The 55,955-nt window shown below is 66.5% G+C and carries 57 protein-coding genes and 1 tRNA gene (2 of these 58 running past the window's edge); 22 read left to right on the forward strand and 36 right to left on the reverse strand.

Going from position 1 to position 55,955, the window contains the following annotated elements:
• The 3 genes from BLT71_RS15520 to BLT71_RS15530 all read right to left on the reverse strand — a co-directional run.
• A protein-coding gene (locus BLT71_RS15520) for a DNA-directed RNA polymerase subunit beta' (protein ID WP_056075391.1) crosses the window boundary here: on the reverse strand, positions 1-1,654 show its beginning. It extends 2,246 nt beyond the left edge of the window; only the first 1,654 of its 3,900 coding nucleotides appear in the window; the start codon lies at positions 1,652-1,654; its stop codon lies beyond the left edge, outside the window.
• Between the two features lie 100 nt (positions 1,655-1,754).
• Positions 1,755-5,264: a DNA-directed RNA polymerase subunit beta gene (gene rpoB / locus BLT71_RS15525; protein WP_056075394.1), complete on the reverse strand. Its 3,510-nt coding sequence runs from the start codon at positions 5,262-5,264 to the stop codon at positions 1,755-1,757.
• A 306-nt stretch (positions 5,265-5,570) separates the two neighbouring features.
• A complete protein-coding gene (locus BLT71_RS15530) occupies positions 5,571-6,044 on the reverse strand; it encodes a hypothetical protein (RefSeq protein ID WP_091721988.1) in 474 nt (157 codons plus the stop codon).
• A 247-nt stretch (positions 6,045-6,291) separates the two neighbouring features.
• Between BLT71_RS15530 and BLT71_RS15535 the strand changes: the two genes are divergently transcribed.
• Together BLT71_RS15535 and BLT71_RS15540 are read left to right on the forward strand one after the other, a co-directional pair.
• On the forward strand, positions 6,292-7,491 hold the full coding sequence (locus BLT71_RS15535; protein WP_091721991.1) for an acetyl-CoA C-acetyltransferase: 1,200 nt from the start codon (positions 6,292-6,294) through the stop codon (positions 7,489-7,491).
• Complete coding sequence (locus BLT71_RS15540; RefSeq protein WP_091721993.1) at positions 7,491-7,988, forward strand: aminoacyl-tRNA deacylase; 498 nt, start codon at positions 7,491-7,493, stop codon at positions 7,986-7,988. The genes BLT71_RS15535 and BLT71_RS15540 overlap by 1 nt, the downstream gene beginning before the upstream one ends.
• 126 nt (positions 7,989-8,114) lie before the next feature.
• Here BLT71_RS15540 and rplL read toward each other — a convergent pair whose 3' ends face one another.
• The 9 genes from rplL to BLT71_RS15585 form a co-directional block, all read right to left on the reverse strand.
• Positions 8,115-8,492, reverse strand: a complete 378-nt coding sequence (gene rplL, locus BLT71_RS15545) for a 50S ribosomal protein L7/L12 (RefSeq protein ID WP_056075402.1) — start codon at positions 8,490-8,492, stop codon at positions 8,115-8,117.
• Between the two features lie 77 nt (positions 8,493-8,569).
• Positions 8,570-9,163: a 50S ribosomal protein L10 gene (rplJ, locus tag BLT71_RS15550; protein WP_056075405.1), complete on the reverse strand. Its 594-nt coding sequence runs from the start codon at positions 9,161-9,163 to the stop codon at positions 8,570-8,572.
• A 291-nt stretch (positions 9,164-9,454) separates the two neighbouring features.
• Complete coding sequence (locus tag BLT71_RS15555) at positions 9,455-10,573, reverse strand: GNAT family N-acetyltransferase (protein ID WP_091721996.1); 1,119 nt, start codon at positions 10,571-10,573, stop codon at positions 9,455-9,457.
• A gap of 8 nt (positions 10,574-10,581) precedes the next feature.
• Positions 10,582-11,724 (reverse strand): GNAT family N-acetyltransferase, encoded by a 1,143-nt coding sequence (locus BLT71_RS15560; RefSeq protein WP_091721998.1) that lies wholly within the window; start codon positions 11,722-11,724, stop codon positions 10,582-10,584.
• Between the two features lie 111 nt (positions 11,725-11,835).
• On the reverse strand, positions 11,836-12,543 hold the full coding sequence (gene rplA, locus BLT71_RS15565; protein ID WP_015937867.1) for a 50S ribosomal protein L1: 708 nt from the start codon (positions 12,541-12,543) through the stop codon (positions 11,836-11,838).
• A gap of 178 nt (positions 12,544-12,721) precedes the next feature.
• A complete protein-coding gene (gene rplK, locus BLT71_RS15570; RefSeq protein WP_003803853.1) occupies positions 12,722-13,153 on the reverse strand; it encodes a 50S ribosomal protein L11 in 432 nt (143 codons plus the stop codon).
• A 128-nt stretch (positions 13,154-13,281) separates the two neighbouring features.
• Positions 13,282-14,124 (reverse strand): transcription termination/antitermination protein NusG, encoded by an 843-nt coding sequence (gene nusG, locus BLT71_RS15575; RefSeq protein ID WP_091722001.1) that lies wholly within the window; start codon positions 14,122-14,124, stop codon positions 13,282-13,284.
• 114 nt (positions 14,125-14,238) lie between these two features.
• Entirely contained in the window at positions 14,239-14,523 is a 285-nt protein-coding gene (secE, locus tag BLT71_RS15580; protein WP_043794078.1) for a preprotein translocase subunit SecE, read from the reverse strand.
• A gap of 83 nt (positions 14,524-14,606) precedes the next feature.
• Positions 14,607-14,679: transfer RNA gene (locus BLT71_RS15585), tRNA-Trp, on the reverse strand.
• 276 nt (positions 14,680-14,955) lie between these two features.
• On the opposite strand from BLT71_RS15585, the gene BLT71_RS15590 reads away from it, so the two are divergent.
• On the forward strand, positions 14,956-16,173 hold the full coding sequence (locus BLT71_RS15590) for a pyridoxal phosphate-dependent aminotransferase (protein ID WP_015937870.1): 1,218 nt from the start codon (positions 14,956-14,958) through the stop codon (positions 16,171-16,173).
• A gap of 137 nt (positions 16,174-16,310) precedes the next feature.
• Here BLT71_RS15590 and BLT71_RS15595 read toward each other — a convergent pair whose 3' ends face one another.
• Complete coding sequence (locus BLT71_RS15595; RefSeq protein ID WP_172829988.1) at positions 16,311-16,991, reverse strand: LuxR C-terminal-related transcriptional regulator; 681 nt, start codon at positions 16,989-16,991, stop codon at positions 16,311-16,313.
• Positions 16,988-18,463: an ATP-binding protein gene (locus BLT71_RS15600; RefSeq protein WP_091722004.1), complete on the reverse strand. Its 1,476-nt coding sequence runs from the start codon at positions 18,461-18,463 to the stop codon at positions 16,988-16,990. Before BLT71_RS15600 ends, BLT71_RS15595 begins: the two co-directional genes overlap by 4 nt.
• 125 nt (positions 18,464-18,588) lie before the next feature.
• Here BLT71_RS15600 and BLT71_RS15605 point away from each other — a divergent pair, with 125 nt between their 5' ends.
• The 5 genes from BLT71_RS15605 (at position 18,589) to BLT71_RS15625 (ending at position 22,765) form a co-directional block, all read left to right on the forward strand.
• On the forward strand, positions 18,589-20,205 hold the full coding sequence (locus tag BLT71_RS15605; protein ID WP_091722006.1) for a PspC domain-containing protein: 1,617 nt from the start codon (positions 18,589-18,591) through the stop codon (positions 20,203-20,205).
• 1 nt (position 20,206) lies between these two features.
• Positions 20,207-20,506 carry a hypothetical protein gene (locus BLT71_RS15610; protein WP_091722009.1) on the forward strand — a complete coding sequence of 100 codons (300 nt, stop codon included), beginning with the start codon at positions 20,207-20,209 and terminating at the stop codon, positions 20,504-20,506.
• 3 nt (positions 20,507-20,509) lie between these two features.
• Positions 20,510-20,761, forward strand: a complete 252-nt coding sequence (locus tag BLT71_RS15615) for a PspC domain-containing protein (protein ID WP_091722012.1) — start codon at positions 20,510-20,512, stop codon at positions 20,759-20,761.
• Between the two features lie 193 nt (positions 20,762-20,954).
• A complete protein-coding gene (locus tag BLT71_RS15620) occupies positions 20,955-21,980 on the forward strand; it encodes an ATP-dependent 6-phosphofructokinase (RefSeq protein WP_091722015.1) in 1,026 nt (341 codons plus the stop codon).
• Between the two features lie 68 nt (positions 21,981-22,048).
• Positions 22,049-22,765, forward strand: a complete 717-nt coding sequence (locus BLT71_RS15625; RefSeq protein WP_091722017.1) for a GNAT family N-acetyltransferase — start codon at positions 22,049-22,051, stop codon at positions 22,763-22,765.
• Here BLT71_RS15625 and BLT71_RS15630 read toward each other — a convergent pair.
• From BLT71_RS15630 to BLT71_RS15655, 6 genes are all read right to left on the reverse strand, one after another.
• On the reverse strand, positions 22,727-24,256 hold the full coding sequence (locus BLT71_RS15630; protein WP_091722020.1) for a DHA2 family efflux MFS transporter permease subunit: 1,530 nt from the start codon (positions 24,254-24,256) through the stop codon (positions 22,727-22,729). The genes BLT71_RS15625 and BLT71_RS15630 overlap by 39 nt on opposite strands.
• A 49-nt stretch (positions 24,257-24,305) precedes the next feature.
• Positions 24,306-24,752, reverse strand: coding sequence for an ankyrin repeat domain-containing protein (locus tag BLT71_RS15635; protein WP_231994309.1), 447 nt, complete (start codon positions 24,750-24,752; stop codon positions 24,306-24,308).
• Complete coding sequence (gene ygfZ / locus BLT71_RS15640) at positions 24,749-25,834, reverse strand: CAF17-like 4Fe-4S cluster assembly/insertion protein YgfZ (protein WP_172829989.1); 1,086 nt, start codon at positions 25,832-25,834, stop codon at positions 24,749-24,751. Before ygfZ ends, BLT71_RS15635 begins: the two co-directional genes overlap by 4 nt.
• A 118-nt stretch (positions 25,835-25,952) precedes the next feature.
• Complete coding sequence (locus BLT71_RS15645; protein ID WP_091722026.1) at positions 25,953-26,675, reverse strand: flavodoxin family protein; 723 nt, start codon at positions 26,673-26,675, stop codon at positions 25,953-25,955.
• Positions 26,676-26,705: 30 nt separating this feature from the next.
• Positions 26,706-27,314 (reverse strand): nitrobindin family protein, encoded by a 609-nt coding sequence (locus tag BLT71_RS15650; RefSeq protein ID WP_091722029.1) that lies wholly within the window; start codon positions 27,312-27,314, stop codon positions 26,706-26,708.
• A 170-nt stretch (positions 27,315-27,484) separates the two neighbouring features.
• Entirely contained in the window at positions 27,485-28,252 is a 768-nt protein-coding gene (locus tag BLT71_RS15655; protein WP_091722033.1) for a permease, read from the reverse strand.
• Positions 28,253-28,500: 248 nt separating this feature from the next.
• On the opposite strand from BLT71_RS15655, the gene BLT71_RS15660 reads away from it, so the two are divergent.
• From BLT71_RS15660 to asd, 11 genes are all read left to right on the forward strand, one after another.
• Positions 28,501-29,199 carry a winged helix-turn-helix transcriptional regulator gene (locus tag BLT71_RS15660; RefSeq protein ID WP_091722036.1) on the forward strand — a complete coding sequence of 233 codons (699 nt, stop codon included), beginning with the start codon at positions 28,501-28,503 and terminating at the stop codon, positions 29,197-29,199.
• Positions 29,200-29,231: 32 nt separating this feature from the next.
• Complete coding sequence (gene mshD / locus BLT71_RS15665; RefSeq protein WP_091722039.1) at positions 29,232-30,203, forward strand: mycothiol synthase; 972 nt, start codon at positions 29,232-29,234, stop codon at positions 30,201-30,203.
• Positions 30,204-30,332: 129 nt separating this feature from the next.
• On the forward strand, positions 30,333-32,582 hold the full coding sequence (locus BLT71_RS15670; protein WP_091722041.1) for an RNA degradosome polyphosphate kinase: 2,250 nt from the start codon (positions 30,333-30,335) through the stop codon (positions 32,580-32,582).
• 10 nt (positions 32,583-32,592) lie between these two features.
• Positions 32,593-33,561 carry an NUDIX hydrolase gene (locus BLT71_RS15675; protein WP_091722044.1) on the forward strand — a complete coding sequence of 323 codons (969 nt, stop codon included), beginning with the start codon at positions 32,593-32,595 and terminating at the stop codon, positions 33,559-33,561.
• 129 nt (positions 33,562-33,690) lie between these two features.
• Positions 33,691-35,265, forward strand: coding sequence for a hypothetical protein (locus BLT71_RS15680; RefSeq protein WP_231994310.1), 1,575 nt, complete (start codon positions 33,691-33,693; stop codon positions 35,263-35,265).
• Complete coding sequence (locus BLT71_RS15685; RefSeq protein WP_091722049.1) at positions 35,262-35,666, forward strand: GntR family transcriptional regulator; 405 nt, start codon at positions 35,262-35,264, stop codon at positions 35,664-35,666. Before BLT71_RS15680 ends, BLT71_RS15685 begins: the two co-directional genes overlap by 4 nt.
• Positions 35,656-36,150: a DUF1648 domain-containing protein gene (locus BLT71_RS15690; protein WP_157693481.1), complete on the forward strand. Its 495-nt coding sequence runs from the start codon at positions 35,656-35,658 to the stop codon at positions 36,148-36,150. Before BLT71_RS15685 ends, BLT71_RS15690 begins: the two co-directional genes overlap by 11 nt.
• A gap of 9 nt (positions 36,151-36,159) precedes the next feature.
• Complete coding sequence (locus BLT71_RS15695; RefSeq protein WP_015937891.1) at positions 36,160-36,963, forward strand: thymidylate synthase; 804 nt, start codon at positions 36,160-36,162, stop codon at positions 36,961-36,963.
• The gene (locus BLT71_RS15700) at positions 36,960-37,544 is read left to right on the forward strand and encodes a dihydrofolate reductase (protein ID WP_091722054.1); all 585 of its coding nucleotides are present in this window, start codon (positions 36,960-36,962) and stop codon (positions 37,542-37,544) included. Before BLT71_RS15695 ends, BLT71_RS15700 begins: the two co-directional genes overlap by 4 nt.
• 4 nt (positions 37,545-37,548) lie before the next feature.
• Positions 37,549-37,767, forward strand: coding sequence for an NF038396 family protein (locus BLT71_RS15705; protein ID WP_091722056.1), 219 nt, complete (start codon positions 37,549-37,551; stop codon positions 37,765-37,767).
• 123 nt (positions 37,768-37,890) lie between these two features.
• Positions 37,891-39,033 carry an aspartate-semialdehyde dehydrogenase gene (gene asd, locus BLT71_RS15710; protein ID WP_091722059.1) on the forward strand — a complete coding sequence of 381 codons (1,143 nt, stop codon included), beginning with the start codon at positions 37,891-37,893 and terminating at the stop codon, positions 39,031-39,033.
• A 59-nt stretch (positions 39,034-39,092) separates the two neighbouring features.
• Here the strand turns inward: asd and BLT71_RS15715 are convergent, their stop codons facing one another.
• On the reverse strand, positions 39,093-40,070 hold the full coding sequence (locus BLT71_RS15715; protein WP_091722062.1) for a type IV toxin-antitoxin system AbiEi family antitoxin domain-containing protein: 978 nt from the start codon (positions 40,068-40,070) through the stop codon (positions 39,093-39,095).
• A gap of 186 nt (positions 40,071-40,256) precedes the next feature.
• Positions 40,257-41,378: a winged helix DNA-binding domain-containing protein gene (locus BLT71_RS15720; protein WP_091722065.1), complete on the reverse strand. Its 1,122-nt coding sequence runs from the start codon at positions 41,376-41,378 to the stop codon at positions 40,257-40,259.
• Positions 41,379-41,432: 54 nt separating this feature from the next.
• Between BLT71_RS15720 and BLT71_RS15725 the strand changes: the two genes are divergently transcribed.
• Positions 41,433-41,933, forward strand: a complete 501-nt coding sequence (locus tag BLT71_RS15725) for a hypothetical protein (protein WP_157693482.1) — start codon at positions 41,433-41,435, stop codon at positions 41,931-41,933.
• On the opposite strand, the gene BLT71_RS15730 is transcribed toward BLT71_RS15725, so the two are convergent.
• From BLT71_RS15730 to BLT71_RS15765, 8 genes are all read right to left on the reverse strand, one after another.
• Positions 41,914-42,981 (reverse strand): UDP-N-acetylmuramate dehydrogenase, encoded by a 1,068-nt coding sequence (locus tag BLT71_RS15730; RefSeq protein WP_091722070.1) that lies wholly within the window; start codon positions 42,979-42,981, stop codon positions 41,914-41,916. The genes BLT71_RS15725 and BLT71_RS15730 overlap by 20 nt on opposite strands.
• Before the next feature lie 12 nt (positions 42,982-42,993).
• Positions 42,994-44,274 (reverse strand): MFS transporter, encoded by a 1,281-nt coding sequence (locus BLT71_RS15735; RefSeq protein ID WP_091722073.1) that lies wholly within the window; start codon positions 44,272-44,274, stop codon positions 42,994-42,996.
• A gap of 10 nt (positions 44,275-44,284) precedes the next feature.
• Positions 44,285-44,722 carry a MaoC family dehydratase gene (locus BLT71_RS15740; protein WP_091722075.1) on the reverse strand — a complete coding sequence of 146 codons (438 nt, stop codon included), beginning with the start codon at positions 44,720-44,722 and terminating at the stop codon, positions 44,285-44,287.
• Between the two features lie 2 nt (positions 44,723-44,724).
• On the reverse strand, positions 44,725-45,186 hold the full coding sequence (locus tag BLT71_RS15745) for an FAS1-like dehydratase domain-containing protein (RefSeq protein WP_091722078.1): 462 nt from the start codon (positions 45,184-45,186) through the stop codon (positions 44,725-44,727).
• 62 nt (positions 45,187-45,248) lie between these two features.
• Positions 45,249-45,473 carry a DUF3188 domain-containing protein gene (locus BLT71_RS15750; protein ID WP_045729544.1) on the reverse strand — a complete coding sequence of 75 codons (225 nt, stop codon included), beginning with the start codon at positions 45,471-45,473 and terminating at the stop codon, positions 45,249-45,251.
• Between the two features lie 59 nt (positions 45,474-45,532).
• A complete protein-coding gene (locus BLT71_RS15755) occupies positions 45,533-46,474 on the reverse strand; it encodes a DUF2797 domain-containing protein (RefSeq protein WP_091722081.1) in 942 nt (313 codons plus the stop codon).
• A gap of 29 nt (positions 46,475-46,503) precedes the next feature.
• Positions 46,504-47,367 carry an HpcH/HpaI aldolase/citrate lyase family protein gene (locus BLT71_RS15760; RefSeq protein ID WP_056075502.1) on the reverse strand — a complete coding sequence of 288 codons (864 nt, stop codon included), beginning with the start codon at positions 47,365-47,367 and terminating at the stop codon, positions 46,504-46,506.
• Between the two features lie 190 nt (positions 47,368-47,557).
• Positions 47,558-48,688, reverse strand: a complete 1,131-nt coding sequence (locus tag BLT71_RS15765) for a DUF1648 domain-containing protein (RefSeq protein ID WP_091722083.1) — start codon at positions 48,686-48,688, stop codon at positions 47,558-47,560.
• Between the two features lie 135 nt (positions 48,689-48,823).
• Here BLT71_RS15765 and BLT71_RS15770 point away from each other — a divergent pair, with 135 nt between their 5' ends.
• Positions 48,824-49,258, forward strand: a complete 435-nt coding sequence (locus BLT71_RS15770; protein WP_091722086.1) for a VOC family protein — start codon at positions 48,824-48,826, stop codon at positions 49,256-49,258.
• 5 nt (positions 49,259-49,263) lie between these two features.
• On the forward strand, positions 49,264-49,905 hold the full coding sequence (locus BLT71_RS15775) for a winged helix-turn-helix transcriptional regulator (protein ID WP_091722089.1): 642 nt from the start codon (positions 49,264-49,266) through the stop codon (positions 49,903-49,905).
• A 38-nt stretch (positions 49,906-49,943) separates the two neighbouring features.
• On the opposite strand, the gene BLT71_RS15780 is transcribed toward BLT71_RS15775, so the two are convergent.
• The 6 genes from BLT71_RS15780 to BLT71_RS15805 form a co-directional block, all read right to left on the reverse strand.
• Complete coding sequence (locus BLT71_RS15780) at positions 49,944-50,885, reverse strand: aldo/keto reductase (RefSeq protein ID WP_091722091.1); 942 nt, start codon at positions 50,883-50,885, stop codon at positions 49,944-49,946.
• A gap of 34 nt (positions 50,886-50,919) precedes the next feature.
• Positions 50,920-52,632: a glycoside hydrolase family 13 protein gene (locus tag BLT71_RS15785; protein ID WP_091722093.1), complete on the reverse strand. Its 1,713-nt coding sequence runs from the start codon at positions 52,630-52,632 to the stop codon at positions 50,920-50,922.
• 139 nt (positions 52,633-52,771) lie between these two features.
• Positions 52,772-54,343 carry a Na+/H+ antiporter gene (locus BLT71_RS15790; protein ID WP_091722095.1) on the reverse strand — a complete coding sequence of 524 codons (1,572 nt, stop codon included), beginning with the start codon at positions 54,341-54,343 and terminating at the stop codon, positions 52,772-52,774.
• Between the two features lie 15 nt (positions 54,344-54,358).
• Positions 54,359-55,015, reverse strand: a complete 657-nt coding sequence (locus BLT71_RS15795; RefSeq protein WP_091722098.1) for an SDR family oxidoreductase — start codon at positions 55,013-55,015, stop codon at positions 54,359-54,361.
• Between the two features lie 16 nt (positions 55,016-55,031).
• A complete protein-coding gene (locus tag BLT71_RS15800; protein WP_091722101.1) occupies positions 55,032-55,607 on the reverse strand; it encodes a dihydrofolate reductase family protein in 576 nt (191 codons plus the stop codon).
• Between the two features lie 3 nt (positions 55,608-55,610).
• A protein-coding gene (locus BLT71_RS15805) for a carboxymuconolactone decarboxylase family protein (RefSeq protein ID WP_091722104.1) crosses the window boundary here: on the reverse strand, positions 55,611-55,955 show its 3' portion. It continues 249 nt past the right edge of the window; the window shows 345 of its 594 coding nt (coding positions 250-594); its start codon lies beyond the right edge, outside the window; its stop codon occupies positions 55,611-55,613.

Here is a 55,955-nt window from a genome sequence, read left to right on the forward strand (position 1 = left end):
GCGCCTCGGGGCTCAGCGGCAGGTGCACTGCCATCTGGTCACCGTCGAAGTCAGCGTTGAAGGCACCACAAACCAGCGGGTGAAGCTGGATGGCCTTGCCTTCAACAAGCTGCGGCTCGAACGCCTGGATACCCAGGCGGTGCAGGGTAGGTGCACGGTTGAGCAGCACCGGGTGCTCGGTGATGATCTCTTCGAGCACGTCCCAAACCTGCGGACGGTAACGCTCGACCATGCGCTTTGCCGACTTGATGTTCTGGGCGTGGTTGAGGTCAACCAGGCGCTTCATCACGAACGGCTTGAAGAGCTCCAGGGCCATCTGCTTGGGCAGGCCGCACTGGTGCAGCTTCAGCTGCGGGCCGACGACGATGACCGAACGGCCGGAGTAGTCAACACGCTTGCCGAGGAGGTTCTGGCGGAAGCGGCCCTGCTTGCCCTTAAGCATGTCGCTCAGGGACTTCAGCGGGCGGTTGCCCGGACCCGTAACCGGACGGCCACGACGGCCGTTGTCGAAGAGGCTGTCAACAGCTTCCTGAAGCATGCGCTTCTCGTTGTTGACAATGATCTCCGGGGCGCCGAGGTCAAGCAGGCGCTTGAGTCGGTTGTTGCGGTTGATCACACGACGGTAGAGGTCGTTGAGGTCGGAGGTCGCGAAGCGGCCACCGTCCAGCTGGACCATCGGGCGCAGTTCCGGCGGGATCACCGGGACGGCGTCGAGGACCATGCCGAGCGGGCTGTTGTTGGTGGTCAGGAACGCGTTGACCACCTTCAGGCGCTTGAGGGCACGGGTCTTGCGCTGGCCCTTGCCGTTGGCAATGATGTCGCGCAGCAGGTCGGATTCGGCCTGCATGTCGAAGCCCTCGAGGCGCTTCTTGATGGCCTCGGCACCCATGGAGCCTTCGAAGTACATGCCGTAGCGGTCACGCAGTTCGCGGTACAGGCCCTCGTCGCCTTCGAGGTCGGCAACCTTGAGGTTCTTGAAGCGGTCCCAGACCTGCTCGAGGCGCTCGATGTCGGCGTCGGCGCGCTTGCGCACGTTGGCCATCTGGCGGTCGGCGGAGTCGCGGGCCTTCTTCTTGTCGGCAGCCTTGGCGCCTTCGCCCTCAAGGCGGGCGATTTCGCCTTCGAGGTCGCGGGCGATCGCCGCGATGTCGGAGTCGCGGTTGTCGATGAGCTGCTTCTTCTCGATGTCGTGCTCAACCTGCAGGTTGGGCAGTTCCTCGTGGCGGGCAGCCTCGTCGACGCTGGTGATCATGTAGGCAGCGAAGTAGATGACCTTTTCGAGGTCCTTCGGAGCCAGGTCAAGGAGGTAGCCCAGGCGGGACGGAACACCCTTGAAGTACCAGATGTGGGTGACGGGAGCGGCGAGCTCGATGTGGCCCATGCGCTCACGGCGTACCTTGGCGCGGGTGACCTCAACGCCACAGCGCTCACAGATGATGCCCTTGAAGCGCACGCGCTTGTACTTGCCGCAGTAGCATTCCCAGTCACGGGACGGGCCGAAGATCTTCTCGCAGAAGAGGCCGTCCTTCTCGGGCTTGAGCGTGCGGTAGTTGATGGTTTCCGGCTTCTTAACCTCGCCGTAAGACCAGCCGCGGATGTCTTCCGCGGTGGCGAGGCCGATCTGCATGAGGCCGAAGGAGGATTCGCTGGACATATGGTCCCTGTTCTCTCTTGTTCTCTAAATTCTGAAGTCTTGACGAATGAGGGAGGTCAGGCCCGACGGCGGGTGGGCACCCGCCGTCGGACCGGACCTGCTAGACCTCTTCTACGGAGCTGGGCTCCGCACGAGACAGATCGATGCCCAGTTCTTCCGCAGCCGTGAAGACTGCGTCATCAGAGTCACGCATTTCAATTGTGGTTCCGTCCGTGGAAAGCACTTCCACGTTCAGGCACAGCGACTGCATTTCCTTGATCAAGACCTTGAAGGATTCGGGAACGCCCGGCTCCGGGATGTTCTCGCCCTTGACGATGGCTTCGTAGACCTTGACGCGGCCGTGGATGTCATCGGACTTGATGGTGAGGAGTTCCTGGAGCGTGTAGGCGGCGCCATAGGCTTCGAGGGCCCACACTTCCATTTCACCAAAGCGCTGGCCACCGAACTGTGCCTTACCACCCAGCGGCTGCTGCGTGATCATGGAGTACGGGCCGGTGGAGCGGGCGTGGATCTTGTCGTCCACCAGGTGGTGGAGCTTCAGGATGTACATGTAGCCGACCGAGATCGGATCCGGGAACGGCTCGCCGGAGCGGCCGTCAAACAGGCGGGTCTTGCCGGAGGAGTTGATCAGGCGGTCACCGTCACGGGTCACGTTGGTGGAGTCGAGCAGGCCCGTGATTTCTTCTTCACGGGCACCGTCGAAGACCGGCGTTGCAACAGTGGTGGGACCACTCTCGCGCGGCAGGTTCGGCAGCTGCTTGACCCACTCGGGCTCGCCTTCGATCTTCCAGCCGGTCTTGGCAACCCAGCCGAGGTGCGTTTCGAGCACCTGGCCCACGTTCATACGGCCCGGAACACCCAGCGGGTTCAGGACGATGTCAACGGGGGTGCCGTCGGCAAGGAAGGGCATGTCCTCGATCGGGAGGATCTTGGAGATAACACCCTTGTTGCCGTGGCGGCCGGCGAGCTTGTCGCCGTCGGTGATCTTGCGCTTGGCGGCCACGTAGACGCGGACCAGCTGGTTCACGCCCGGGGGCAGCTCGTCGTCGTTGTCGCGGTCGAAGACGCGGACACCGATGACGGTGCCGGACTCGCCGTGCGGCACCTTCAGGGAAGTATCGCGAACTTCGCGGGACTTCTCACCGAAGATGGCGCGCAGCAGGCGCTCTTCCGGGGTCAGTTCGGTTTCACCCTTCGGGGTGACCTTTCCGACCAGGATGTCGCCGGCTTCAACCTCGGCACCGATGTGGATGATGCCGCGCTCGTCCAGGCCTGCCAGGACTTCCTCGGACACGTTGGGGATGTCACGGGTGATTTCCTCGGCACCAAGCTTGGTGTCGCGGGCATCGATCTCGTGCTCCTCGATGTGGATGGAGGAAAGAACGTCCTCGGCAACAATGCGCTGCGAGAGGATAATGGCGTCCTCGAAGTTGTGGCCTTCCCATGACATGAATGCCACGAGCAGGTTCTTACCAAGGGCGAGCTCGCCCTGGTCCGTCGCCGGGCCGTCAGCAATGATGCCGCCGACCTCAAGGCGCTGGCCTTCGTTTACCAGGACGCGGTTGTTGTAGCAGTTGCCCTGGTTGGAGCGCGCGAACTTGTTGATGCGGTAGTTGGTTTCCGTACCGTCGTCGTTGAGCATGATGACCAGCTCAGCGGAGACCTCGGTAACCACACCTGCCTTCTTGGCGATGGTGACGTCGCCGGCGTCGACGGCTGCGGCGCGCTCCATGCCGGTACCCACGAACGGGGCCTCGGAACGGACCAGCGGCACGGCCTGGCGCTGCATGTTGGCACCCATGAGTGCACGGTTGGCATCGTCATGCTCGAGGAACGGGATCAGGGCCGTGGCCACGGACACCATCTGGCGCGGGGAAACGTCCATGAACTCGACGTCTGCGGCGGGAACCAGAACAGGCTCGCCTCCACCACCACGGGCACGGACAAGAACGGTCTCTTCCGAGAACTTCTTGTCAGCATCCAGCGGTGCGTTGGCCTGGGCGATCAGGACCTCGGCCTCGTCGTCAGCCGTCAGGTACTGGACGTCGTCGGAAACGACTCCGTCCTTGACCAGGCGGTACGGCGTCTCGATGAAACCGAACGGGTTGATGCGTCCGTAGGATGCCAGCGAACCGATCAGGCCAATGTTCGGGCCTTCAGGAGTTTCGATGGGGCACATACGTCCGTAGTGGGACGGGTGCACGTCACGGACTTCCATGCCGGCGCGGTCACGGGACAGACCACCGGGGCCAAGGGCCGACAGGCGGCGCTTGTGGGTCAGGCCCGAAAGCGGGTTGTTCTGGTCCATGAACTGCGACAGCTGCGAAGTTCCGAAGAACTCCTTGATGGCTGCCACGACGGGGCGGATGTTGATCAGGGTCTGCGGCGTGATGGCCTCGACGTCCTGGGTGGTCATACGCTCGCGGACAACGCGCTCCATGCGGGACAGGCCGGTGCGGACCTGGTTCTCGATGAGCTCGCCGACGGCGCGGATACGGCGGTTGCCGAAGTGGTCGATGTCGTCGATTTCGACGCGCAGGTCCACTTCCTGGCCGTCACGGGTGCCCTTAATGGTCTTCTCGCCGGCGTGCAGCGCGACGAGGAACTTGATCATGGCAACGATGTCTTCAACGTGCAGGACCGAGGCTTCCTTGTCGCCAAGGGAGCGGTCGATGCCCAGCTTGCGGTTGATCTTGTAGCGGCCAACCTTGGCCAGATCGTAGCGCTTGGAGTTGAAGTACAGGTTGTCCAGCAGGGACTGGGCAGCCTCGACTGTGGGCGGCTCGCCCGGACGCAGCTTGCGGTAGATGTCCAGCAGGGCGTCTTCGCGGGTTTCGGTGGCGTCCTTCTCCAGCGTTGCGCGCATGGAGTCGTACTGGCCGAATTCTTCGAGGATCTGGCCTTCGGTCCAGCCCAGGGCCTTCAGCAGGACCGTGACGGACTGCTTGCGCTTGCGGTCGAGGCGGACGCCGACCTGGTCGCGCTTGTCGATCTCGAGCTCAAACCATGCACCGCGGGACGGGATGATCTTGGCGGTGAAGATGTCCTTGTCGCTGGTCTTGTCAGCGGCACGCTCAAAGTAGGCGCCCGGCGAACGGACCAGCTGGGAGACGACGACACGCTCGGTGCCGTTGACCACGAAGGTACCCTTCTCGGTCATCAGCGGGAAGTCGCCCATGAACACGGTCTGCTGCTTGATTTCGCCCGTGTTGTTGTTCATGAACTCGGCCTTGACGTACAGCGGAGCCGAGTAGGTAGCGTCCCGGTCCTTGCACTCGGCCATGGTGTACTTGGGGTCAGCGAACTCCGGATCGGAGAAGCTCAGGGACATGGTGCCCTGGAAATCCTCGATCGGGGAGATCTCTTCGAAGATGTCCGACAGGCCGGACGTCGTAGCGACGCTGAGATCGTTTTCTTCGACGGCCTTCGCTACGCGTGCCTGCCAGCGTTCGTTGCCGACGAGCCAGTCAAAGCTGTCCGTCTGCAGGGCAAGCAGATTCGGAACATCAAGGGGTTCGTGAATCTTTGCGAATGAGAGCCGGCGAGTGGCACCATCAGTGCTGTCGGCGGTGTTAGCGGTTTCGTTATTAGAGGTGCTCGAGGCGACCAAGAGGGATCCTTCCACAGACCTTCAGGCGTTTTCAGATCTCCCCCGCTGTGCACCCTGCAGAAGTTACTCCGCAGCGCTACCATCCGGTTCCGCTATATGACCCGGGGCCCGGCTGGCTGTGTTGTGACGTATCGACGGCACGTTGATTGCCAGCTGCCAGGCAAAGCCCACCGCTATATGAAGGCTGAAGGTAAACAGGGAAGACGCAAATATCTACGATACGGCAAAACAGCGTATGTGTCTACCCCACTTCGCGCAGGATTGCAAGCACCCTTTTCCGTCCGCTTTCCGGTTCGCGGCGGCCGGTTAGAGCTTGAGCGTCACGCCTTCGGCAGAGCACGTCCCCGAGTTGGCAAACACCGCGTCACGCACGGCGTCCTTGGAAGTCTGGGCGGGCTCCCCGCCGCTTTCGGCTGCGCTGGAGTGGTCGATGGCCAGGAGGCTGAGCGAGGCGAAGAGGCCCTGAAGGTCGCCGGTGACGGTGTCCTTGGCGTCTTCCGCCTGCAGGTAGATGTCCTCGTAGCCGTTGGCGTCGCCGGAGGGCACAGCGGCGTAGTCGGCAAAGAGCGAGTTGAAGCGTTCGCAGGCTTCCTTGGCGCCGCCGGACGTGGCGGAGGACGCCGACGGGCCGTCACTGGCGGAGGCGCTGCTGCTGGCAGCCGGGCTGGAGGTCTGGCCCGCGTCAGCGGTTTCGGCCGGAGCGGGCGCCGACACCGAGCAGGCAGTCAGCCCGGCTACGCCAACAACTGCTGCCAGGGCGAGGATCTTCTTCATTGTCATTGCTCCATCCGTCCCGGGTGCGGCATGGCTGCCCCCTGCATGAGTTTCCGCCGTCCACCCTACGCAAACTGCCGCCGTCGTGCACATTCCGGCCATGGGGACCTCTCCCCTGCTGTCTTCCAGCTAACGCGGCTCCAGGCGGCGCAGGCCCGGAATGCACATGCGTGCCGCCGCGTTTGAATAGATGGGTGACCAGGGTCACGATAACCTTGGTGGCTTACACCGGATGAGATCGGAAGAGATAACCATGGGCAACTCCCCCGGCAACAGTGACGTTGTCATCCTTGCAGCAGTCCGCACCCCGCAGGGACGGATCAACGGGCAACTGGCCAGCTTCACGGCCGTAGACCTTGGCGCGCACGCCATCCGCGCCGCTCTGGACGCCAGCGGCGCTGCGGTGGGTGACGTGGAAGCGGTCATCATGGGCCAGGTCCTGCAGGCGGGGGCGGGCCAGAACCCGGCCCGCCAGAGCGCCATTGCCGCCGGGATCGGCTGGAACGTCCCCGCGGTGACGATCAACAAGGTATGCCTGTCGGGGCTCACCGCCGTCATCGACGCGGCCCGGATGATCCGCGCCGGCGAAGCCGCAGTGGTGGTGGCCGGCGGCCAGGAGTCGATGACCCGGGCTCCCCACATCCTGCCGGGGTCGCGGCAGGGCTGGACCTACGGTTCCATCCAGGCCCTCGACGTGGCCGCCCATGACGGGCTCACCGATGCCTTCGACGGCCAGTCGATGGGCCTGTCCACGGAGACAGGCAACCTCGCCCTCGGCATCGACAGGCCTTCACAGGACAACGTTGCGGCCCAGTCCCACCAGCGTGCGGCGCTGGCCGCCAAGAACGGAACGTTCGACGACGAGATCGTCGCCATCAGCGTCAAGCAGCGGAAGGGTGACCCCCTGGTGGTGGACACGGACGAGGGCGTCCGGCCCAATTCGTCCGTGGAGTCCCTCGGCGGGCTTCGCGCCGCCTTCGTCACCGACGGCACCATCACGGCGGGCAACTCTTCCCCCCTTTCCGATGGCGCCGCGGCCCTGGTGCTGTCATCGCGGGCTTATGCCGAAGAGCACGGGCTGGAATACCTCGCGGTGGTGGGCAAGCCGGGCCAGGTGGCCGGGCCTGACAACTCGCTGCACTCCCAGCCCTCGAACGCCATCCTGAACGCCTTGGGCAAGGCCGGCTGGAGCACAGCTGACCTCGACTTCATCGAGATCAACGAAGCCTTCGGGTCGGTGGCAGTGCAGTCGTTGAAGGACCTCGACTATCCGCTGGAGAAGTGCAACATCCACGGCGGCGCCATCGCCCTGGGCCACCCCATCGGGGCGTCCGGAGCACGCCTCGCGGCGCACGCCGCGCACGAGCTCAAGCGGCGCGGATCCGGCAAGGCGGCGGTGTCCCTGTGCGGCGGAGGAGGGCAGGGCGAAGCGCTCCTGCTCTACCGCGACTGATGGCGGCCCATGCGGCAAACGCAACGGACGGCGTCGGACGCGAACGGTTCCTGGCCGACGCCGCGGCCCGGGGCCTGCACGTGGAGGTGGTGGAACGGCCAGCGGCGAGGAGCCTCGAAGAGGCTGCCGGAATCCTCGGCATCATGCCGGCGGACATCGTCAAATCCCTGGTGGTGAAGCACAAGGACGGGACCTTCCTGTTCGCCCTGGTACCCGGTGACCGGCAGATCTCCTGGCCCAAGCTGCGGCAGTTGGTGGGCGTCAACAAGCTGTCCCTGCCACCGGCCGACATCGCCCTCGAGGCAACGGGCTACGAACGCGGAACCATCACCCCGCTGGGGAGCACCAGCCCGTGGCCTGTGTACGCCGACGCCACCATCACGGGGCGGCGGATATCGATGGGTGCCGGCGCCCACGGCTACAGCGCATTCGTCGACGCCGACGCACTCACGTCCGCCCTCGGCGCCGTCGTCGCTGACATCTCGGACCCGATGTAGGTAGCAGCAAGTGCCGTTATGAGGGCTCATAACGGCACTTGCTGCTACTCAGTTGGGGTCCGGACGCAGAAAAACCCCGCCCCACTGCCAGGCAGTGGGACGGGGTTTTTCGTGGAGAAACCGTTGTTACTTGACGGTAACGCTGGCGCCTGCAGCCTCGAGCTGCTCCTTGGCCTTCTCGGCAGCTTCCTTGGTGGCGCCTTCGAGAACAGCCTTGGGTGCGCTGTCAACCAGGTCCTTGGCTTCCTTCAGACCCAGGGAAGTGATGGCACGTACTTCCTTGATCACTGCGATCTTCTTTTCGCCAGCGGACTCGAGAACGACGTCGAATTCGGTCTTCTCTTCAGCCTCTTCAGCAGCGCCACCGGCGGCGGGGCCGGCAACGGCTACAGCAGCAGCGGTTACTTCGAAGGTCTCTTCGAAGAGCTTGACGAACTCGGAGAGCTCGATGATGGTCAGTTCCTTGAAAGCTTCAATGAGCTCTTCGTTGCTGAGCTTCGCCATGGTAGGCGTCCTTCCTGTTGTGGTGTCCGAACGGCGCGGAGCCGGACAGACACCGGAGTCTGGTGGGGTGAAGAGAATTAGTTCTCTTCTGCAGCGGGAGCCTCGGCGGGTGCCTCGGCTGCTGCTTCAGCTGCAGAGTCAGCAGACTCTTCAGCGGCCGGCGCTTCGGCAGCTGCCGGTGCACCGTTCTCTTCTTCAAGCTTGAGACGCAGCGCATCGATGATGCGTGCAGCTGCGGCAGCAGGAGCCTTGAGGATGCCTGCAACCTTGGCGAGCTGCAGCTCACGGGACTCGAGGGCAGCCAGTGCGGCGACCTCGCTGGCGTCCAGTGCCTTGCCTTCGAAGTAACCGGTCTTGATGACCAGCTGCTTGTTGGCTTTGGCAAAATCCGTCAGGCTCTTGGCAGCGGCAACTGCGTCACCCTTGATGAACGCGATTGCAGTGGGGCCGGCAAGCTGGCCGTCGAATGCTTCGACGCCGGCTTCCTTGGCTGCAATGGCGGTCAGGGTGTTCTTGACGACCGCGAACTTGGTGTCCTGGCCGAGAGAAACACGCAGCTGCTTGAGCTGTGCAACGGTGAGCCCGCGGTATTCGGTCAGGACAGCGGCGTTCGATTCCTTGAAATCGTTAGTGATCTCAGCTACTGCTGAAACCTTGGTAGGCGTTGCCATAACCCTCCTTCCGGGGATAGTGCCGGTATTCGAGGGTCCCGCTCAGGTGAGCTAAAACTAAAAACGCCCCGCGCAGATGCACGGGGCTTGGCTCAACATGTTTCCATGGAGCGTTGCTTCGTTCACCTGCGCCGGCCGCCCTATGTCAGGGTCCTTCGTCCAGAAAGCCACTTCATCTCCCGCGCACAACTGCAGAGTTGAGCAATGCTCGAAAGAGTGGATTTCCAACAACCGACGGTCTTTGGTCCTCCAAGTCTACGGGAGCCCGTGGCAGGACGCCAAATCGGGCCCTCAGCTGGTACTGGTACGGAGCTTCGGCAGCTCTTTCTGCCAGATCCCGGTCACCCCGGCAATACGGAAGCCGAGCTGCTGGTTGACGGTGAGGAGGTACCTGTTATCCGGAGCGTTCCAGGTGTAGATGACGCGCGCGTCAGGGAACTGTTCGGTGAGCCGCTCCATGTTGGAGACCTTGATCAGCAGGCCCAGCTTGTTGCCCCGGTGCTCCTGCAGCACCAGCGTGTCGTCCTGGAACACCACGTCGGCCCGGTGCGCCAGCACGGTGATGGTGGTCAGTCCCACCAGCGTGCCCGAGGCGAGGTGCTCGACGGCGGTGACCACCGTCCGCCGGCCCTGCGCAATGGCGACGTCCTCGGCCTCGCGCAGGATGCCGCCGTCGAACACCATGTCCTGCTCCACGGGGACGTCAAGGTCGGGGTCGACGTCCGCGCCGGCCTGGTTCTCGAGCACCGCGACGGCCTCAAGCCAGCGGTCCGTGCAGCGGTCGGTCCAGTGGTGCAGGCGGTAGCGGCCGTTGTTGGCGTCATCAGCCTCTGCCTGCAGGTCCGCCACAAGCTTCGAATCCAGTGGCAGGATGCAGGCGCTGAACTGTTCGATGTGTTGGAGCGTGTACCCGGTCTTCTGCGCGAACTCCACCTCGCGGCTGTCCAGCGGGACGAAACCCGGCCCGGTTCCCGGCACCAGGAGGGCCTGCTCAAACTCATCCAGCGATGCGCCGGGATGGTTGGTATCCACCAGGATCATGGTGCGGCCCTCACCGCGGGCCAGCTGCTCCGCGGCCTCCAGGAGCCGCCGCCCCACGCCCTGCCGCTGGAATTCGGGCAGTATGTCCAGGGTGAATTCCGCGAGGTCCAGGTGGTCGGTCAGGGGCAGGGCAATGTCCACGGTGCCGACTATTTCGCCGTCCACTTTGGCGACGAGAATCAGTTGCCGCTCGTACGGATCCTCAAACTCCAGGAGCTTCTCGAGGGGACCGTAGGCAAGGTCGTCACTCCCCCAGGTGGCCATCCGGACCTTCCGGCCCACTTCGAGGGCGGCAAGGAAATCGGCAGCGTCCGGCGCCTCAAGGGAGTCAGGAATCCAGAGCTGCTCGATCTTCACGTCTTTTGCCATACGGGGCATCATCCCAGCCGTTTCTGCCACTCCCCTTCATAGCCGGCAGGCCTGAATCCAAGCGCAATATTAATCGAAAGCATATGCTGGTTTTCGCTGGCGTTCCACGTCAAAACCGAGCGGACCGAAGGCCATCTGGCCTGCGCCCGGCCCAGGTTTGCGGCTTTGACCAGCATGCCCAGCCGGTGCCCACGGTGCGGCCCGGCCACCAGCGTGTCCTGCTGGGTGGCGGATCCCGGTACTTCCGGACGCCAGTTCAGGACCGTGTAGGCAACCAGTTCACCCGTCCCGCGGTGCCGGGCCGCTGCCACCACGGACTGCGCACCGCCGCGGACCATGGTGGCCTCCTCGTCACGAACCCGGGCCGGATCCCAGGCCTCCCGTTCCCAGCCCAGGCCTGCAGTGGGGACATCGGTGCTCATGGTCTCCTTCAGCGCTGCGAAGCCGGCAACAAATTCGTCGGGGCACTGATCGTCCCAGAGAACCACTGTGTAGGCGGAGGCCCGGGCGGCGGCTTCGGCCTCAAGCCGGGTCATCAACCCTGACGGTACGGGCAGGTCCAGCCGGCTGGACCGTTCCACCTGTTCAAGCGTGTAGCCGGCCGTTGAGGCAAAGGCGGTAGCGGGGTCGGCGAGGGGCAGCGCACCTGAACCGGACTTCGCCGGCAGCATGGCCGCATCCGTGCCGACGCGGTCCAGCGGGATCTCGTGGTAGCCGTCCAATGAGGTGCGTCCCTGGCGGCGGGCCAGAGCTTCGGCGAACTCCAGCAGCGTGCGGCCAACGCCCTGCCGCCTTTGGGCGGGGTGGACCAGCACATCGATTCCCGCGGTATCAGTGTTCTCCCGCAGCGGCAGGGTCACCGAGCACAGCCCCGCAGGACTGCCATCGCGGCTGGCCAGAAACAGGTGCCGTTCCTCGTACTGGTTCCCCCGCCAGAATTCCAGCGACTCGGCCAGCGTGGGGCACCGGTCCAGGTTGCCCCAGAGGGAGAGTTCGTGGGTTTCGCGCAGGGCATGGCATGCACGGAAGTCTTCGGAAGGTACGACGCCGGGCGGTTGCGTTCGGTTCTCCCGCACGGGGATGTCCACGGGACTGATGGTGATACCGGCGGCGACCGCGTCCGGCGGGAGGGGAAGCGGTGTCCCGGGCATTTCCCCAGCTTAGGCAGAAGGCGGGAACAAGTTAAGCAAAAACCGCCCGGCGCATGCGCGCCGGGCGGTTTTCAATGCTCCGGACTAATCCGGGCAGATGATCTGTAAGGCTTAGGCCTCGGTGAGCACCTTGGTGACGTTCGGGTCCACGGAGATGCCGGGGCCGAAGGTGGTGGCAACGGTGGCCTTCTGGATGTAGCGGCCCTTCGAAGCGGAAGGCTTCAGGCGAAGCACCTCTTCCAGTGCTGCTGCGTAGTTCTCAGCCAGCTTGACGGCGTCGAACGACACCTTGCCGATGATGAAGTGCAGGTTGGAGTGCTTGTCGACGCGGAAGTCGATCTTGCCGCCCTTGATGTCGTTGACAGCCTTGGTGACGTCGGGGGTCACGGTGCCGGTCTTGGGGTTCGGCATCAGGTTGCGGGGACCCAGAACCTTACCGAGGCGGCCAACCTTGCCCATGAGGTCAGGGGTGGCAACAGCGGCGTCGAAGTCGGTCCAGCCGCCGGCGATCTTTTCGATCAGGTCGTCGGAGCCAACGAAGTCGGCGCCGGCTGCGATTGCTGCCTCGGCCTTGTCGCCCGTGGCGAAGACCAGGACGCGGGCGGTCTTACCGGTGCCGTGGGGCAGGTTGACCGTACCGCGGACCATCTGGTCAGCCTTGCGGGGATCCACGCCGAGGCGGAAAGCAACCTCGATGGTGGCGTCGAACTTGGACGGGTTGGTGTCCTTGGCGAGGGTCACTGCCTCGAACGGCGCGTAGGACTTCTCCGCGTCGATCTTGGCGGCTGCTGCCTCATATGCTTTGCTGCGCTTTGCCATGCTGCTCTTTCTCCTTGTGCAGTTGTGGTCTGCGGACCGCGCTGGGCCCTGCCACAGCCGGTGATCCGGACGGTTATTCGTCCCGGATGAACGGCATTTCAATTGTTGGTGGTGCCGGAATTCCGGCAGTGCCACTCGGCGCCATGCTGATGCGCGGCGTCAGGCGGCGGTAGGGGTATTAGCCCTCGACGGTGATACCCATGGAGCGGGCAGTGCCGGCGATGATCTTCGCTGCGCCTTCGAGGCTGGTGGCGTTGAGGTCTTCCATCTTGGTGGAGGCGATCTCGTTGACCTGTGCCTGGGTCAGCTTGGCAACCTTGACGGTGTGCGGGGTAGCCGAACCCTTGGCTACGCCTGCAGCCTTCTTGATGAGCTCTGCAGCCGGCGGGGTCTTGGTGATGAACGTGAAGGAACGGTCCTCGTAGACGGTGATTTCCACGGGGATGACGTTGCCGCGCTGGGCTTCCGTTGCAGCGTTGTACGCCTTGCAGAATTCCATGATGTTGACGCCGTGCTGACCAAGTGCAGGACCGATCGGCGGGGCCGGGTTAGCGGCACCTGCCTGGATCTGCAGCTTGATGAGGCCGGTGACCTTCTTCTTGGGAGCCAATGTAGGGTCCTTCTCTCAATAACTTCCTGGGGCACAGGAGCGTGGCCCAGGTTTTTGGCCGCCATGGCAAGGCGGCCTGCCGTTCCGGAGCCGCTAAGCGGGCGGCGCCGGAACGAATTCTCGGAAAATCAGATCTTGGTGACCTGGTTGAACGCCAGGGTGACCGGCGTTTCGCGCTCGAAGATGGAAACCAGCACCACGAGGGTCTGGGATTCGACCTTGATCTCGGAGATCGTGGCGGGAAGGGTCTCGAACGGGCCTTCCTTGACGATGACGGACTCGCCGACCTCGAAGTCGACGTCCACCGGAGCCTGGTGCTGCTTGTTGACCGGCTTGCCCTTCTCGGCCTGCTCTTCTTCGAAGACCGGCGCGAGCATGGAGAAGACCTCATCGAGGCGCAGCGGCACGGGGTTGTGGGCGTTGCCCACGAAGCCGGTGACACCGGGAGTGTGGCGGACGGCGCCCCAGGAGGCGTCGGTCAGGTCCATGCGGACCAGGACGTAGCCGGGAATACGAACGCGGTTGATGACCTTGCGCTGGGCATTCTTGATCTCGACGACCTCTTCCATGGGCACCTGGATCTCGAAGATGTAATCTTCCATGTCCAGGGTCTGGATGCGGGTCTCAAGGTTTGCCTTCACGCGGTTTTCGTAACCGGCGTAGGAGTGGATGACGTACCAGTCACCTTCCTGGCGGCGCAGCTTGGCCTTGAATTCATCTGCCGGGTCAACGGCAGCGGCGGCTGCCGCGGCGGCGAGGGCGTCAGCGTCGGCATCGCCGGACTCTGCGTCGCTGTCAGCCTCCGCGTCGGCATCGCCGGACTCTGCGTCGCTGTCAGCCTCCGCGTCGGCATCGGCGTCATCGGATTCGGGCGCAGAGGACTCAACCTCAGACTCTTCACCGATTTCTGCGGTGATGTCCACGGCCTCTTCCTGCTCAGTCCCGGTTACCTCGAGCTCCTGCTCAGACACTTGGTCTCCTGCTTCCTCATTGCCTAACATGCCTATTTAAATGGCTCAATTCCGCACACCGGCGCTCCCCTCCGGTTTCCCGGATGGAGCGCGCAGCCTGCGGACCCTGCAGCCTTAGTTGTCCGTGGGGCCTGTCCCGCCGAAGAGCCAGCCGACAGCAGTTCCAAAACCGATGTCCAGCAGGCTGACGATGACCATCATGATGGCCACGAACACCAGCACCACGAGCGTGTAGTTGATCAGTTCCTTGCGGGTGGGGGCAACGACCTTCTTCAGTTCGCCGATGATCTGGCGGACGAAAAGTGCAATACGGGCGAAGATGTTTGCCTTGGCATCCTTCTTAGCTGGGCGGCCCTTGGAGCTGCTGGCAGCTGTTTCGGTCACCTGGTCCTCGCTCATCTTTGCAATGGTGGATTACCCGGCCCTGATCAGAACCATGGTTGCTGCGCTTGCCCCGGATTTATAATCCGGGGCAGCTTGCGCAGGGCAGACAGGACTCGAACCTGCAACCTGCGGTTTTGGAGACCGCTGCGCTACCAATTGCGCCACTACCCTATGGAGTGAAAACCAACCAGCAACGGCGATTCACCAGCTTTCACTGGGGCGCACGCCATCATCTGTGTTTCAACACCGGTGAATCAGTCTACGGCAACATCTTCGCGTTCGTAAAACCGACCCGTTCCAGCCTCTCCGCAAGCCGGTGTGTCCGTGCCTGGCGGGCCAGTCACATTTCACATCCGGCACCCCGGAGGGTCCGGTGAACAGCATAGAGTAGAAAACGTCGAATCCCACATTCCAGCCATCCGGCTGCAAGCGTAGAACGGACCTGCCATGTCTGCCGCCCGCGTTTCCCAGCGCATATCCGCAATTGCCGAATCCGCCACCCTGGCCGTTGATGCCAAGGCGAAAGCGCTGAAGGCTGCTGGGCGTCCGGTGATTGGCTTCGGCGCAGGCGAGCCGGATTTCCCCACCCCGGACTACATCGTCCAGGCTGCCATTGAGGCCGCCGGGCAGCCGAAGTACCACCGCTACTCCCCCGCAGGCGGGCTTCCCGAACTGAAGAAGGCCATCGCCGAGAAGACGCTCCGGGACTCCGGATACGCCGTCGACCCCTCCCAGGTGCTGGTGACCAACGGCGGCAAGCAGGCCGTCTACAACACGTTCGCCACCCTGGTGGATCCCGGCGACGAGGTCATTGTCCCCGCCCCGTTCTGGACCACCTACCCTGAAGCAATCCGGCTGGCCGGCGGCGTGCCCGTCGAGGTTTTTGCGGGGCCGGAGCAGGGCTACCTGGTGACTGTCGAGCAGCTCGAAGCAGCCGTGACGGACCGGACCAAAATCCTCCTGTTCGTCTCGCCGTCGAACCCCACCGGCGCCGTCTACTCCCCTGAGCAGGTGGCCGAGATCGGCAAGTGGGCAGCGTCGAAGGGCATCTGGGTGGTCACCGATGAGATCTACGAGCACCTGACCTACGACGGCGTTCCGTTCACCTCCATCGCCACGGCCGTTCCCGAACTCGGCGACAAGGTGGTCATCCTCAACGGTGTGGCCAAGACCTATGCCATGACCGGATGGCGCGTCGGCTGGATGATCGGCCCGGCGGATGTCATTAAGGCCGCCACGAACCTGCAGTCGCACGCCACCTCCAACGTGTCGAACATTCCGCAGATCGCCGCCCTCGCCGCCGTCTCCGGCCCGCTGACCGCTGTCGATGAGATGAAGGTGGCCTTCGACCGCCGCCGGAAAGCGATCGTGGCCGGTCTCAACGCCATTGAAGGCGTGGAATGCCCGACGCCGAAGGGCGCCTTCTACGTATACGCGGACGTCCGCGGGCTGCTGGGCAAGGAGTTCCCCACGGCCGCCGGCACCGCCACGCCGCAGACCTCGGCTGAGCTGGCGTCCCTGATCCTGGACGAGGTGGAAGTGGCAGTGGTTCCGGGCGAGGCGTTCGGCCCGTCCGGCTTCCTGCGCCTCTCCTACGCCCTGGGCGACGACGACCTCGCCACCGGCGTGCAGCGCCTGCAGGATTTCCTCGGCAAGGCCCAGTAAACGCCCGCTCACTTTTGGTGTCATAAACCCAAACGCCCGCTCACTCTTCTCAAGAGAGTGAGCGGGCGTTTGCTTTTATCCCGCCGGAAGTGAGCGCGCGTTGACGGAATAACCACATGATGTGAGCGCGCGTTGGGTTAGAGGAGGCGGCGCTCTGCGGCCCACTTGGTGAGTTCGTGCCGGCTGGAGAGCTGGAGCTTCCGCAGGACGGCGGAAACGTGGGTTTCCACCGTCTTGATGCTGATGAAGAGCTCCTTGGCCACCTCCTTGTAGCTGTACCCGCGGGCGATCAGGCGCATGACCTCAAGCTCGCGGGCGGAGAGCTTGTCCAGCTCGTCGTCGGCGATGTCCGCCGGAGCGGTCCCGAAAGCATCCAGAACGAACCCTGCCAGGCGCGGTGAGAAGACGGCGTCCCCGCCGGCAACCCTGAACACTGCGTCGGTGATCTCGGCCCCGGAGATGGTCTTGGTGACGTAGCCCCTGGCTCCCGCCCGGATCACTGCCACGACATCCTCCGCAGCATCGGACACGCTGAGGGCCAGGAAACGGGTGGCGCCCAGCAGCGGAACCGACCCTGCGATGACCTCACGCCCGCCGCCTCCCAACCCGCCGGGAAGGTGCACGTCCAGCAACACGACGTCGGGCCGCTGTTCGGCGATGACGGCAATGGCCTGCTCCACGGTGGCCGCCTCCCCCACCACGTGGATGCTGGCATCGAGATCGGCTTTGAGCCCGGAACGGAAGATGGCGTGGTCGTCCACGATGACCACGCGGACGGAGCTGGCGGCCTGCGCGGCTGCCCCCTGGTTGACGTTCATGACTTTCCTTCCACATTGTCCGTGCTTGCAGCGGGCAGCCGGAGGCGGACCTCCGTGCCTTCCCCGGTGCTGAGGATGGCAGCCGATCCGCCGTGCCGCTTCATCCTGCCGATGATGGACTCCCGCACGCCCAGCCGGTCCTCGGGCACATCGGCCAGTTCGAACCCTGGACCGCGGTCCTTGATGAAAATTTCGGCCTGGCCGTCCGATGCTTCGAGGTACACGGAGACGGCGCCCCCTCCGTGCCGGGAGGCGTTCAGCATGGCTTCCCGGCCTGCTTGGACCATGGCTTCGTGCCCTTCGGTCATGGCGGCATCGCCGACGCTGACCACCTCCACGGCGTTGCCCAGGAGGTCTTCCACCTCGGCTGCGACGGCCTTGATCCGGTCCGAAAGCTGGCCTGCTTCCCTGCCGGGGTCCTGGAACAGCCAGCCGCGGAGCTCGCGTTCCTGCGCCCGGGCCAGCCGGACAACATCGTGCTCGCTGCCGGCCCGGCGCTGGATCAGGGCGAGCGTCTGCAGCACCGAATCGTGCAGGTGCGCGGCAATCTCGGCGCGTTCGGTCTCCCGGATCCTGCCGGCACGCTCCGTCTCCAAATCCCGCCAGAACTTCAGCGCCCACGGCAACAGGACCAGTACCACGCCGCCCAGGACCGCGACGGAGGCCAGCAGCGCCAGCCAAGTCTGCTCCCAGGAGCCGGAACCGGACACCATCACCAGCACCCCGGCGACCACCAGCGCCAGTCCGGCCGCGAGCCGCGCCCAGCCGCCGGCCTGGTCCGCCTTGGTCTTATCCACCAGCCCGGCCCGCCGCGTTTCATCCAGCTGCATCCATGCGATGGACGCGCCGCCCAGGACGGCGGCGGCAGGGATAAGTGTTCCCAGCGGCACATCGACGCCAAGCAACTGCGCGATCATGATGCCGGCCACCAGCAGCAGCCCGCAGCCGAGGAGGATTTCCTTGCCGTACTTCATGCTCTGCCAGCGGAACCATGGCGCTTCGGCCTGCCTTGGCAGGCGGTGCGGTCCCGGGCGGTCCGCGCCTTGGGGAGCGCCGCCGTCGGACGCCTGGCTCCAGGATTTCTGATTCGAGGGTGGCGGGCTCAATGGCACTTGGCTGAAGGCTGCCGTGCCAAACGGTGGCTGGCCAAAGGGTGCCGGGCCGGGTGGAGCAGGAAGCGACGACGGAGGTATGTTGGACGCGGCGGCCGCCGGTGCCTGGCTCACCGCAGGGGCAATGGGCGACGCCGGCCGCCGGGCATTGCGCCGGGCGGCCTCATCCGCGGTGGGAACCATGATCCACAGCCACGCGTAAAAGACGAGGCCGGCCCCGCCCGCGAGCGTTGCCAGCGCCATGCCTACCCTGACGTTCTTCACCGGCCAGCCCAGATGTACGGCCAGGCCCGAGCAGACACCGGCAATCACGCGGTCGCTGCTGCGGGCCAAAGGGGGCCTGGCGGGGACGGTTGTCATGGGTCAATCCAAGCATGGATCAGGGTTTCCCGGACCCGGATCCGGCGGGAACCGGGGGCAACTCAGGGACCGCTCAGGGTATCCCCCAGTAGAGCGCAGACGGGGCTGGGCGGAAGGATTGAGGTATGAACTCGCAGACCCCCCTCCCCGACGACGGCCAGCCCACCGAGCCTCTGCCCGGCGCACCGCGGCCCACCGAACCCCTGCCGTCCGCGCCGACCACGCCGGACCCGTCCGAGGGCCTGCGGGCCTCCGAATCCAGCCAGCAATCTGCAGGCCAGCCCGGCACTGAACTGCCCCGTACCGAGGTCCCCGGCGCTGGTCTCCCCGATGCCGACCTCCCCGGGGCCGGACAGGCGTACACAGGGCGTCCCGGCACCGCACACGCCGCCCCGGGCGAAGCCGATTTCTTCTCCTGGATCCGCGGCCATGGCATCCAGCGTGGCCGTGACCGGTGGATCGGCGGCGTCTCCAGCGGCATCGCGCAGAAGCTGGGCGTAGACCCGCTGATCATCCGCGGCGTCTTCATCGTCCTGACCCTGTTCGCCGGCATCGGCGTGCTGGTGTACGGCCTCGCATGGGCGCTGCTCCCGGAGCCCGACGGGCGGATCCACGTCCAGGAGGCCGCCGCGGGCCGGTGGACCACCGGGATGACAGGGTCCCTGATCGCCACGATCCTGGGCCTCACCGGACTGGGCGGCGGCTTCTGGGGCTGGTCGCACAACGGCTTCGGCGGCTTCCTCTGGACGGTCTTCTGGGTGGGCGGCGCCATCTACCTCATCTACTACCTCTCGCAGCGCAACAAGGCGGGCCGGCCCGCGATGGCCTCCCCGCACGTGGCCGCTTACGGCACCCCCGGCGCCTACGGGACGCCGGGGGCAGCTGGCACCTCAGGTACCGCCTACGCAGCCGGAGATCCGGGGACCGCGCCGTTCTCCTCCACGGGCACCTCGTATGGAGCAGGCCCGGCTTCGCCCTCCATGCCTGACTACGGTGGCAGCAGCTATTCCGGCAGTGGCTCCTACTCCGGCGGTGGCTCCGGTGCCGGCGGCGGATTCCAGGGCGGTGGCCCCTACGGCGGCGCCCCCGCACCGCAGCGCACCCCGAAACCACGGCCGGCCGGGCCCGGCGCTCCTGCAGTGGCCGTCGCCGCCGGATCGGCACTGCTGGTGGGCGGCGGCCTCAAGGCACTCGACGTCACCAACGTCATCGACCTGGGCGACTCCGCCAACGCCATCGTCTGGGCCAGCGCCGCAGCCGTCCTGGGCCTCGGCATCCTCATCGCCGGCCTGCGCGGCAGGACCGCCGGCATCCTGAGCTTCTTCGCCGTGGTGGCGCTGGTAGCGGGCGGCGTGTACAACGTGGTGGGCAACGGCGACAGGATGCGCTTCCAGCAGGTGGACTGGGCACCGGCCAGCATCACGGAAGCCACGCGCGGCTTCGACATCACCGCGGGACGCGGAACCGTGGACCTGACAAACCTCGCCGGAGGCACCCCGCTGCGCTCCGACGTCGTGATTCCCCTGGACATCACCGCGAGCAACGTGACCGTGGTGATCCCGGAGGACGTCCCCGTGGACATCAAGGCGGACATGACCATGGGCAACCTCAACGAGGCCTCGGGCCAGCGCGGCGGAACCACCACCCGGGAAAGCACCTATAACTCCGACCGGCCCGGCAGCCATCTGGTGGTCCAGATCGACGGCACCTTCAGCAACGTCACCATCCAGGAAGGCAATTGAGATGAGCACCAGTAACCCGGCACCGGATCCCACGGGCCGCAGCGGCTACTACCCGGACAGCACGACGACGGCGGGCTCAGACCCTGCCGGTACCTCCACCACGAGGGTGGGGACGGTGGTGTGGGGCCTGATCGTCCTGGCCCTCGCCGCCCTGATCATCGTTGCCCAGCTGGGCATCGTGACCCTCAACGCCACGTACGTCCTGATCGGGCTCATGATCGGAGCCGGCGCCGCACTGGTGGTGGGCGGCCTCCTTTCCGCCCGGAAACGTGACAACCAACCGACAACAGGGAAGTCTTGAACCATGGACAAGTTTTTCAGCATCGTCAGGGGCTTCGGCCTGCAACGCGGCCCGCAGCGCTGGGTGGGTGGCGTCCTGGGCGGGATCGCCGCTAAAACGAACGTGGACGTGGCCTTTGTCCGCATCGCGTTCCTCGTGTTCTGCCTCCTCCCCGGACCCGCGGTGGTTTTCTACCTCCTGGCGTGGGGCATCCTTCCGGACCAGCGGAACGTGATTCCGCTGCAGGCATTCCTGGAGCGCCGGTCCCTCAGCTGACCCCGCTGGTGACATCCGAAGGCTCCCGCCGTTTACTACGGCGGGAGCCTTTGCCGTGCCCGGCCGGCGCCCATGCAGGCGGTGTACCGCGTGTAACGGGTTTGTGTCGTACCCCACACCTCCCACTACACTTCTAGGTGAGCTCAGCGTGGCGCTCTGCCAGTAGACCCTCTTCCAGGATTTGAGCCGAAACATGAAAATTGGAATCCTCACCAGCGGTGGCGACTGCCCCGGACTGAACGCGGTCATCCGCGGCGCCGTGCTGAAGGGTATCGCCATCCACGGCCACGAGTTCGTCGGATTCCTCGACGGCTGGCGCGGCGTGGTGGAGGGCGACATCATCGACATCCCCCGCACCATGGTGCGCGGCATCGCCAAGCAGGGCGGCACCATCCTGGGCACGTCCCGCACCAACCCGTTCGAAAACGGCGGCGGCCCCGAGGTCATCAAAGCCCACATGGACCGCCTCGGCATCGACGCGATCATCGCCATCGGCGGTGAGGGAACCCTCGCCGCGGCCAAGCGCCTGACCGACGCCGGACTGAAGATCGTGGGCGTCCCCAAGACCGTGGACAACGACCTCGACGCCACCGACTACACCTTCGGCTTCGACACCGCCGTACAGATCGCCACCGAGGCCATCGACCGGCTCCGGACCACCGGCGAATCCCACCACCGCTGCATGATCGCCGAGGTCATGGGCCGGCACGTGGGCTGGATTGCCCTGCACGCCGGCATGGCGGCCGGCGCCCACGCCATCCTCATTCCGGAGCAGAAGGTCAGCATCGAGCAGATCACCGACTGGGTAAACGAAGCCCACGCCCGCGGCCGCGCGCCGCTGGTGGTGGTGGCCGAAGGGTTCGTGCCCGAGCACATGGAATCCCCGCACTCCGAGCGCGGCCTGGACACGTTCGGCCGGCCCCGCCTGGGCGGCATCGCCGACCAGCTCGCGCCCGAACTGGAAGCCCGTACCGGCATCGAAACCCGCGCCACCATCCTGGGCCACATCCAGCGCGGCGGCGTCCCCTCGGCCTTCGACCGCGTCCTCGCCACGCGCCTGGGCATGGCCGCCATCGACTCCGTGGTTGAGGGCTTCTGGGGCACCATGGTGGCGCTCAAGGGCACCGACATCCAGCACGTCGCCTTCGAGGAAGCCCTGGGCCAGCTCAAGACCGTGCCGCAGAACCGGTACGACGAAGCCGCAGTCCTCTTCGGCTAGGCACAGCGCAGTGCCCGGCCGGGGATGATGTCCGGCCGGGACAGCCGCCGGCGCCCTAGGCTGGGACCATGACACTCGATCCCGGCTCTGCCGCCATCATCCAGCTGGCCTGGGCCCGCCGCCTGGGCCTCGACGACGACGCTTTCGGCTCAGCACTTGCCTCCGGAGAACGCATCGTCCGGGCCGATGACTCGGCCGCCACGGTGGAGTTCGTCAGGCTCTTCGGCAGTTCCGTGCTGGTGGGGCCGCAGGACGTCATCGATGCGGCCGCGGAGATCCCCGATGCGGACATGGCGCAGCACGTCACCCTGTTGACGCTGACCCGGGACCGTGGCGGGTACGGCCTCGGCGCCGCGGCGCTGTTCTTCGCCGACGACCTGCCGCTGCAGCAGCCCTCCGAAGAAATGACTGTGTCACACGGTAACGCCGAAGCGATTGAACTGGAGGGCCGCTGCCCGCCGGACGACGTCAACGAGGTGGGGCTCTCCGACCTTGAGAACCGCTTCACCATCGTCCACGAGCTCGACGGCAGGCGGGTCCCCCTGGCCTGCGGCGCCTACACAGAGTGGGAAGGACTGCTGGCCCACCTGGGGGTCCTGGTGGATCCGGAGTGGCGGCGCCGCGGGCTGGGAACGCTGGCCGCTTCCATCGCATCCCACGAGGCCCTGGCCGCCGGGCTGACGCTGCAGTGGCGGGCGGACGTCAGCAACACAGGATCGCTGGCGCTGGCCCGCCGCCTCGGCTTGTCAGCCGGCGGAATCCAGACCAGCGTCAACCTTGGCTGAGGGAGCGGACCCTTCAGCGGCGCCCCACCCCTGAATGGGCTTGGGCTTGGCGAAGAACAGCACCACTACTGCCCCGGCCAGCACCACAGCGGCGGGAAGCAGGATGGACTGCGCCATCGCCGTCGAAAATCCTGCGTGCAGGAATTCCGGCAGCGAACCGCCCATGGCCATGCCTTCGCCGGCCCCGCCGGCCTGGCCGCCGGGGCCCGCCGGGAGCTCAGCCGCCAGCCGCGACTGAATCAGGACAGCGATGGCAGCGCTGCCCAGGACCGCGCCGAACTGGCGGGTGGTGTTGTAGACGCCGGAGCCGGCGCCCGCCTGCCGCGGCGGCAGGTTCCTGGTGGCCGTGGTGCTCAGGGGCGCCCAGATGCCGGCGTTGGCGAAGCCGAGAACAGCGCTGGGAAGCAGGAACAGCAGGATGGGGGTGTCCGGCTGCATCAGCAATCCGTTCCACACCAGAGCCACTGCCATGAGTGTCAGGCCCGCAGTTGCCAGGTATTTCGGGTTTACCCGGTCCACGATCTTCCCCACCACGGGGGCCATGCCACCCGAGATCAGCGCCATGGGCACCATCAGCAGAGCTGACTGGGTGGGTGTCAGGCCGCGGACCATCTGGTAGTAGAAGATCAGCGGCAGCCCGAAGGACGTCACCGTGAACCCCACCATGGTGATTCCCAGGTTGGCCAGCGAAAAGTTCCGGTCGCGGAACAGTCCCAGCGGCAGCAGCGGCTCGCCCTTGTTGAAACGCTGCCAGGCGACGAATCCGGCGAGCACTACGATCCCGGCGATGATCAGCGACCAGACGCTGATGGGTCCGGCGATGGTTCCCCAGTTGTACGTCTCGCCTTCCTGGATTCCGAAGACCAGCAGGAAGACCCCGATGGCACTGAGCAGCACACCGGGAATGTCGAACCGGTGCGGGTGGGTGCTCAATGCGGGTACGTTCCGTACCGCAAGGATGAACCCCACGACGCCGATGGGAACGTTGATGAAGAAGATCCACTCCCAGCCCAGGCTGTCCACCAGGACGCCGCCCAGGATCGGGCCCACCAGTGTGGCCATGCCGGCGGTGGCGCCCCAGATGGCCATGGCGGCACCCCGGCGGTCCGGCGGGAAAATGCGGGTGATGACGGCCATGGTCTGCGGCGTCATTACTGCGGCGCCGAGGCCCTGGAGCACCCGGGCGGCGATGAGGGTCTCCACGTCCTGGGCCAGGCCGCACCACAGCGAGGCCAGGGTAAAGACCACCAGGCCAAGCAGGTACAGCTTCTTGGGCCCGAAGCGGTCGCCCAGCCTGCCCGTGATCAGCAGCGGAACTGCGTAGGCCAGCAGATAGGCGCTGGTCACCCAGATCACGGAGTTGATGTCGGCGCCCAGGCCCTCCATGATCCGCGGGTTGGCCACGGACACGATGGTGCTGTCGATCAGGATCATGAAGAACCCGATCACCAGCGACCACAGCGCCGCCCAGGGCTTTTCTACGTTTTCCATCCGGTCATCCTTCAGAGTCATTTTGTGGTTGCCGGGCGGACCCGGGGGCTCAGCCCAGGAGGTCGAGGATCTCCTGGCGGGCAAACATTTGGGCGGCCGCGCGTGCCGATGGCGCTCCGGCGTCGGGATCTGCGCCGGCATCCAGCAGGACCCGGGCTACGTCCGTGTACCCCTTGAACGCCGCACCGGCCAGTGGCGTCTGGCCGCGGTCATTGGCGGTGTTTGCCTCGGCTCCGTGTTCGAGCACCAGGCGCACCGTGTCGGCGTGGCCGTGGTAGGCAGCCAGCATCAGGAGCGAATCTCCGGCGGCATTGGTGAGGGTGGCGGGAGCGCCGGCGCCGAGGTATGCGCGGAGCATCTCGGTGTTCCCGTCCCGGGCTGCCTGGAAGAGGCTGTGGGCCAAGGCGACGGCGTCGTCGTCCTGCCCTGCTCCTGCCTCCCCGGCCTCGCCTGCCGCGGCGTGCTGCGCCGGCGTGGCGTTTCCGTGTTCTGTCATGCGCGTGGCCCCCTAAGGAATCCGGTCTGGCGCCCCACCACCTGGCCGGCGTCGGGGGCAACGATGAGTTCCTGTCCGGCGGTGTACGGCTCGTCCCCGTCCAGGACCGTCAGTATTTCATCCGGCGCTACGGACCGCTTTATGACCGCCAGTGCCACCGGCCCCATTTCGTAGTGCTGCGCCACGGACGTGACGGCCCCCACTTTGCGGTCGCCGGCAAGGACCACGCTTCCGGCGGCCGGGAGTGTGTGCTGCGAACCGTCCAGCTGCAGGAACACGAGGCGCCGCGGCGGGTGCCCCAGGTTGTGGACGCGGGCGATGGTTTCCTGGCCCTTGTAGCAGCCTTTGGCCAGGTGGACTGCGGTACGGAGCAGGTCCAGTTCATGCGGAATCGTCCTGTCATCGGTTTCGGCACCGATCCGGGGACGCCAGGCAGCGATGCGCAGCGCCTCGGACGACATGACTCCGGCCAGCGGCCGGTCCGCCACCATCTGTTCCAATTCGGCGGCGGGGACAAGGTACTCGAACCACGGCCGTTCCAGCCCGGGATGGTTCTCCTCGGCAACGGTGGCGTACGAGTAGCCGCCGGCAGAGACATGCGGCCACGGGTCCTGCCAGGCCACCAGCGAGGCCCACTCCGGCACGGCGGCGGTGCTGCCCACCACCGCCCAGTCGGCCGAGGCGTCGGCGATGTCCACCCGGAGCATGAACTTCATCCTGTTGAGGTACTCAGCCAGCGGGCCGGCCTCGGCGCCTTCGACAATCAGCCAGGCGGTGCCGCCGTCGTCAACAATGCGCGCGTCAAACTCGATGCGCCCCTGAACGCTCAGGAGGAGCAGTTCGCTCGACTCCCCCGGCTGGAGGGCCGTCACCTGCTGGGATGACAGCGTGTTCAGCCAGCTCAGCCGGTCCGGCCCGGTGACGGTGACAACTCCGCGGGAGGAGAGGTCGACGACGGCGGTTCCGGCCGCGAGGGCACGCTGCTCCCGGAGGGGCTCACCGTAGTGGGCTGCGACGCCGGCGTCCGCACCGGCGGCCTCGACAGCTCCGGGGCGCGACAAAAGGGGGCTGGGAGTAGTCATATTGGGGAGAACGTCCTTCAGTCAGTCTGTATTCCGCTTTGTCGCCGGAATTTGAAACGCCGTCCCGGCGCGTCTAATCCATGGCCTGGACTGCGGGGATTGCGGAGCGGTTAAATGTTTACCGGTACTCGGGGTTTTCGAAGTCGAACCGGGTCCCGGCGGTCCATTCCTTGGGCAGGTTGCCGTAAGCAGGGTACCCGCCGGCGTCCTTGAGGGTCCGGGCCAGGTGCAGGAGGTTCCACGTCATGAAGGTGGTGTTCCGGTTGGTGAAGTCGCTTTCCGGTCCGCCTGAGCCCTCGTCAAGGTAGCTGGGGCCGGGGCCCACGGGCCCGATCCACCCGGCGTCGGCCTGCGGCGGAATGCTGAAACCGATGTGCTGCAGGCTGTAGAGGACATTCATGGCGCAGTGCTTGATGCCGTCCTCGTTGCCCGTGATCAGGCAACCGCCCACTTTGGGATAGAACGCCCACTGGCCCTTGCTGTTGAGCTCACCGGAATGGGCGTAGAGGCGTTCAATCAGCTTCTTGGTCTGCGATGAGTTGTCTCCCAGCCAGATGGGGCCGGCCACCACCACGATGTCGGCATCCTGGACGGCGGGGTAGAGCTCCGGCCATTCGTCGGTGGCCCAGCCGTACTGGGTCATGTCCGGGTAGACCCCGCTGGCGATGTCGTGGTCCACCGTGCGGATCACCCGGGTGCTGACGCCCTGCTTCTCCATGATCAGCCGGCTGATGTTGATCAGGCCGTCAGTATTGGAGGTTTGCGGCGACCTCTTGAGCGTGCCGTTGAAGAAGACAGCCTTGAGATCGCTGTAGTTTCCGGATGTACCTTCATTTGCCACGGCGCCGCTCCCTGCTGGTGATCCTTCTGGTTATGGAACCCGTGCCAGGAACGCCGAGGCGTGGGCTTCTAGGCCCTTGCCCGCATCCCCTCCCGTTGCGACGTCCCACCGCCACAACAGGTTGCCGTCCACCAGTCCGAAGATCCGGGTGGCGGCGCTGTAATCCTTGGAGTGGCTGCCGCGCATCACCATGTCGGTGGTGAGCTGGATCTGCGGGCCCTTGATCTGGCCGTAGTACAGCTCCGAGATGCCGCCGGGGTGGGAGATGGACACCGAAATGTCGAAGCCTCCCTCACCGTTGCGCAGGGCTTCCACTTCGTCGGCGCTCTTGAGCGCAGGAACGATGTCCGCGGGCACCAGGCCGGGACCGCCGTCGGCATCAAGCTGCTTGCGCTCCAGCGCCCAGAAACCGGTCTCAACCGTGAGGGGCCGCAGGCGCGTGCCGTCGTCGTCCGTCAGCCAGCTCTCCGCCCGGTACTGCAGATACGGCAGGCCGTTGTGGGTGAAGGAGACATGCTGCAGGAAATGATCGGAATCCTCGTCCCCGGTGCCCAGGCGGCCACGGCCTTCCCACTCACCAATGAGCCAGGAAAGGGGAACAAGTTCCGGAGTCAGATCTGTGGGAATCTCAATGGGCACGGCGTTTACCTCGAGAAACTGCGGGATCGGAAGGCTGGTCTACTTCTGGCCCTTGAAGAGGCGGTAGACCACAAAACCGGCGAACCAGGCCATGGACAGGCTCGCGATGCCGAGCAGGACAAGGAAGAAGATTTCAAATGCAAGTACGGACATGATGCCATCCTAACCCGTCAGAAGATGAGTAGTTTGTCTATGAAGTAGGCGAGCGAGCCGACGGCCGAGACAGGCGCCAGGCCCATGCCAAGGGCCGCTGCAAAGTTCAGTGGCGCACCCCGCAGCGTAACCAGTCGCCGGAAGCTGGCGAGGACCGCCCCCACCACCACGCCGAAAATGGCAGCCGGCAGGACGGCGATGTCTGAGAGGACCAGCCCGGCAAGCGGGCCTGCCAGCCCGGCAAGGACGATGCACAGCGGGGCGATGACGTTATCAGGCCAGCGGATCAGCCCGGCAAGCAGGGCCACTGCTGCGCTGATCGCGGCCACCAGCAGCATCTCGCGGACGCCGTTGAACCGGGCGCCGGCAACCCACCCCGCACCCAGGCAGGACAGCAGCACGCCCACGCAGCAGCCCAGAGTGGACTCCAGCCGCTGCGCCTGGCCCGTACCGCGGATGAGCTGCACTACGAAGACGGCCATCATGCCCACCGCCACGAAACCGGGGGTCCAGTCCAGGTAGCCCGGAGCAGGCGCCCACAAGGCGGCCAGGGCGGACCCCGCACCGGGCAGGGCGATGACCGCCGCGAGGGTCTTCTTGGCCGGAATCCGGAGGAAATGCGGCCAGCCGATCCCCACCGCGAAGGCAATCAATACGGCCACTGCCGCCAGAGCTTCACGGGAGATATAAACGCCGGCGATGATGGCAACCAGGCCGGCGATGCCGACCACACCGATGGCCCACGAACCGAGTGAGCGCGCAGGCGCCTGCAGGTCCGCCGTCATATGGAAACCGGCCTGTGAATCGTTACTGCACTCACTGCGCTGTCATCCCGTCCTGGCATTGGCACTAGGCGTGGAACCGCCCCTTCGAAGGGCACGTCCGCCCCCGCCCAATCCTGCCCTATATGAACGGCATATGTCGCAAAACGTACTGTTGGGGGGCAGGAATCTCTGGTTCGGGAGGACCTGCCGGGTATACTCAAGCATCAGCTCAGTCGCCCGATGATGCGCGGACAGCCCATGGAGGAACAATGTCGCACATCCTGCTCTTGACGAACAGCACCGGCTCGTCGGTAGACATCCTGCCTGCCCTGGAACTGCTGAACCACCGCGTGCACATCCTCCCTGCGGAGCCCACCGCCCTCCTCGAAACGGACCCTTGCGACATCGTCCTGCTGGATGCGCGCAAAGACCTTGTGGGCGCCCGTTCCCTCACCCAGCTTTTGAAGGCCACCGGCCTCAGCGCACCGCTGGTCCTGATCCTGACTGAAGGCGGCATGGCCGCTGTTTCGTCGGCCTGGGCAGTGGACGACATCGTCCTGGATTCCGCCGGCCCCGCTGAGGTTGAAGCGCGTATCAGGCTCTCGGTGGCCCGCGCCGTCCCGGACCAGGACGATGCCCCCAGCGAAATTCGTGCCGCCGGCGTCGTCATCGACGAAGCCAGCTACACCGCCAGGGTTAACGGCGCACCCCTGAACCTGACGTTCAAGGAATTCGAGCTCCTCAAATACCTGGCCCAGCACCCAGGGCGCGTCTTCACCCGGCAGCAGCTGCTGACCGAGGTGTGGGGCTACGACTACTACGGCGGCACCCGCACCGTTGACGTCCACGTCCGGCGCCTGCGCGCCAAGCTGGGCGCCGACCACGAGAACCTCATCAGCACCGTGCGGAACGTCGGCTACCGGCTGACCCTGGTGCGGCAGCAGGAAGACGAACTGACCGAAGCCTGAGCCACCGGTCCCTGATCCCGTAGCCTAGCTTCATGACTCCAGCGCACCCCGAGAAATGGCCCGTCCATGTTGTCCAAGGCGGGGTTGACCGGCAACTCCTGAAGGACTGCCGCGACCTCCTGGTTGCGGCCGAAGAGTCCGACGGCAACCCCTCGATCTCCGAGCAGACACTGGTGACCATGCGCGCCGGCGATTCTGCAGACCATTCGCTGCTGACCCTGGCGCTGTATGCCCCGGACGAGGACTCGGATCCTGCCACGGGCCAGGACCTGGCGGGATTCGCCGTCGTGGTGGAAGAACCGGACCACAGCGGCGTGCTGGAAATTGCGGTGCACCCTTCCTACCGGAACCAGGGCGTGGCCGACCGCCTGGTGCGGGCGCTGCAGGACCGCCGGGGGTTTGACGGGCTGAAGGCCTGGTCCCACGGCAACCACGAGGCCGCCGCAGACCTCGCCGCACGGTACGGCTACGCGCCGGTGCGGGAATTGTGGAAGATGCGGATGACGACGGCGGAGGCAGACCTTCCCGAGGCAGTGCTTCCGGAGGGCGTGTCGCTGCGTCCGTTCGTCCCGGGCCAGGACGAGGACGCGTGGCTGGCCGTCAACCGTGCGGCTTTCTCGCACCACCCGGAACAGGGCAGCCTCACCCGGGCGGATCTGGCGGCACGCATGGAGGAAGACTGGTTCGACCCCGCCGGGTTCCTCCTCGCGGTGGACACCGCCGGCCGCGTTGTGGGCTTCCACTGGACGAAGGTCCATCCCCGCCACGGCTCGCACCCCGCCATCGGCGAAGTCTACGTAGTGGGCGTGGCGCCTGAGGCCCAGGGCTCCGGCCTCGGGAAGGCCCTGACGCTCGCCGGCATCAAGTACCTGCAGGACCTTGGACTGCACGCAGTGATGCTGTACACGGACGCGGACAACACTCCCGCCGTCTCGCTGTACCGCAGGCTGGGGTTCACCCGCTGGGACATGGACGTCATGTACGGGCCGGTCAAGGAAGGTTAGTCCAATCGGCTGATTCACCGGGCGGGGCGCGGAAATCAGGGGCTCCGCCGCGGTGAATGCTTGTAAGGTTGAAACAGAACCGCGCAGGCCGGAAGCGCCAGCATCAAGCGCCAGGTAAAAGGAGATCCCATGAACCCGGAACCGTCCGGAACAGCCACGTCCCAGGATGCTGCACCCCCGGTCCGTGCCCGCTTCGGCTCCTCCGAGGTTCCGGCCTCCCGGGCCACGCAGGACCGCATCGACATCCCGGAGTTTGCGCCGAACCTCGAGCCCGAGGGGGACATCAGCCCGGACCGTTTCCTGGACCGCGAGCTGAGCTGGCTCAGCTTCAACTCCCGGGTGCTGGAACTGGCTGAGGACCCCACCCTGCACCTGCTGGAACGGGTCAATTTCCTTTCCATCTTCGCCTCGAACCTCGATGAATTCTTCATGGTCCGGGTGGCAGGCCTGAAGCGCCGTATCGCCACCGGCCTGGCGGTCCCTTCCCCGGCCGGCTTGAGCCCGGTGGAAGTGCTGGAACAGATCAGCGCCGAAGCCCACCGGCTCCAGCAGCGGCACGCCCAGGTATACGCCGAACAGATCCGGCCGGCCCTGGCATATGAGCACATCCACCTCATGCACTGGGACGAACTCGACGACGCCGCCCAGCAGCAGCTGAGCGTCATGTTCGCCGAAAAGGTGTTCCCCATCCTCACGCCCCTCGCGGTGGACCCGGCGCACCCGTTCCCTTATATCTCCGGGCTGTCCCTCAACCTGGCCGTGGTGGTCCGGAACCCGGTCAGCGACAAGGAACTGTTCGCCCGCGTCAAGGTGCCGGACCAGCTCCCGCGCCTGATCTCCATCGACGGCCCGCGTGCAGGCGCCGTGGCCGGACGCGTGGCACGTTTCATCGCCCTCGAAGACGTCATCGCCGTCCATTTGGACAAGCTCTTCCCCGGCATGGAAGTCCTGGAGCACCACACCTTCCGCGTCACCCGCAACGAGGACGTGGAGGTTGAGGAGGACGACGCCGAGAACCTCCTCCAGGCCCTGGAGAAGGAACTGCTGCGCCGCCGGTTCGGCCCGCCGGTCCGGCTGGAACTCACCAACGACATCAACCCCAACATCCGGGCGCTGCTGATCCGCGAACTCGGCGTGGAGGAATCCGAGGTCTACTCGGTACCCGCCCCGCTGGACCTCCGCGGCCTTGCAGTCATTGGCGGCATCGACCGCGCCGATCTGCACTACCCCAAGCACGTTCCGCACACCTCCCGGTACCTGAACGAGTCCGAGACGTCCAAGGCCGCCAACGTCTTTGCCGCCATGCGCCGCCGCGACATCCTGCTCCACCACCCGTACGATTCGTTCTCCACGTCCGTTCAGGCTTTCCTGGAGCAGGCCGCGGCGGATCCCAAGGTGCAGGCCATCAAGCAGACGCTGTACCGCACGTCCGGCGACTCCCCCATCGTCGATGCGCTCATCGACGCCGCGGAGGCCGGCAAGCAGGTCCTCGCCCTGGTGGAAATCAAGGCCCGGTTCGATGAACAGGCCAACATCTCCTGGGCCCGTAAGCTGGAACAGGCCGGCGTGCACGTGGTGTACGGCATCGTGGGCCTGAAAACGCACTGCAAGCTGTCCCTGGTGGTCCGCCAGGAAGTGGATGGCCTCCGCCGCTACTGCCACATCGGCACCGGCAACTACCACCCCCGCACTGCGCGGTACTACGAGGACCTCGGCCTCCTGACGTCCAACGAGCAGGTGGGCCAGGACCTGTCCAAGCTGTTCAACCAGCTGTCCGGGTATGCTCCCAAGTCCACGTTCAAGCGGCTGCTGGTGGCTCCCCGTTCCGTGCGCTCCGGGCTGATCGACAGGATTGAAACCGAGATCCGCAACGCCCGGGCCGGCAAGCCGGGCCGCGTGCAGATCAAGGTCAACTCCATGGTTGACGAAGCCATCATCGACTCCCTCTACCGCGCGTCACAGGCCGGCGTGAAGGTGGACGTGGTGGTTCGCGGAATCTGCTCGCTGCGCCCCGGCGTTCCGGGCCTGAGCGAGAACATCACGGTCCGGTCCATCCTGGGCCGGTTCCTGGAGCACTCCCGCGTGTTTGCCTTCGCCAACGGCGGGGAACCCGTGGTGTATATCGGCTCGGCCGACATGATGCACCGCAACCTCGACCGCAGGGTTGAGGCCCTGGTGCAGCTTGCCAGCCCCGATGACGTCACCTACGTCCTCGACCTGCTGCAGCGCTACATGGCACCGGAGACCTCCAGTTGGCACCTGGACAACGACGGCCACTGGATCCGCCACCACCTCGGGGAGGACGGCAAGCCGCTGGAGGACGTCCAGTCCTGGCTGCTCGCCTCGCGCCCCCGGCAGCGCAGCCTGAGCCGGCGTTAGGGATCCGGCGTTGTCGAGCGATGCACTCGTAGAAGACCAGACAGACCATCCGGGGGAACCAGTAGCGGTCACCGCTGCCGGAGCGATCCCCTGGCGGGCCACCCGGGAAGGCCTTGAAGTCCTCCTGATCCACCGCCCCCGCTATGACGACTGGTCCTGGCCAAAAGGCAAGATCGACGTCGGCGAGACGGTACCGGAGTGCGCGGTCCGGGAAGTGCGGGAGGAAATTGGGCTTGATGCCTCTCTGGGCATTCCCCTGCCTCCCATCCACTATCACGTGTCCTCGGGGCTGAAGGTGGTCTATTACTGGGCCGTGAAGGTCAATGGCGCACGCCTCGTACCGGATGGCAAGGAAGTGGACTCCGTCATGTGGTGCAGCCCGGACAAGGCGGCTGCGCTGCTCTCCAACCCTTCGGATACGGCGCCGCTGCAGCACCTTCGCGAGGCGCATGCCCGCGGCGCGCTGGACACCTGGCCGCTGTTGGTTGTCCGCCATGCCAAGGCAAAGCCGCGTTCGTCCTGGACCAAAGCCGAAGGTGAACGGCCGCTGGCTGCCACGGGTATCCGGCAGGCGCAGGCCGTCGGCAGGTTGCTGCAGGCCTGGAAGCCGCCGCGGATAGTCACCAGCCCGTGGCTGCGCTGCGTCGCCACTGTGGCTCCCTACGCGAAGGCCAGCGGTGCGAAGGTCAAGATGGCGGAGGCCCTGACGGAACACCGGCACGAGCGCAGCCCCAAGAAGACGGCCGGCATCATCGAATCGCTTTTCGACAAGCAGCGGCCCGTGGCTGTCTGTACGCACCGCCCGGCCCTGCCCACCGTCCTCGCCCAACTGGCCAAGCACATGCCGGCGCGGCTGGGCAGCCTGCTCCCTTCCGTGGACCCGTTTCTGTCTCCCGGAGAGCTGGTGGTATGCCACGTGGCCTACGCCAAGGGGAACAACGTTGTGGCGGTGGAGCGGTTCAAACCCTTCGACGACTGACGGTACTGGCTGGCCCACCCGGTTGACCTCGCGCCACTTTGTATCAAATACTTGATACAAAGCCGCACGAATTTGGGGGAAGATGTGCCAGGCCTCGACGCCTTAGCGTTCAATACAATGCAGCCGACGGTGATCCTGTTTCCGTTCCTGCTGGCCGCAGGTGTCTACCTGCTGCTCCGGTGGGTCATCTGGCAACCGGGGAATCCCGGGTCAGCGGACACGGCGGCCAAACACGCACTATGGATCGGTGTGATCGGGTGGCTGGTGAGTTCGCTCCAGCCGGCGGCGAAGGCGGGCCTGATCCCTGTTTCCGGCCTGTACCAGGCGCCGTCCGCCGTCGAACTCCTCCCTGTCCTGGCGTGGCCCGTCCTGGGCTGCCTTGCGGTGCACGCCATCGGCCAGCTCAGCTACCCCGGCCCACGGCTTCCCCGCCGGCGGGCGAGCCTCGACGTCCGGCGGATCCGCGATTTCCTTCCGCGGAAACTTGCCTGGACCGTGCTGGCCATCTTCATCACGGCAGCCGGGCAGATCGCGTGGACGGCGAGCCTGCCGGGCTTTGATCCCGTTCCCTATGTCCCGCGGCCCGAGCCGTCCGGCGGCAGCACGTATTACGGCGGCGACGGCCGGGTTCCCGGCATCGACCTTGCCGCCCCTCTGGGTGCCGCGCTGGCAGTCCTGGCAGCCGGAACCTTCGCCGTCCTGGCACTGATCGCCCGCCGGCGGCGGCTGGAATCGCTCACGTCCGAGGACAACGGCCTGCTGCGGACCATCGCGATGAACCGGCTCCTCCGTACCGTGGCCACGGTGGCCTCCGGCCTGGCCGCAATCGCCGGCAACCATACTGCCCTGCCGGACCCCGCCGAAAGCACCGGCACGTGGGCAAGCCCGGCCGCAGCCCTGAACCTCGTGGTCCTGCTGGCCATGTGGTGGTGGGCGCCGCCCAAGCTGTCCCACGGACTGACGGAACGCCGGGCCCGACGGATCCTTGACCCGCAACCGGCTACGAAACTGGTGGTCTCGATCGGGCCGGCCATGGGCTTGGCCGCGCTGCTTCCGCTGGTGGCAGCGGCTGTGATGCCGGGCGTCCTCACCGGCCATCCGGCCCTCTTCGTGGCACTCGCGGCCATCGCCGTCCTGGGTGTAGTGGCCGGCGGCGAGGTCCTCCTGCACCGCAACTACGGCACGGACGGCGAGCCCCGGCACTGGCCCCGCCAGATGGTCTCCCCCGCACTTATCACCACGGTAGTTGCTGCCATGGCCGTCCTGCTCGGCGTCCTGGTCTTCATTGCGATCCGGCAGGCGGCCACGGGCGTACCGTCGGCGTGGCCGGCAACGGCGTGGACCACCGCTGCTGCCATCGGAACCGCCGCCGTGCCCGTTGCCGTGGCACGGCGCCGCCGCAGTATCCCCGGGGCGGTTCCCGGACTGGATGCCGCCCTTCGTGCCATCACGCTGCACAGGGTGGCCCGCACCTTGGCTGCCCTCTTCGCCGCCCAGGCCGGAGCGCTGCTCATGAGCGCAGCACCAGCTCTCCAGCGCTTTTCACCGCCGGGCGCCGACGCCACTTCCGTCCTGTGGCAGATAGCACCGGGAGCCGGAGTGATCCTGGCCGCTGCCGGCGTGGTCATTGCGGTGATCCCGGTCCGCGGAATCACCGCCAAGCCTGCCGCCAAGGCAGCACCCGCACCCGAAACGGTGCCGTGAGCGCCGGAATCACCGTGGACCTGCGGTCCGCCACCCCGCCCTATGAGCAGATCCGGTCACAGATCAGCTCCCTGGTTGCCGTCGGCGCATTGCCGGCTGGAAGCAGGCTGCCCACCGTCCGGAGCCTGGCCGCGGATTTGGGCATCGCTGCCGGCACAGTGGCCAGGGCGTACAAGGAGTTGGAGGCGGCCGGGGTTGTTGAATCACGACGCCGGGGCGGCACCTTCATCGCCTCCGTTCCGGACGGTGCCGGGTACGGCCGCCCGGGTACAGTGCCGCCGGAGGTGACCGCCGCCGTCGAACGCTATGTGGAGGCTGGCCGGAAGGCGGGACTCAGCGACGGGCTGCTGCTGGACCTGGTCCGCGGAAGGCTCGGAAGGGAGCGGACCGATGGACGCTGATCCGCGCCCGCCGTCCCGGCGGATCTGGTTTGTGCCGTCACTGCTGCTCCTGGCGGCCACTGCGGTCCTGGGGGCTTACCTGTACCCGGAAATGCCGGATCCCGTCCCCGTGCATTGGAACGGGGCGGGTATCCCGGACAGGTTCGCCGGAAAGTCAGTTCTTGCCGTCTTTTCGCCGCTGCTGATCGGTACCGGCGTGGTGGCGTTCCTGTGGCTGCTGTACCGGTTCCTTCCCGCCATGGCCACCAAAGGCGCGCAGGATCCGGCCCGGGCCGCTCTCGAGGTCCGCGCGGGCAAGGACGTCCTGGCCAAGCTGGCGCCGGCATTGGCCATCCTCTTCTGCTGGCTGTGCACCACGGGCTGGCTCGGACTGGCAAGCCCCTGGACCATCTGGCCGCCGATGCTCGTCCTGATGGGCTTCACCCTGTGGCTGGTGGTCCGCGCCATCCGCGCGGTCTCCGTTCCGCCGGCTCCGCCCCGGTAGACTGGGACGGTGAGCATCCCCACGCCTTATGAAGACCTTCTGCGCGACGTCCTGGCCCAGGGCACGCACAAATCCGACCGTACGGGCACCGGAACCACCAGCGTTTTCGGCCGCCAGATCCGCTTCGACCTGGCCGAAGGTTTCCCGCTCATCACCACCAAGCGGGTCCACTTCAAGTCCGTGGCAGTGGAGCTGTTGTGGTTCCTGCGCGGCGAAACCAACGTGAAGTGGATGCAGGACCAGGGCGTCACCATCTGGAACGAATGGGCTGACGAGGACGGCGACCTTGGCCCGGTGTACGGCGTGCAGTGGCGCAGCTGGCCTACCCCGGACGGCGGCCACATCGACCAGATCGCCGAGCTCGTGGAGAACCTCAAGGCCAATCCGGACTCCCGCCGCCACATCGTCTCGGCCTGGAACGTCTCCGAGCTCAACGACATGGCGCTGCCGCCGTGCCATGCGTTCTTCCAGTTCTATGTTGCCGACGGCAAGCTCTCCTGCCAGCTGTACCAGCGCTCGGCGGACATGTTCCTGGGCGTCCCGTTCAACATCGCCTCCTATGCCCTGCTCACGTACATGCTGGCACAGCAGGTGGGCCTGGAGCCCGGCGAATTCGTGTGGACCGGTGGCGACGTCCACATTTACGAGAACCACATGGACCAGGTCCTCAAGCAGCTCGAACGGGAGCCGTACGAGTACCCGCAGTTGAAGATCAACAGGAAGCCCGCCTCGATCTTCGATTACACGCTGGAAGACTTCGAGGTGGTCGGTTACAAGCACCACCCCACCATTAAGGCGCCGATTGCCGTATGAGCACCGAGAATTCCACCGATCCCCAGTCCTTCACCGAGGAACTTGCCGCCTCCATCACGGGCGTTGGCCTGGTCTGGGCCCAGACACCGGACGGCGTCATCGGCAAGGACGGGGACATGCCCTGGCACCTGCCGGAGGACCTTCGTCACTTCACCCGGCTGACCACCGGGCACCCGGTCATCATGGGCCGCAAGACTTGGCTGTCCTTCCCGGAGAAGTACCGGCCGCTGCCCGGGCGGACCAACATCGTCATCACCCGGCAGAAAAGCTGGGCCGATACGCCCGAGGCGGAGGGCGCCGTCGTGGTCCCCTCGCTGGATGACGCGCTGCTCGAGTCCCAGTTCGTCGACGGCGGCGACACCGTCTGGATCCTTGGCGGCGGCGAGATTTTCCGCCAGTCGACGGAGCTCGCCAACGTTGCGGTGGTCACCACCATCGACGTGGAGGCCGACGGCGATACGTACGCTCCGGAGCTCGGCACCAGTTGGGAGGCCAGCTCCTCCCTCCCGCCGGACGGATGGCTGACCGGCGCCAACGGCACGCGCTACCGATTCACCAAATGGTCACGGACCGAAAGCTAGGACGATGCTGAAGAAACCCGAAACCCTGTTCGTCCTGGGGTACATGCTCCTCCCGCTCCTGGCGCTGCTGTCCGCGATTGTTGGGCTCACCATGATCCTGGGCGGCAACAAGATCGCCGGCGCCATCGTGCTGGTAGTGGTGACGCAGGCCTTCGCCTTTGGCGCATTCTTCGCCCTGCGCGCCCGTAAAACCGCCATGCTGGAAGAGTCCGACCGGGGCTGACTGTTGCGGCTGCCGGCCGCGGAAAACCGCTTCAGGTCCGGGCCGCCGTCGTTCTCCGCTGCAGCCTGGCGGCAGTGACGTAACCGACTGCGCCCTTCCGGTTGCGAAGTCTAAACTGTACGAATGACTACAGCAGCTACCCCTTCCGTCGGCCTGGTCGGATGGCGCGGCATGGTGGGCTCCGTCCTCATGCAGCGCATGCAGGACGAGGGCGACTTCGCCAACATCAACCCGGTGTTTTTCTCCACGTCCAACGCGGGCGGTGCCGCCCCCACGCTTGCTGGTTCAGCAGGGGGGAGCGCCGGCAAGCTCGAGGACGCGTTTGATCTCGACACCCTGGCGAAGCTGCCCATTATTGTCACCGCCCAGGGCGGGGACTACACCAAGCAGGTCCACGGCGAACTGCGCGGCCGCGGCTGGGACGGCCTCTGGATCGACGCCGCCTCCACGCTGCGCATGAATGACGATTCGATCATCGTGCTTGACCCAATCAACCGCGATGTGATCGACAAGGGCCTGGTCAACGGCACCAAGGACTTCATCGGCGGCAACTGCACGGTCTCCTGCATGCTCATGGGCCTCGGCGGACTCTTCAAGAACGGCCTCGTCGAGTGGGGCACGTCCATGACCTACCAGGCTGCCTCCGGCGGCGGCGCCCGCCACATGCGCGAGCTCCTCAGCCAGTTCGGCACGCTCAACGCCGAGGTCAGCACCGAACTGGACGACCCCGCGTCCGCCATCCTCGAGATCGACCGCAAGGTGCTGGCCCACCAGCGCAGTGACATCGACGCCACCCAGTTCGGCGTCCCGCTTGCCGGCTCCCTGATCCCCTGGATCGACGCGGACCTGGGCAACGGGCAGTCCAAGGAAGAGTGGAAGGCCGGGGTTGAGACCAACAAGATCCTGGGCACCGCCGAGGACAACCACGTGATCATGGACGGCCTCTGCGTCCGGATCGGTGCCATGCGCTCCCACTCGCAGGCACTGACGCTGAAGCTCCGCGAAGACCTCTCCGTGGCCGAGATTGAAAAGCTGCTGGCCGAGGACAACGAGTGGGCCAAGGTGGTTCCCAACACCAAGGAAGCCTCCATGGCCGACCTCACGCCCGTAGCCGCTTCCGGCACCCTGGACATCCCGGTGGGACGTATCCGCAAGATGGAGATGGGCCCCAACTACATCAGCGCCTTCACCGTGGGCGACCAGCTCCTCTGGGGCGCCGCCGAGCCGCTGCGCCGCATGCTGAAGATCGCCACCGGCAACCTCTAAGCATCCCAGCTGCTTCACGAGCGGCCCTGACCCGCATGACCGTTGCTGCCCGGCACCGGTCATGCGGGGCGGGGCCGCTTCTGCGTTCCGGGGTGCTGTCCCAGGAATTCCAGAAGCCGCCTCCGAAGCTCCTCGGGGCGGTCCAAGTGCTTCCATCGCAGCCTGAAGACCCGCCATCCGGCCTCAGTGAGTGCAGTTTCCCGCAATCTCTCCGCCACCAGCACATCGTCGGTGGGTTTGTAGTCGAAGTACTTGGCGGCGCCGTCGAACTCGATGACAACCTTTGCCTCAGCATCTGCGAAGTCCGCTCGAAAGAAACCTTCGGGGGTGGGTATTTCAACCTGCGGCGTAAACCTGTCCAGCCCGAATGAGTACAGGAGCAACCTGGTCCGCGTCTCCCCCGCCGATTCAGAACGGGCATCCAAAACGTCCAGCAGCTCGGCGGCCCTGCGGCTCCCACGCTTCACGGTGCCGTCGTCCAGCAAACGCCGCATGCCCTCCAACGACGCACCCTTGCGCAGGGCGTGGTCACCGATGACGGCAGCCTTGGCGCGGGGAAGGATCCGCGCGCAATCCAGGACCGTCCGTTCGAGGCCGGTGGTCAGGATGCCGCGGCCATCTGGCCTCCAGAGGGTAGCCAGATCGCCTGCTGCGAGCGGGAGCCGGTGGGTCCGGACATCCACGCCCGCGCTGGTCCGCGAATTTGAGTACTGCGTTGTCACGTGAACCGCGGACCCGGTGTTCCACACATCGCAGCCGTGCAGCAAGGCGGCGCTGACATGTGTGTAGCGGGCCACACCTCCCGTGGATTCATAGTGCGCCATAATCATCAGCCAGTCCTGGTTCCAGGGTTTGAGCGTGTTCCAGTAAGAGCGCCGGACATAGGCACCCCGCCGCAGCCGGAGGATCACGCCAGCCTTCACCGCCTCCGCCACCATCCGGCTTTCCAATCCGGCCTCCGCCAGTTGCCCGGTGGAGACCACCGGTCCTCCTGGCCACCGTCCTTCCACCAAGGCAGCGATTTTATCGGGATGCATACTGCCAGCATGGGCAACCAGCACTCCAGATGGCAGCCGGCAGCCCGCCTATGTGGACAGTCATCACCACGAGCGGCCATGGCCCGCATAACCGTTGCTGCCTGGCACCCGTTATGCGGGTGGGGGCCGGTTATGCGGGTGGGCACCGGTCATGCGGGGCGGGGCCGCTTCTGCGTTCCGGTGGCGTCAGCCGGCCAGGAAGGCCTCGTACCGGCGGGCGGCCTTAGCCAGGGCTGCCTGCGCTGCCGGACCCGGCGGCCGGATCCCGTCGAAGAATTCGGGTACGACGGCGGCAGCACGGCCAGTGCCTTCACGGGCCCAGGTGCCCACCACCTCCCCTGCCGCCACCACAGTCTTCTTGAAGACCCCGTTGCCGCCGGGAACGATGCTGTTGAAGTGCTCCGGTGCCAGCACCAGGCTGCGGTCCTGGTAGCCGAGCACGAACTCGTCGAAGCCGGGCAGCAGCAGGACCGACCTGGCTCCCGGGACCCCGCTGTCCAGCAGTGAAGCCGTCTCCGGCGACATCCAATAGCCCACGCCGCCGAACTCAACCTCCACTACCTGGCTGCGGATGGATTCGAGCGCGGCCCTGGCCTCGGTCAGCGGGATCTGCGTCCACCAGGCGAAGTCCCGCACCGTTGCGGGCCCGTGGCTTCGGATGTAGCGCAGCAGGAACTCCGCCACCGCTTCCGCCCGGTCCAGTCGCCGTGACACGGGAATCCATTCGTCGAAGGCGACCAGCAGCTGCTGGTTTCCCGCCAGTGGCCCCTGCACCAGCCAGCCGTGCCGGCACAACGTGCCCAGGATGTGGATGCCCCGCTGGCCCGTCGTTGGCTGGCCGGCGGCATCGAACTCCTTGAACAGGTCGGTACGGCTGACAGGACCGCCCGCAGCGATCCGGGCCAGCGCCACATCCCGGCTCGCCTCGATATCGGCCCAGCGGATGGCCAGTTCACGATGCCTCGCGGCGATGCTCCTGGTGAGGCGATCAGCAGTGAGGTCCAGCATCCAGCCGAGGTCCTCGGGGGCCACAAGGTGCAGCGTTCCGCGCATGGGCCAGGAGCGGACGATCGCGCCGGCATCAAGGGCGGCCCGGACATCGCCCAGGCCCAAACCCGGGTGCCGCACGCCCACGGCCCACAGCGACGCCTGCAGGTCCTGCGCCTGCATCGCCGTCATCCACCGCACCACGTCCGCCGCCGAGCCTGTTCCTGCGCCTGTACCGAGTCCGGCAGCTGTGAGCCCCTGGGACGCCAGCCGGAGCCGGCCCATGACGTTGCGGCTCAGCCGCACGGCGGTTGGTGACATTGCTTCATCCTAGGTGCCGCACCCCTTGGCGCCTACGCCGGTTAGGGTGGAACCATGACTTTGGGGAGTTTGTGGCTGTTGCTTGCGCGTAAAACCAGGATGTGGATGATCGGCGGGACGCTCAGCGTCCTGGCCGGGACGGCGCTGGGAGGCCTTTCCCTCACCAGGTTCCTGGGCAGCGGACAGTCCGAACCACGGATCCTGCTTCCCTCATTGGCCCTGAGCCTGGGCGGAGGTTACGCGGTCCTCTTTCCCGGCCTCGGCACGGGCTGCCAGGGCGTACGGATCCGCCGGGACTGGCGCCGCCACCCGATGACCGGACGGGTGCTCTGGGTCCTGTCCCTGGCGGTCGCCACCGCAGGCCTGGCCACGTGCATCGTGGCCGGGATGGTGAGCCCGCTGGCCCCAGGGCAGCTGGTATGGATCTTCATGGGGATCTACCTGGCCCTGGCCGGGTGGGCCTCAGCCATCATGGGTGCGGCGGCATCCCTGCGGCAGGACACGGCAGGCACCCCAGCGTCCGCCGAAGAAGAAGTTACAGTTCCAGGCCTATAAGCAGCGGCTCGGGGTGCAGCCGGACGCCAAAGCGGCGTTCGACGCCGGCACGCACCTCGCGTGCCACGGCCACCACATCGGAGGCATCTGCGCCGCCGCGGTTGGTGATGGCCAGCGTGTGCTTGGTGGACAGCGAAGCCCGTCCCCCGGACACGCTGTCCGGTTCGAGCCCGAAGCCCTTGCCGAAGCCTGCCTGGTCAATCAGCCACGCAGCGGAAAGCTTAACCATTCCGTCCTGGCCGGCAGGGTACCGCGGCGCGTTCTCCGGCAGCGAGGCAGCTTCGGACTCAGGGACAATCGGGTTGGTGAAGAACGAACCCGTCGAATAGGTGTCCCGGTCCGCAGGATCAAGGACCATGCCCTTGGAGGCCCGCAGCCGCAGCACTTCCCGGCGCACATCGTTCGAGTAGGCCCGCTTGCCCGCTTCCACGCCGAGGGACCGCGCCAGCTCGGCGTACCGGATGGGGGCGCTCATCCGGCCCAGCGGGAGCTGGAATTCGACAGTCAGCACCACGTACCGGGGCGACCCGTTCACCGTGGTCTGCTTCAGGATGGAGTCCCGGTAGCCGAACTTCAGCTCGGAGTTGGTGAAGGTCTGCACGGCGTTCCGCTCGCGGTCCCAGGTCCGGACCGCGGCTATGGTCTGCGAGACGTCGGCGCCATAGGCACCCACGTTCTGGACCGGCGTCGCGCCCGTTGACCCCGGGATCCCGGACAGCGCCTCAATCCCCGACCACGCGTGGCGGACAGCGTAATCCACCAGCTGGTCCCAGTTGTGCCCGGCCTGGACCACCACGGCCACGCCGCCGCAGGAGTCTTCCGCGTTGACCGTGAAGCCCTCAGAGGCGATCTTCACCACCGTTCCGGGGTACCCGTCATCGGAAATCAGGAGGTTGGAGCCGCCCGCGATGATCAACACCTGTTCCCCGGCCGCATCCGCGGTGCGGACGGCATCGATGATCTCAGCCTCGGTCCGCGCCTCGATGTACTTGCCGGCGGGGCCACCAACGGCGGAGGTGGTCAGGGAAGAAAGCAGGGTGGAAGTCACCAGAACACCTTACTAGGCAATCCCTGCGGGCTTCCGGGCCACCGGCGAAAGGAAGAAGCTGACGGCCAGCATCACCATGACGGCCAGCAGCGAATGCAGGATGCCCACATGCTCGGCCAGCAGGCCCAGCAGCGGCGGTCCGCACAGGAACGCGCCGTAGCCGATGGTGGAGACTACGGAGACCCTGGCGGCGGCTTTGGCGGGGTCGTCGGCCGCGGCGGACATGCCCACGGGGAACCCCAGCGAGGCACCGAGCCCCCAGATGGCGAGGCCAATGAAGGCGAGCCACGGCACCGGCGCGAAGACGAACAGTCCCAGCCCCAGGACCGCCAGCGCAGCGCACCAGCGCATCACCGGGACCCTGCCGTAGCGGTCCAGGACAAGGGTTCCGGCGAACCGGCCGATGGTCATGAACGTGACGAACAGCCCGTACCCGGCGGCTCCGGCGGCGTCGCTTTGCCCGTGCCCGTCCGCCAGCGCGAGGGCCACCCAGTCCCCCGCCGCACCTTCGGCCAGGGCCAGGCCCAGCACCAGGACACCCAGGAGAAGCGTCCTCCGGTCGCGCCAGGCCTGGGCGATCTTGCGTTTGTTGTCGAGTGGGGCCTCCCCTTCACCGGCGGTGATGAGGGGAATGGGCCCGGTAGTGGGGTCCTCGAAGTGGTCAGGGGTGTAGGTCCGCTCCCCCGCGACCGGGGTGATGTCCGCCCGGAACCAGGACGCCGCGGTCGCCACCGATACGGCGACCACCAGGCCTGCCGCGCCGAGGTGCCAGGCCACCGGAAGGGATACCGCGGCTGCGGCAGCCCCCAGGCCCGCACCCGCAACGGTCCCCAGGCTGAAGGCACCGTGCAGCCGGGGCATGATGTGCCGGCCCACCGCCCGTTCCACGGCAGCGCCCTCCACGTTCGAGGCGGTGTTCCAGCTTCCGGTGCCCAGCCCGATAACGGCCAGCCCCGCCGCGGTGACCACGGGACTGGCAAACACGGAGGTGCCCAGGCCGGCGAGCAGCAGGCCGAAGCCCACCATGATGCTGCCGGTCCGGATGGTCTGCTTGGAGCCCAGCCGGAGCACGATCAGCCCCGAGGCAGACACCGACGCAAACGAGCCCAGGGTCAGGCAGAGCAGCAGGACGCCCACGTTGCCCGGGGTCAGGTCCAGGGCGTCACGGATGGCCGGTAGCCGGGACACCCAGGACGCGAAGGCGAGGCCGCTGGCGCCGTAGGCCACTACGACGGCGTTGCGCCAGTGGGTGACGTTGGCCGCTGTGGCTTGTGGTTCTGCCGTTTTGTTCAAGGAGGTTCCGCTAGGAGAGCTTGACGACGGCCTGGGCCTTCATCAGGACCTTTTGCCCGGCCGCGGTGACGGTGAGGTCCACGCGGGCGGTGCCCGCCTCGGCGTCGAGCTTTCCGATGGTTCCGCTGACCTCAATGGTGGCGCCGGGCTCGGCGGTGCCGGTGGTGTCGGTGACCAGGACGGGCTTGGTGAAGCGGGTCTGGAAATCGACGACGGCCGCCGGGTCGCCTGCCCAGTCGGTCACCAGCTGGACGGCCGAGCCCATGGTGAACATGCCGTGGGCGATGACGCCGGGCAGTTCGACGCCGGTGGCGAAGGCCTCGTTCCAGTGGATGGGGTTGAAGTCGCCGGAGGCGCCTGCGTACTTGACCAGGTCCGTGCGGGTGACCTCGACGGTGCGGCTGCCGATCTCCTGGCCGGCTGCAAGCTCGGTGATGCTGGGGCTCATGGTTACTGTCCCTCTCCGCGGACCAGGATGGATGACGTGGTGGTGGTGACCTGCTCGCGGGCGTCACCGTCGCCGACGGCGAAGATTTCGGAGCGGGTGGTGATCATGGCGCCACCGCCCATGGCGCGGACGCCGTCCACGTGCAGTTCGGCCACGAGCCGGTCGCCGGCGAAGATGGGACGGTGGTGGATGAAGCGCTGGTCTGCGTGGACCACGCGGGAGAAGTCGATGCCCGCTTCCGGATCCTCAATGAGCTGGGCGTCGGCGCGCTGGGCGATGATGATGGCGAAGGTGGGCGGTGCCACGAGGTCGCGGTGGCCCAGTGCCGTGGCGGCGTCCACGTCGAAGTGTGCGGGATGGGTAGCCTTGACCGCCCGGGCGAACTCGCGGATCTTCTCGCGGCCGACGTCGTACACCTCTGCGGCAGGGTAGCTCCGGCCCTGCAGATCCGGATTGATAGTCATGGCCTCAAGCCTATCGTCCGCGTGATGGCGGGCCGAAAACGGGGCGGTCCCCGGCGGCGCTGCTAGCGGCGGAGGTTCTTGCGGATCGACTGGCCGCGGACCACCATGCCCACCACGTGCAGGACCAGGCCCAGGCCGATCAGCGGCAGGGATGCCATCGCCAGGCCCTGGTTGCCGCTGGTGTTGCCCACGAGGTTCAGGATGATGCCGACGGCGATCAGGCCCATGGCGCTGAAGACCATGACTTTGTAGGAGGTTGGCGCGGTGGCCCAGAATTCGTTCAGCACCGTCCAAGTCTACCGGGGTTGCCTTGCCCGGACTGCCAGGGCCTACTCTCGCGCAGGTCCTAGAACAGCGCCTCCTGCACGGCCGGCACTGCCGAGGCGAAGTCTCCCGGTTCGATGGTCCGGGCCGTCAGGTGCGAGAGGTTCACCACGAACAGCGACTCGGTGCCGTCCAGCCGGGCCAGGACGTTTGCCCCGCTGATGGCTGCGACAGTAAAGCCGTGCTCCCCGCCGTCCAGTGGATGGGGATAGGCGTGGCGGGCCGCCGGGCCGTAGGCGGCGTCCGCCTGGCCGGGACGCACCCACGTTTCGTCAACCACGGTGAAGCCGCCGACGGCGGTGCGGGCCAGCAGGTGCCGCACGTCGCCTGCATGGCGGCTGCTGATGGCGTCCAGGTCTCCTGCGGCCAGTGGCTGCAGGAGCGCTTCGGTTTTAGCACTGGAGCGCACCAGCTGGGTCAGCGCCAGCTCGGCCGTGACCAGGTCCTCCAGGACCCGGACCACCCGGCCGTCGTCCGCCCGTGCCACGTAGCGGGCCACTGTGGCGCCCTGCTCGGCCAGCCTGTTCCACTTGCGGGGGCCGGAGGCAGTACCCACCTTGGTGGCGCCTCCGGCGAAGGTGGCCACGTAGAGCCAGTGCTCCTGCATCAGGTAGTCGCGGAGTCCGGGAGTCACGCGGCCGCCGCGGTGGAAGTCGTGGATCAGTCGAGATTCGTCCAGGACGAAGCAGCGGTCGCATTGCCGTCCCCTGGCGGCCGGGGCCGCTGCCTTGCAGAGGATGTGGTCGCGTCGGGTGGACGAGTGGACCACCAGGTGCCCCAGGCAGGACTTGGCCGGCCCTGCCACCCGAAAACCGAGCCGTGCGCCGGGACGGAGGCTCAGCTCCCGGAAATCCCCGGACGGTGACTGGAGGCGCAGGACCGGGGCACCGCCGTCGTCCGCTGCCGTAGCGGCCGGCGGACCATCCCAAAAGACCCCGTGGACCAGATAACGGGTATCGGTCACGGGGTCTCCTGAAAGGCTGGGGGCGGGCGCTACAGCGCGGGCTGCACCCCAAAGGCTACAGCCAGCTTCATGATCTTTTCGGCGCGGCCCAGGCGGGGCAGGTCCGAGCCGTCGCGGATGACGCGGCCGTTGGCTTCGAAGTCGGCCATGAAGTCGGTGGCCCAAGCGACGTCCGACGGCGTGGGGCTGATGACCTCGTTGATCACGGGGGTCTGGTCGATGGCCAGGCACAGCTTGCCGGTCATGCCCATCATCACGGTTATGCCGGTCTGCTCTCGCAGGATGGGGTGGTTGGTGCCCACGGTGGGGCCGTCGATGGGGCCCGGCAGGTTGCCGACGCGGCTGGCGACGACGAGCTTGGCGCGCGGGTAGGCCATGGCTTCGGGGGTGGCAGCCATGCCGGTGTCGCGGCGGAAGTCACCGGAACCGAAGGCCAGGCGGAAGGCGCCCTGGGCCTTGGCGATGTTGTTGGCTTCTTCGATGCCGACGGCGGACTCCACCAGGGGAATAACCGGGGTCTTGCCGTCCATGCGGTGGAAGCTTTCGGTGACCTGGTCCGCGGATTCGGTCTTGGCGAGCATGACGCCCAGCAGGCCGGGGGTGCCGCGGAGGCCGGCAAGGTCATCTGCCCAGAACGGGCTGGTGGCGTCATTGATGCGGACCCAGGCCTGGCCGCCACGGGTCAGCCAGTCCACCACGTTGCCCCGCGCCGTGTCCTTCTGGGACGGGTCCACGGCGTCTTCGATGTCAAGGATGATCGAATCTGCGCGTGAGACGGCGGACTGGTCGAAGAGCTCGGTCTTCATGGCGTTCACGAGGAGCCAGGAGCGGGCGATCTCTGCGGGGATGTTGCGTTCAGGCCGTACGGTCTCTGCGGCGGTGGTAGACGTCATGGCTTCTACAGTATCTGCCCCGCCACCGGCACGCGGAAGAAATGGGCTCCGGTGTGAGGATCAATACGAACTAAACGGGTTGTGACTGCGTTCCGGTTGCCCGTCCCGGCAGCGTCCGCCCGCCGCCTGAGCCTCCCGGGTGATCCGGACGAGCCGGGTCAGCCGGGCGGCGTCAGCCTGGTCAGCCGGGTCAGCCGCCCAGGCGCAGGGCTGCCACGATGCTGATAACGAGGCCAACGAACGCGAGCACGCCCACCAGGAACATCGCAGCCCCGGGATTGCCGAAGTTCAGGGTCCAGCCGAGGCCGAACCGGCGCGGCACCATGAGTGCGGGGTCGTCACGGTTGACGTAAACCAAGCCGCCGCGCCAGAACCTGTCGTCATCCACGTGCGTCAGGCCTGTATCCGGTTCCCCCTCATCCGGCACGCGGTTGTTCCGCGCCAGCACAATGGCAGCAACAGTGACTCCGGCCAGGACCGGAAGTACGACGGCGAGCGGTGCCCAGGTACTGACGGTGCCCGTCCACATCAGCAGCGAGGAGAAGAGCATTCCGAGGTCGATCATGGCCACCAGTCCCAGCAGGGCTTTGACGCTCTGCGCCGTGTACCGGCGGTGCCAGCGGACGGAGGAGACCGGGTATGCGGGGTCAATATCCGGGCGGCTCCGATGGACTGCTGCTGCCACGACTGCCAGCAGCGCCGTCAGGCCGCACTGCACGAACACCAGCGAGAACGCGCTGCCGACCGACTTGGCGGCAAGCCGGTCCGGCACGCCGTCCGCGCCATAATGCACGGCGAGCAGGCCCGGCATCGATGGATAGCGCAGAACACCGATTAGCAGGGTGGCGGCCGTGATCGCGAGCGCCGGGACCAGCCAGGGCCAAGGGAAGGGCACCCGCGCCGGCTGCGCTTCCAGCCCGTCTTCAGACGGCGCCCCTGCCCCCGGGCCGGCATCCGCTGCTGCGGCTTGCCGGACGCCCTCGAACCACCCCCCGGCGGCCTTGACGGCGCGGATTGCGTGGTTGGCCAGGACAAAGCAGGCGTACCACGTCCCGACGAGGACCAGGACGGACAACGGCAGCAGCAGCGCCTCTCCGCTGGCGGCAGAGACGGCAGCCGTTGCCGCAGCCACAACCACTGCGCTGGCCAGCACCCGCTTGCGGTAGGTGCGGATCTGCCCCACGATCACTGGATCAGCGGCGTAGCGGGACGGCACCCGGACCCCGAACGGCACCGTGGCACTGTTGATGGCCGGCAGGGCGAGGGCGAGGACGGTCACCATGGCCAGCAGCGCTGACGTCAGGATGATGGCGACGGTCACGGCATGTCCTTTCTCCTTCCAGTTGTAGAAGAAATGTCCGCCAAAAGGAATGCCCTGCCAAAGACCCTTGACCTGTTACTTGTTTTTTGCAAGTGTTACTTGCATCACCCCAAGTGCCTACGAAAGAAGACCATCATGACTTCCATGTTCGTCAACCTGCCGGTCACCGACCTGGACCGCGCCAAGGCGTTCTACACGGCCATCGGATTCACCATCAACCCGCTCTTCACGGACCACAATGCTGCCTGCGTGGTTGTTGAAGAGGACCACAGCTACTTCATGATCCTTGTGCGCGACTTCTTCCAGACCTTCACCGACCGGCCCATCGGAGACCCGGCCGCCGCAGTGTCCGTCTCAACGGCAATCTTCCTGGACGACAGGGAAGCCGTGGACACGGCGGTCGCCGCAGGCCTGGCCGCGGGCGGCTCCGAGGACCACCCGGCCACGGACCTCGGCTTCATGTACCAGCGCCAGCTCACGGACCCTGACGGCAACGTCCTGGAGTTCGGCTACATGCACCCCGCTGCGGCCGAACAGGGCCCCCAGGCTTTCGTAAACCAGCAGTCCTAAGGCCAATGGCGGCACGGGACTATGGCCAGTACTGCGGCGTCACACGGGCCCTTGAGCTCGTGGGCGAACGCTGGGCCCTGCTCATCGTGCGCGACCTTCTGGTGGGGCCGCGCCGCTACGGTGAACTCGCCGCGGGTCTTCCGCGGATTCCGAGCAATATCCTGGCGGCGCGGCTCAAGGAACTGCAGGCGGCCGGGATCATCCGCCGGGTACCACACTCGCGCGTCATTGTGTACGAACTGACGGCGTACGGCAGCGAGCTTGAGCCCCTGGTGCTGGCCCTCGGCGCCTGGGGGTTCAAGGCGATGGGCGAGCCCCGGGAGGACCAGGTCATCACCCCCGATTCAATGACCATGGCGCTGCGCACGGCATTCCGTCCGGAGGTGGCTGCCGGCTTGCCCCCAACCTCCTACGCCGCAGATTTCGGCCCGGCCGCCCTGCTGATCCGGGTGGACGGCCGCACTCTTGGAGTGGAACGCGGGGACGGCCCTGCCGACCTGGCTTTCTCTGCCGGGCCCGATGTTCGCCGGCTCATTTCCGGCGAGCTGACGCCGGGCCGCGCCATCATCACCGGCGCGGTCAAGGTGCTGGCCGGCCGCGGCCACCTCCTGGAGCGCTTCGCCAGCACCTTCCACCTGGCCGCCTAGCCTCCCAGGCAATGTCCGGACTGCCGTCCCCCGGCAGCTCAGGGGATGTTGCTCGCCCGCGCGGTGACCCACAGCCGGTACCAGTCGGCGCGGGTCAGGGCTTTGGCAACGCGGGCTGCGTCCGCGCACGCCCTGATGCGGCCGGGGTTAACGGTGCCAATCACCGGCGCGATACCCGCAGGGTGCTTCATCAGCCACCCCAAAAGGACCGACTCGCCGGACGTGCCGTGTTCGGCTGCCAGCTCAGCGACGAGGTCCGCGGTAGCGGCTTGGGACGATGTCGGACTGTCAGAATCAGCTCCGGTGTAGAGACCCCGCGCCAGCGACCCGTAGGCCTGAAGCGTGATGTTGTTGCGCGTGCAGTACTCCAGTGTGCCGTGCGGAAAGCTGTAGTCCAGGTGCTCGGCGTGATTGACCAGTACCTGGCTTTCGAGCCAGGCCCGCTTGAGCAGGCTCATCTCCAACTGGTTGGCCACCACGGGCGTCTCCAACCGGTCCTGCAGCACCTCAATCTGCGCCGCGGACATGTTCGAAACGCCCAGTTGCCGCACCTTTCCTTCGGCCATGAGCTGCCCGACGGCGGAGGCCACCTCGGCGGGGTCAGCCAACGGATCCGGCCGGTGCAGCAGGAGGATGTCCACGTAGTCTGTCCGGAGCCGTGCCAGGCTGGCGTTCACGCGTTCCAGGATGGCGTCCCGGCTGAGGTCGTAGTGCGTCTGCAGGCCGCGTTCGTTCAGCCTGATGCCGCACTTTGTCTGGAGGCGGATCCGCCCGCGAAGGCCCGGGGTGGAGGCGAGCACCTCGCCAAAGACGGCCTCGGACTTGCCGCTGCGGTAAATGTCGGCATGGTCGAACAGGGTGATGCCCGCGTCCAGGGCGGCCTGGACGGCAGCTGCTGCCTCGTCCACATGGCCGGGGCCATGCGGTTCGTCGGTCCAGCTGCCACCCAGGCCCATGCACCCGTAAATGAGTTCCTGCATCAGGAATTCGCGTCCGGCCGGCCGGCAACCATCGTCAGCGCAGCCATGCGGTGGTGTTGGCCGGCAGCTTTCCGTCTTCCAGCGGCGCGCTGCTGACCAGGACGTCACCGGCGGGAAGCGCCACGGCCGTGTTCCCGAAGTTGGTCACGGACTGCCAGCCGTTGGGGCGCTTGAAGTGCAGGATGTCCGGGGTGCCGCTGTCCACCCATTCGAGTTCCTCGCCGGTCTGCAGTTCCCTGCGGAGCTTCAGGGCCTTGCGGTAGAGCTCCAGGGTGGAGCCGTCCGTACCGTCCTGCGCTTCCACGGCGTACTTGCTGAACCAGCCAGGCTGGGGCAGGTGGGAGCCGCCCTCACCAAACCCGAACGACGTGCCCTCAACCTTCCACGGCAGCGGCACGCGGCAGCCGTCACGGCCGATTTCCACGCCCTTGTTGCGGAAGAAGGACGGGTCCTGGCGCTCCGACTCGGGGATCTCAGCCACTTCCTGCAGGCCGAGTTCCTCGCCCTGGTAGAGGTATGCGGAACCGGGGACGGCGAGCATCAGCAGCGTTGCCGCCCGGGCACGGCGTTCGCCCAGTTCAACGTCCAGCTGATCGGCGGGGGCGCCGGCCAGCAGCCAGTCCTTGCCGTCCTGGCCCTTCGCGCCGGCCTTGGTCTTCGCGATCTGCGGCAGCCCGTAGCGGGTGGCATGCCGGACCACGTCGTGGTTGGAGAAGACCCACGTGGAGGAGGCCCCGGTGGCGGCGGCTTCGGCGAGGTTGCGGGTGATGATTTCCCGGTACTCGGCGGCGTCGAAGTCGGACTGCAGCAGGTCGAAGTTGAAGGCCTGGCCCAACCCCTGCGGGCTGGCATAGCGGGCCCGGCGGCTGGCGTGCACCCAGGCTTCGGCAACGGCAGTGCGCGGCGGGTTGTACTCGTTGAAGACCTCGCGCCATTCCGTGTAGACCTCGTGGACTTCGTCGCGGTCCCAGAACGGGTGCGTGCCGTCGTCGAATCCGTCCACGCCGGTGCTGGCGGCACTGAGCTCCAGCTTGGACAGCAGCGGCTCGGTGAGGTCCTTGGTGAGCGCATGCGCCACGTCGACCCGGAAGCCGTCCACGCCGCGGTCGGACCAGAAACGGAGGGTCTTCAGGAAGTCGTCACGGATTTCGCGGTTGGCCCAGTTCAGGTCCGGCTGTTCCTTGGCAAAGATGTGCATGTACCACTGCCCCGGCGTACCGTCCGGTTCGGTGATCCGTTCCCACGCAGGGCCGCCGAAGACCGAGTCCCAGTCCGACGGCGGGAACTCGCCGTTGGGGCCCTTGCCGTCGCGGAAGATGTACCTGTCGCGGGCCGGGGATCCCTTGGGCGCGGCGAGCGCCTCCCGGAACCACTCATGCCGGTTGGACGAGTGGTTGGGGACGATGTCGGCAATCAGCTTGATCCCGGCCTCGTGCAGGGCCTTGGCCATGGCGTCGAAGTCCTCGAGCGTGCCCAGCTTGGGGTCCACGTCGCGGTAGTCGTCCACGTCGTAGCCACCATCCGCGAGTGCCGACGGGTAGAAGGGGCTCAGCCAGACGGCGTCGATGCCCAGCGTCTTCAGGTACGGGACCTTGGCCGTGATGCCCTTCAGGTCGCCGATGCCGTCGCCGTTCGAATCGGCAAAGCTGCGGGGGTAGATCTGGTAGACGGAGGCCTGTCGCCACCAGTTCGGATCGGACAGGCGATCGGAGTCGGACAGGGTTGCCAGGGTGGCGGTGGTGGACAAGGAGGGATCCTTTTCTGCTGGTCGCGGCGTTTTTATATTGGATCTAAATTTACTTGCCTAAGTATTATCTGGTGCTTTGCACCGGGAGGTCAACAGTGCTGGCCGGGGACCGTTGGTGGTTCCGGCGCTGCCGTCCGGGTCACTCGGGCATGATCATGGTCCGCAGGTCCAGCTGGCGGAGCACCCGGTCCGCCACTTCGGGGTCCATGTCAGGTTCGCTCCGCGCGGCCACCACTTCCTGCCGGGCGGCGTCCAGCGCGATGGTCTGGACCGCGATGGCCAGTTCCCGGCCACGTTGGCGTTTCTCCGGCAGGGACTCGTTCCGGAGGCTGCCGTCCAGGAGTTCGGCCTGCAGCCGCTTCATCCTCTCCTTGACCAGTTCCACTTTTTCGGGCGGGAGGTCCTTCATGAGGTCGTGGCCCTTGAGTGCTGCAACGGCGGCACCTTGGGCGCGCTTGGCCAGCAGCCGTGCGGCATCGCGTTCCTCCGACCCGTCGCCGGTGGCCTTCAGGACCCGCATCAGCCACGGCAGGGTCAGCCCGGGCAGGACCAGGGTGGCGAGCAGGACGGCGCAGGCGATGACCAGCAGATAGTCCCGTCCCGGGAACGGGCTCCCGTCCGCCAGGGTCACCGGCAAAGCCAGGGCGAGGGCCAGCGTTGCCAGGCCGCGCATGCCGCACCACGTCAGGATGACCACTTCCTTCAGGGACGTGGGCTGCAGCAGGTTCCGCCGTTTCCGGGCTCCGAGGGCCAGCACGGCCAGCCACAGGAACCGCACGCCGAACACCAGCACGCAGACCACCAGGGCCACGCCGATCATGCCGAAGATTGCCGTTCCCTCGTCCCTGATCACGTGCCGGATTTCCAGGCCCACCAGCCCGAAGGCCAGCCCGGTGACCAGGAGCTCCACCACGTCCCAGAAGGCGTTGCGGGTAACCCTCTCGGCGGCGTCCTGCGGCCGGGAGTGCCTCTGCATCTCCAGGGCGGTGACCACCACGGCGATCACGCCCGAAGCATGCACCTCCTCGGCCAGGATGTATGCCGCGAAAGGCACCACCAGCGTGATGGCACTGCGTGCCACCATCGAGTTCACCAACCGGTACGCGAGGGCAATGACCCAGCCCATGGCGACGCCGACCACCACGGCAAGTGCCGCGCCCACCACGAACTTCAGGACGACGTCGGCCTCCACTTTGGTGCCGCCCACGGCCGCCGCGACGGCCGCCTGGAAGATGACGATGGCCGCGGCGTCGTTGAACAGCCCCTCGCTTTGCAGGACGGTAGTGAGCCTGCGCGGCATGTGCACGCGGCTCGCCACGGATTCGACGGCCACCGGGTCCGGCGGTGCCACCATGGCGCCCAGTGCGATGGCGGCGGGGATGCCGATCCCGGGGATCATGAGCCACGCGGCGCCTGCCACCGTTGCCGTGGTGATGACCACCAGCGCCACGGCCAGCATGATCAGCGTCCGCCACCGGACCCGGAACACGGCCCAGGAGCTCCGCTGGGCCGTGGCGAAGAGCAACGGCGGCAGGAAGATCGGCAGGATCAGTTCCGGCTCTATTTCGAGGTCCGGGAATCCCGGAATGAAGGTCAGCGCCACCGCCAGGAGCAGCATCAGGACCGGATACGGCAGGCGCAGCCTGTCCCCCAGCCCCACAGCTACAACGGTGGCCAGGAGGAGCCCAATAATCAGTGCCAGCTGGTCCATCTGCTGCGGTTCCGCTTAGGCCTGCGGCTCCAGCGCTGCCGCCACCGGAAGCGACCCGTCACGGAATTCGATGGTCCGGCCCGCGGTTTCGGGCAGGTCCAGCACCGCTGCGGCAACAATAGCGGTATTGGCACGGGACGTTTCTCCGCCGCCTTCCTTGGGCGGGTTGACGTCGATGCGCCCTGAGCCCGGCTTCTCCGTCAGGGAACCCGGGCCAAGGATGGTCCACGCCAGGTCCGTGCCGCGCAGGTACTCGTCCGCGTCCGCCTTGGCTTCGGCGTAGGCGTAGAAGCTGTTGGCCTCAGGCACCCCGTGGTCCTTGCCGGCGCCCAGGTAGGACACCATCACGTACCGGTTGACGCCTGCCTGCGCTGCGGCATCCATGGAGCGGATGGCCGCGTCCCGGTCCACGGCGTAGGTGCGGTCCGGGTTGCCGCCGCCGGCTCCGGCCGACCACACCACGGCGTCGTGGCCCTGCAGCGCTTCGGCGATGGCCGGCGTCGGGGCGTTTTCAATGTCCAGGACCGACGGCGTGGCACCGGTTGCCGTGACGTCGGCGGCGTGGTCCGGGTTGCGGATGAACGAGGTGACGCTGTGGCCTTCCCCGGTGAGGAGGGTGGACAAGTGCAGGGCCACTTTGCCGTGGCCGCCAATGATTGCGATTCGGGTCATGGACCCATTCTGCCCCCTAGCTGCAGTTCCCACTGAGGCTGCGGTAGCGGAGGTACATCACACCGTTTCCGAACCGGCGCTCCTCGAGGAGTTCGAGGTTGAGCTCCAGGCCTTCCGGGAAGAAGCGCAGCCCGCCGCCCACCACCACCGGGCTGACGAACACCTGGCACTCGTCCACCAGCCCTGCGGAGAGTGCCGCCACCGCGATGGTGGCACCGCCGATGCCGATGGTCCCATCCGCGCCGTCCTTGAGCTTCTGCACGGCGTCAGGATCGAACCGGCGTTCGATCCTGGTCCGCGGGGTGGCAGGGCGTTCCAGCGTGGTGGAGTAGACGATCTTGTCTGCAGCGCGCCAGATCCGGGAGTAGTCCTGGATCACCGGCGGCTCATCCGAAGGCGGAGCGCCAAAGGTTTCCCAGGCAGACATCACCTCGTACATCCGCCGCCCGTACAGGTAGGTGCCGGCGTCCCGTTCGAGGTCGTTGACGAACGCGTGGACTTCCTCGTCCGGGGCGCTCCAGTCGAAGTTGCCGTTCCGGTCCGCGAGGTAGCCGTCCAGCGAAATGAGGCCCGAGTAGATGAGCTGCGCCATGCCCTATGCCTTTCTTGTACCGGAGGACGGAAGCGGCGAGAGGAGGGCGGCCTGCAGCCCGGGGCTGAGCCCCTCCGGCACGTCCAGGTCCACGTTCAGGGCCAGCAGGGCACGGCTGAAGAAGTTCCGGGCGGCCGCAGCCAGTGTGATGTCGGCGATTTCTCGGTCGCTGAAGCCAAGGTCACGAAGCCGCTGCGCATCTGGATCCGCCATGCCTGCAGCGTCGGTGCTCAGCTTCACGGCGTAATCCATCATGGCCACCTCACTGGCCGGCAGCCCGGCCTGATGGAAGTCCCGGGCGATCGCCGCGAGCTCCTCCTCCCCCATGATGGTGAGGGTCTTCTTGCC

It is taken from the genome of Pseudarthrobacter equi (assembly GCF_900105535.1).
Lineage (GTDB): Bacteria > Actinomycetota > Actinomycetes > Actinomycetales > Micrococcaceae > Arthrobacter > Arthrobacter equi.

Coding starts and splice junctions, on each gene's coding strand:
- BLT71_RS15775 (WP_091722089.1), top strand. CDS start 49,264: ATGGCGGCACGGGACTATGGCCAGTACTGCGGCGTCACACGGGCCCTT.
- BLT71_RS15715 (WP_091722062.1), bottom strand. CDS start 40,070: ATGCATCCCGATAAAATCGCTGCCTTGGTGGAAGGACGGTGGCCAGGA.
- BLT71_RS15530 (WP_091721988.1), bottom strand. CDS start 6,044: ATGACAATGAAGAAGATCCTCGCCCTGGCAGCAGTTGTTGGCGTAGCC.
- BLT71_RS15660 (WP_091722036.1), top strand. CDS start 28,501: ATGTCGCACATCCTGCTCTTGACGAACAGCACCGGCTCGTCGGTAGAC.
- BLT71_RS15605 (WP_091722006.1), top strand. CDS start 18,589: ATGAACTCGCAGACCCCCCTCCCCGACGACGGCCAGCCCACCGAGCCT.
- BLT71_RS15725 (WP_157693482.1), top strand. CDS start 41,433: ATGACTTTGGGGAGTTTGTGGCTGTTGCTTGCGCGTAAAACCAGGATG.
- rplJ (WP_056075405.1), bottom strand. CDS start 9,163: ATGGCAACGCCTACCAAGGTTTCAGCAGTAGCTGAGATCACTAACGAT.
- BLT71_RS15800 (WP_091722101.1), bottom strand. CDS start 55,607: ATGGCGCAGCTCATCTACTCGGGCCTCATTTCGCTGGACGGCTACCTC.
- rplL (WP_056075402.1), bottom strand. CDS start 8,492: ATGGCGAAGCTCAGCAACGAAGAGCTCATTGAAGCTTTCAAGGAACTG.
- BLT71_RS15760 (WP_056075502.1), bottom strand. CDS start 47,367: ATGACGTCTACCACCGCCGCAGAGACCGTACGGCCTGAACGCAACATC.
- BLT71_RS15700 (WP_091722054.1), top strand. CDS start 36,960: ATGAGCACCGAGAATTCCACCGATCCCCAGTCCTTCACCGAGGAACTT.
- BLT71_RS15610 (WP_091722009.1), top strand. CDS start 20,207: ATGAGCACCAGTAACCCGGCACCGGATCCCACGGGCCGCAGCGGCTAC.
- BLT71_RS15740 (WP_091722075.1), bottom strand. CDS start 44,722: ATGAGCCCCAGCATCACCGAGCTTGCAGCCGGCCAGGAGATCGGCAGC.
- BLT71_RS15670 (WP_091722041.1), top strand. CDS start 30,333: ATGAACCCGGAACCGTCCGGAACAGCCACGTCCCAGGATGCTGCACCC.
- BLT71_RS15535 (WP_091721991.1), top strand. CDS start 6,292: ATGGGCAACTCCCCCGGCAACAGTGACGTTGTCATCCTTGCAGCAGTC.
- BLT71_RS15780 (WP_091722091.1), bottom strand. CDS start 50,885: ATGCAGGAACTCATTTACGGGTGCATGGGCCTGGGTGGCAGCTGGACC.
- rplA (WP_015937867.1), bottom strand. CDS start 12,543: ATGGCAAAGCGCAGCAAAGCATATGAGGCAGCAGCCGCCAAGATCGAC.
- ygfZ (WP_172829989.1), bottom strand. CDS start 25,834: ATGACTACTCCCAGCCCCCTTTTGTCGCGCCCCGGAGCTGTCGAGGCC.
- BLT71_RS15635 (WP_231994309.1), bottom strand. CDS start 24,752: ATGACAGAACACGGAAACGCCACGCCGGCGCAGCACGCCGCGGCAGGC.
- BLT71_RS15595 (WP_172829988.1), bottom strand. CDS start 16,991: ATGAACGTCAACCAGGGGGCAGCCGCGCAGGCCGCCAGCTCCGTCCGC.
- BLT71_RS15615 (WP_091722012.1), top strand. CDS start 20,510: ATGGACAAGTTTTTCAGCATCGTCAGGGGCTTCGGCCTGCAACGCGGC.
- BLT71_RS15630 (WP_091722020.1), bottom strand. CDS start 24,256: ATGGAAAACGTAGAAAAGCCCTGGGCGGCGCTGTGGTCGCTGGTGATC.
- BLT71_RS15555 (WP_091721996.1), bottom strand. CDS start 10,573: ATGGCAAAAGACGTGAAGATCGAGCAGCTCTGGATTCCTGACTCCCTT.
- BLT71_RS15540 (WP_091721993.1), top strand. CDS start 7,491: ATGGCGGCCCATGCGGCAAACGCAACGGACGGCGTCGGACGCGAACGG.
- BLT71_RS15745 (WP_091722078.1), bottom strand. CDS start 45,186: ATGACTATCAATCCGGATCTGCAGGGCCGGAGCTACCCTGCCGCAGAG.
- BLT71_RS15720 (WP_091722065.1), bottom strand. CDS start 41,378: ATGTCACCAACCGCCGTGCGGCTGAGCCGCAACGTCATGGGCCGGCTC.
- secE (WP_043794078.1), bottom strand. CDS start 14,523: ATGAGCGAGGACCAGGTGACCGAAACAGCTGCCAGCAGCTCCAAGGGC.
- BLT71_RS15560 (WP_091721998.1), bottom strand. CDS start 11,724: ATGCCCGGGACACCGCTTCCCCTCCCGCCGGACGCGGTCGCCGCCGGT.
- BLT71_RS15770 (WP_091722086.1), top strand. CDS start 48,824: ATGACTTCCATGTTCGTCAACCTGCCGGTCACCGACCTGGACCGCGCC.
- BLT71_RS15600 (WP_091722004.1), bottom strand. CDS start 18,463: ATGACAACCGTCCCCGCCAGGCCCCCTTTGGCCCGCAGCAGCGACCGC.
- mshD (WP_091722039.1), top strand. CDS start 29,232: ATGACTCCAGCGCACCCCGAGAAATGGCCCGTCCATGTTGTCCAAGGC.
- BLT71_RS15795 (WP_091722098.1), bottom strand. CDS start 55,015: ATGACCCGAATCGCAATCATTGGCGGCCACGGCAAAGTGGCCCTGCAC.
- BLT71_RS15655 (WP_091722033.1), bottom strand. CDS start 28,252: ATGACGGCGGACCTGCAGGCGCCTGCGCGCTCACTCGGTTCGTGGGCC.
- BLT71_RS15690 (WP_157693481.1), top strand. CDS start 35,656: ATGGACGCTGATCCGCGCCCGCCGTCCCGGCGGATCTGGTTTGTGCCG.
- BLT71_RS15625 (WP_091722017.1), top strand. CDS start 22,049: ATGACACTCGATCCCGGCTCTGCCGCCATCATCCAGCTGGCCTGGGCC.
- BLT71_RS15705 (WP_091722056.1), top strand. CDS start 37,549: ATGCTGAAGAAACCCGAAACCCTGTTCGTCCTGGGGTACATGCTCCTC.
- asd (WP_091722059.1), top strand. CDS start 37,891: ATGACTACAGCAGCTACCCCTTCCGTCGGCCTGGTCGGATGGCGCGGC.
- BLT71_RS15620 (WP_091722015.1), top strand. CDS start 20,955: ATGAAAATTGGAATCCTCACCAGCGGTGGCGACTGCCCCGGACTGAAC.
- BLT71_RS15590 (WP_015937870.1), top strand. CDS start 14,956: ATGTCTGCCGCCCGCGTTTCCCAGCGCATATCCGCAATTGCCGAATCC.
- BLT71_RS15790 (WP_091722095.1), bottom strand. CDS start 54,343: ATGGACCAGCTGGCACTGATTATTGGGCTCCTCCTGGCCACCGTTGTA.